The organism is Maritimibacter dapengensis, from assembly GCF_019218265.1.
Taxonomy (GTDB): domain Bacteria; phylum Pseudomonadota; class Alphaproteobacteria; order Rhodobacterales; family Rhodobacteraceae; genus Maritimibacter; species Maritimibacter dapengensis.
This window is the reverse complement of record NZ_JAHUZE010000002.1, coordinates 1-53,848: the sequence shown is the minus strand read 5'-3', so window position 1 is coordinate 53,848 and position 53,848 is coordinate 1. Positions and strand designations below refer to the sequence as shown.

The following is a 53,848-nucleotide window of genomic DNA, read 5'->3' as shown; positions in this document are numbered from 1 at the left end:
CCGGCCGGAGACGTGATCCCGGTTTCGATCATCGAGAAGCCGCCGTCTGCGGAACTTCGCGACGATCAGAAGGACAGCGACTCCTTGCCACCTTACGAGGTGCTCGACGCTATCCTAGAAGGGTTGGTGGACAAGGAGCTGTCCGTGGCCGAATTGGTCGCCAAAGGCTTTGATCGTGACGTGGTGAAGAAGGTGGAGCACCTGATTTACATCAGCGAATACAAACGGTTCCAATCCGCACCCGGCGCCCGGCTGACCATGCGGAGCTTCTGGCTCGACCGCCGCTATCCCATCGTGAACCGCTGGCGGGACAAGACGTGAGCGACGTTGTCGAGATCCATACCGCTCCGCCGAACATGTGGGGGATGCGCTTTTCGGGGATCGTCTTTCTGGGCATTTTCGCACTCTGGGCCATCGCGCTCATCGGCACACCGGCCCACGAGCTTTTCTCGCTCATGGGGTTCTTCGCGTCGCTCCCGCTCGTCGTCGGGCTGGTCCTGACCTATGTCGGCTTCACCGGCACGCACATGCGCCGCCGCATCGCGCGGATCGACGAGACAGGTGCGCAGGTCGGGGTCCATGAACATCTCGGCTGGGACAAGGTCTCGCGCATCGAACGGCGTGGGTCCGGGCAAACCGACACCCTGATCCTGTTCTCTGACGAAAGGCGCGTCTTGCGTCGCCCGATCCCCGTAGGCCGGGCCGAGCGAAGCGCGGACGATCTGGTCATGGCGATCCTCGCCCATGCGGAAAAGGCGGGGCTGAAGCTCGCGAAGGACGGGGAGCGTGCGCTCTGGACGGTGACGAACTATCGCCGCGACATGTCGCCCACTGGGCCGGGTCACGTCCCGGCCTGAGGTCAGCGTCGCGCCTTTATCAGATGATTTCCGATATAGCTCGCGATCTTCTCGCCATCCGCGCGATGAACGTCGTAGCGAAAGCGCACCCGCCCGAAGTCCGGGCGTGACTTCGACAGGGCCGCTTCGATCACCTCCGCCCGGACGTGGATGCGGTCGCCCGGTCGTGCGGGGGCGAACCACCGTACCTCGTCCATCCCCGACGCGCCCATGGAGCTTTCGTCCCATACCCCGGCTTGCATGGCGAGGTTGAAGGCGATCAAGAGGGTGTGCCAACCGCTTGCGATCAACGACCCGAAGTGGCTTTCCCGCGCGGCCGCTTCGTCGAGATGAAATGGCTGCGGGTCCCATTCCCGCGCAAAGGCGAGGATGGCGTCGCGGGTCAGTTCCGCCTCGTCGGTCCGATAGGTGAAGCCGACGGGGAGCTCTTCGAAATACTTGCTCAACGACCACCCACCAGACCCGGCGCAATCACCTGAGCCGTCACGACGAACAGGACGATACCGATCAGGATTGCCAGTTCGATGATACCGGGAATACGGCTTGCTGCACGTTGACGCGACCCGTAATCGAACCTGCGCCCCTGGATCCAAGCCGTCACGGCGAGGACCGCCGCGAGGATTTGCAGGATCGCGAATTTCCACGCGGACACGACGCCAAGGCTCATCTCACCTCCGGAACCAAAATCCACGAAGGACGCTATGAAGATGACGGTCCAGAGAAGCAGGACGATGCGGAACGTGGTTTGCGCATTCATGCGCAGACTTTCGCCCGATGCGGTTCGGCAAGCAACGAAAAAGCATGTGGCAGCACCCGGTTTTCGACGCGACACCGAACAGCAGTCTTTTTCGCGCGCGTAACGGCAGGCTTCATGTCACAAAGCCGCAGCAAGGTCGCATTGCGCACCACGCCGTTGAACGCTAAGCGATAAGTGATTTTTCAGGGAGGTCTCCATGCCGGTCATCACGAATATCGAAGACCTGAAACGCATCTACCGGCGTCGCACGCCCAGGATGTTCTACGATTATTGCGAAAGCGGTTCGTGGACCGAACAGACCTTTCGCGAAAATTCGTCCGATTTCGATGATCTGTATTTCAGGCAGCGTGTCGCTGTCGACATGTCCAACCGCACCACGGCGACAAAGATGATCGGGCAGGACGTCGCGATGCCTGTCGCGCTCGCCCCGGTCGGGCTGACGGGAATGCAGACGGCAGACGGCGAGATCAAGGCGGCGAAGGCGGCCGAGAAATTCGGCATCCCATTCACGCTCTCGACCATGTCGATCTGTTCGATCGAGGATGTCGCCGAGCACACCACAAAACCTTTCTGGTTCCAGCTCTACACGATGAAAGATCAGGATTACCTCGCCCGGTTGATCCAGCGCGCCAAGGACGCGAAATGCTCGGCACTCGTGGTCACGCTGGACCTCCAGATCTTGGGCCAGCGGCACAAGGACCTGAAGAACGGCCTGTCCGCACCGCCGAAACCCACGCTCGCCAATATGGTGAACCTTGCGACCAAGTGGCGCTGGGGCCTGGGGATGCTCGGCACCAAGCGGCGGCAATTCGGCAATATCGTCGGGCATATCGACGATGTGGGCGACCCCTCATCTCTCATGGCGTGGACAGCGGAGCAGTTCGACCCGGCGCTTGACTGGTCCGCGATCGAGAAGATCAAGGAAATGTGGGGCGGCCCGCTGATCCTCAAGGGTGTCATGGAGCCCGAAGACGCCGTGATGGCCGCAAATGTCGGCGCGGATGCGATTGTCGTGTCGAACCACGGCGGCCGGCAGCTTGACGGTGCGCTGTCGTCGATCCGTGCGCTCGACCCGATCCTGCAAGCGGTGGGCGACCGGGTGGAAGTGCATATCGACAGCGGCATCCGTTCGGGCCAGGACGTGCTCAAGGCGCGCGCCATGGGAGCCAAGGGAACTTACATCGGCCGGGCGTATATCTACGGCCTGGGCGCCATGGGCGAAGCCGGAGTGACGAAGGCGCTCGAGGTGATTCACAAGGAGCTCGACGTCTCGATGGCGTTCTGCGGGCATCGCGATATCAACAACGTTGGGCGCGACATCCTCAAGGTGCCTGCCGGGTTCTCGGGCGACTGGCAGTAAGCGGCCAGAGCGACCGCTAACGTCGGGAAAGTGCAACGACAGCCGGGAAAATCGCCAGCGCGACCACCGCGACGGCAAAAAAGGACAAGCGCAGAGAGCTGAGTTCGGCCAGGCCTCCCATCATCGCGGGACCGACGAAAAATCCCAGGAGGCCAATCATCCAGGCTCGCGATATCGCGTGTGCGCGGTGCCGGTTGCGCACCTTGCGGGCGATGATCGAATTTGTCGACGGCACCGTGACGGCCACGCCCAGACCCGCCAACACCACACCGATCTGCACCACGCCCGGCGTCGGGGCCGCAGCGATCACCACGCCCCCGATGACCGCGAGGACGGCGGAGGACAGGATCAGCCGTTCGGCCCCCATCCGTCGCGCGAGCGCCTGACCCGAAAGCCGCCCTGCCCCCATCACGAACCCGAGAAGCGCCGGCCCCAGACTGCCTTCGCCCGTGGGCGCGCCCAGCGTGCGTTCGATGTGAAGCGCAGACCAGGCCTCGGTCGCATTCTCGATGACGAACGAACAGAACAGGACCAACCCCGCGAGCGTGACGACGGGCCAGACCCGTGCGCTGACCTCACCTTCGTCGTCCTCGCCCGCCAGCGCGCCCTTGGCATCCCAACCCAGCACGGCATAGGCCAGCGCCATCGTCCCAAGAAGCGGTGCGATCTGGGTCACGGCCCAACCGTCCTTGCGAAGAACGGCGATCAGAAGCGCCGTGATCCCGAACGAAATCGAATAGGCGGCGTGGTTCAGATTCATCAAGTGCACGTCACGCTCGGCTTCGATATGCGACAGGCGCACGTTCGCGGTCATGTCGGCGAATGCCACGGCAAATCCACCGAGAAAGAGTGCTACCGCGAGCGAGGGAACGGAGAATGCGGTCAGGTAGAGCAGAAAAGCGGCCGCGATCAAAAGGGTCGCGACCGGGAGGACGCGGCCCCCGAACCGCTCGCTCGCCCAGGGCGCCACACCCATCGCGATGACCGACGCGAGCGCCGGGGCCAGAAGCACCGCACCCATTTCGCCGTCGCTCGCACCGGCCTGTGCCTTGACGTCCGGCATCATGCCGGCAAGGCCACCCCAGTAGACGCCCGTCGCCATCAGCACGAAGGCCGAGGCGCGCGACAGTCGCAAGGTTTCGATCAGCGGCATCCGACCCTCCGTTAGCGCGAACATGGTTAGTTGCGCAGGCCGGCGACCGCAACGCCACTTTTCCCTTCCCAAGCCCGCGATTCCCGTCTATACGCGCGGCTTCATGCGGGGTTGCACCCTTGGAGGAACCCCGGTGTCTTACAATTTGGAGAAAACCCATGGCTGGTCAAATTCCTGACTTTCACGCCACGGTACGGACGGGGACAGGCAAGGGGGCCGCTCGTCAAGCCCGCCGCGAGGGCCTCGTACCTGGTATCGTGTATGGCGGCGGCGAACTGGATCCGCTGCCGATCAATATCCCCTTCAACATGCTTCTGAAGAAGCTCAAGGATGGTCGATTCCTGTCGACGCTCTACAACCTCAAGGTTGAGGGCCAGGAGGACGTCCGCGTCATCTGCCGCAACGTGCAGCGCGACGTGGTTAAGGATCTGCCGACACACGTCGACTTCCTTCGCCTGAAGCGCACCTCGCGCATCAACCTGTTCATCCCGGTCGAATTCATCAACGAAGAGATCGCACCGGGCGTGAAAAAGGGTGGTGTGGTCGTGCATGTGCGTCCCGAAGTCGAACTCGACGTGGTCGCTGGCGACATCCCGGAAAAGATCATTGTCGATCTGGCCGGCCGTGACATCGGTGACGTGATCCACATCTCCGACGTCGATCTGCCCGAAGGCGCGAAAGTCACCGTCGAGCGTGACTTCGTGATCGCGAACATCTCTGCCCCGTCCGGCCTGCGCGCCACTGACGACGAAGAAGATGAGACGCCGGAAACGGAAGTCATCAACGAGGCCGACAAAGAAGAGGCAGACGCCGAAGAATAGGTCCCGGACTTTCCGAGACGACGAAACGGGGCCCTTGGTGGCCCCGTTTTTCGTTCACGCCTCTTTGCGCACCCGCTGCATCACCACGACCTCGCCCCGCGTGCCCCAGGGCATGAAGGTCATGTTATTGGCGCTCATCCCGTCGAAGATCGCCTTGATCCCCGCCGCGCCGTAGACCTTTGAATGAATCTCCATCACCAGAAGCCGCACGCTGTCAGGCCAGGCTTGCTGGCAGAGTTCCAGCTCGCCGCCTTCGACATCCATCGACACGATCGTCGGCTTATGTTCCTCCAGTAGCTCGGACAGCTTCAGCGCAGGGACTTCGACGATCTTGTCCGGGTTCGTGTTCGCATCTGCGATGGACGAGGCCCAGAATGCATCGCGTGCGGCGAAGAGCACCGTTTCTTCATCGAAATTGTCCGCCACCACCGCGCCATGCAGCAGCGTCGTCTCGGCTGACCCGTTCTGGTCGAGGTTGTGGCGCAGCGCCTCCATCATCACCGGGTTCGCTTCGACCGACACCACGTTCTCAGGTCCCGCCGCGCGCCCCGCGAGCACCGAGATAAATCCGGCACCCGCCCCGATATCGAGGACCCGGTCGCCCTCGCCAACATGCCGTTCGATCGCGTTCGCTTCGTTCCACTCGTAACGTCCCGTTTCCAGTTGTTCGCGCAACTGGCGTGAGAGCGCCTTACCGGGCACTCTCAGCTTGACGTCCTTGATAGTGAAATGCGCCATGTTCTGCCCTTTTCCCGCTTGTCCTGCGGTCTTGGGCGCAACCTACGGCGCGGGGCGCGGCAGGTCCAGCGTCAGGCTTCGTGGAGGACCGTGGTGAAGCCCTCGAAACTGGGTGGCCCGAGATAGAGCCCCTTCGTCTGGCCCGCGTTCCTGTGTGCCTGCCGGAACGCTTCGGACTTCGTCCACGCTGAAAAGGCTGCTTCGCTTTCCCAGATCGTATGCGACGCGTAGAGCGTGTGACCTTCCTGCTCAGGGCCTTTGAGCATTCGGAATTCAACGAATCCCTCCATGTCCTTCAGGCGCCCTTCTCGGCTCCGCCAGACCTCTTCGAACTCATCTTCGCGACCCTTGGCCACTTTGAATCGGTTCATTGCGATGAATGACATGCGTTCTCCTTTTCGCTGAGGTGGCGGGCTGGAAACTGGCTGGCCATCCTCACGAGATATGGCAGCCCCGTCGGGGGGGTCAAGCCGCGCGCCGATTGTAAGGATGCGGTCAGCGGTTTATACGAACGCCATGAAACTATTCGTCGGACTTGGAAACCCCGGCCCGAAATATGCGGGCAATCGGCACAATATCGGCTTCATGGCTCTCGACGCCATCGCCGAGGGCCACGGGTTTGGTCCGTGGCGCGCGAAATTCCAAGGTGCCCTGTCCGAAGGCAATCTGGGCGGTGAGAAAGTCCTGCTTCTCAAGCCCGAGACGTTCATGAACCTTTCCGGGCAATCGGTGGGCGAAGCGATGCGGTTCTACAAGCTCGATTCGACCGATGTGACAGTCTTCCACGACGAGCTGGACCTCGCCCCCGGCAAGCTGAAGCTGAAACTGGGCGGGGGTCATGCGGGGCATAACGGGCTACGGTCGATCCACCAGCACATTGGCCCGCATTATGCCCGCGTCCGGCTGGGGATCGGGCATCCGGGCCACAAGGATAAGGTATCGCCCTATGTCCTGTCCGATTTCGCGAAGGCGGATCGGGAGTGGCTCGACGATATGATGCGAGGCATTTCAGACGGGGCTGAACACCTCGTGGCGGATGACAACGCGAAATTCACCAATGCAGTTGCGCTCAGGATGAACCCGAACCCGTCGCGCAGCGGACCACCTGCTGCGCGGGCCGACGCCAAACCCGACCCCGCGCCGGTGCCCGAGATGAACGACGACCGCTCGCCCCTCCAGAAGCTCGTCGACAAGTTCAGATGAATTTGGCGCAGGCCTTCCCGTGGCAGGCCGACAGCAACGAAGCGCTCGGCTCGCCATTCACGGCTCGGGTCTTGCGGCTGATCGCGGATCGGCTGAAACCCGGCACGCCTGTGATGGACGCGATGTTCGCTTTTTCCGGTGATGTCGGTCCCTATCGACACTCGGTTCCGCTCAGGCTCTTGGGCGGGCTGCACGCGCTTGTGCTGGCGAACGAGGCACCCGACCTTGCTGCCGCTTATCCGCCCAACCCGACACCTGACGATGCAACACTTGGCGCGGCCCTGGACCGCGCACTTGCCGAGCATCAGACCCGTCTGCTGGAATGGCTCGCATCGCCGCCGCAGACCAACGAAGTGCGCCGTTCCATCGCGCTGATCGCAGGTGCGGCGCTTCTGTCGCGCCGGTATGGAAAGCCCTTCGTCTTGTCCGAACTCGGGGCCAGCGCCGGGCTGAACCTTTACTGGGACCGCTACGCGCTCGCACCGAAGGGATGGCGCATCGGGCCAGCCGCCCCCGCGCTCACGCTTTCGCCTGACTGGTCCGGGGCGCAACCTCCGGCAGCCCATCTCAGCGTCACCGAACGGCGGGGGGTCGATCTGAACCCGGTCGACCCGCATGATCCCGACCAGCGCCTGCGCTTGCTGTCCTATCTCTGGGCCGACCAGCGGGACCGCATCGATCTGACGCGCAAAGCCATTGCCGTGACCAATGCCGAAGTCGACAAGGGCGACGCCTCCGACTGGCTGGCGCGCCGCCTCGCGACCCACTACCCCGGCCACATCCACCTCGTGACCCATACCATTGCGTGGCAGTATTTCCCGGACCATGTGCAGGCCGCCTGCCTTGCCACGTTCGAGGAGGCTGGACGCCGCGCCGCGCCGGACGCCCCTCTCGCCCGAATCGCGATGGAAGCCGACGAAGGCGGACCCGGCGCTGGCCTGACCCTGACCACCTGGCCCGGTGGCGTGACGGAAACCCTGGGTCGTGTGGATTTCCACGGACGCTGGCTGGACTGGCGCGCCACCTGACGCCATGATCCCGGAACGGAGGGGCATCATGCGCAAGTTACTCATTAGCATCGGTATATTGGTCGTCGTGCTCATCGTAGCTGGCGTCGTCAAGCGCGAGGAACTGACCCGGCTCATGGCCGTGCAGACCCTGTTCGACGAGGATCGCATCGTCGAGAACTTTTCGAACATGGATGCGCTTTTTCACAAGTCCCAGATGTCTCGCGGCGAGGGGCCGGTGTCGCCATTGCCGAAAGGCGACCCGATCGCGCTCCCCGAAGGCGTTGAAGCGTGGATGGAGACGCGGCACACCACAGCGATGGTCGTGCTTTCCGACGGTGAGATCGTGTACGAAACCTACCGGCAGGGCACCGGGGAGTCGGACCGCCGCATAAGCTGGTCGGTCGCCAAATCATTCCTTTCGACGCTCATGGGCATCGTGATCGAAGAGGGCGACATCGCCTCACTCGACGACCCGGTCACGAAGTACGCGCCGGACCTCGTGGGTTCCGCCTATGACGGCGCGACGATCCGTGACGTGGCGCACATGGCGTCGGGCGTGGTGTTCGACGAGGATTACATGGATTTCTGGTCCGACATCAACCGCATGGGCCGGGTGCTCGCGCTCGGCGGATCGCTTGACGATTTCACCGCGGACCTGACGGAAACCCGCGCGGAACCGGGCGCGGATTGGCTTTACGTGTCGATGGATACCCACGTGCTCGGCATGGTCATTCGCGGCGCGACCGGGCGCAGGATTCCCGATCTCATGGAGGAGAAGATCCTTCAACCTCTGGGATTGGAGGCCGACCCCCATTACCTCACCGACAGCGAAGGAAATGCCTTTGTGCTTGGCGGTCTCAACCTGACCACTCGGGACTATGCCCGCTTTGGCCAGATGATCCTGCAAGGCGGCACCTGGCAAGGCTCGCAGATCGTCTCGCAGGAGTGGATCGACCTTGCGACAACACCAAGCGCCCCAACGGATCCGGGAGACTCAAAATACGGCCTGCAATGGTGGGTACCCGCAGACAACCGGCCCGGTGAGGTCTTTGCCATCGGTGTCTATGGCCAATATATCTGGATTGACCGGAACCGGGATGTGGTCATCGCGGTAAATTCGGCAGATCGGCGGTTCACGGAAGACGGCGTCTGGACCGATAATATCAACAAGCTACGCGCCATAACGGAGGCCGCCGCCAGATGAAACCGGAACCCGATCGCCCGATCAACGTGCTGGGCGGAACGCTATTGTCCTGTTCAGACGAACCGCGCACCGGATATTTCAGGGATGGTTATTGCAACACCTGCAACGCCGACCGGGGAAACCACACCGTCTGCGCGGTGATGACCTCCGAGTTTCTCGCGTATTCGAAATACGTCGGCAACGACCTGTCCACCCCACGACCGGAGTTCAACTTTCCCGGCCTGTCGGCGGGCGACCAATGGTGCCTGTGTGCCGCGAGGTTCCTTCAGGCGCATGACGAGGGCTGCGCACCGAAAGTCAGGCTCGAGGCAACCCATGGCCGGGCGCTCGAAGTCGTGCCCCTGCGGGTACTGGAGCTTTACGCGCTCGATTAAAAGCGCCGATAGAGACCATATACGAGCCCCGCACAGAATAGTTTCAGTGCGTCGTCTCACTTAAAAGTCAAAGACTTACAAGGAACGTTACGCCCCCTTCCCCGGTTGTTTCGCCAGACGCTCCAAAGGGGTTGCCCTCATCGCGCCAGTGACGGTCGATGCGACATGGCTTCCCGGTTGGAGAGCCGCCGACGGCGGTTTGAAACGAAAGGAAAGACCAATGAAACGCTTTGTTACGACCACCGCAATCGCAATGGCACTCGGGACTGCTGCCTTCGCACAGGATCGCGCCCAGGCCGAACTGAATCAGGAGGTCTATGCGATGGGTATGGCCGAACTGCGCGACGACGGCTACAACGTCGACAGCGTGCGCCAGGACCGTTCGGGCACCCTGACCTTCATGGCGGAGAATGGCACGAACGGCCGCATCCTTGTGATGGACGACGATGGCGACATCATGTCGGACACGATGGCCGACCTGAATTCGAGCGCGATGCTGAACCTGCAGGGCGAAGACGGTGAAAACGGAGGTTCCGCCTCGGTCGCAGCCGGCAGCGACACGCAAATCGGTATCTCGACCGAAAGCGATGACGGAGATGACAGCGCGTCCGTGGACGTCGGAACCGGCGTTGACCTCGGCGTCTCGGCCGAAGGTGACGATGGCGACGACAGCGGTTCGCTGAACGTCGGGACCGGCGTGGACCTCGGTGTCTCTGCACAGGGCGACGATGGTGACGACAGCGGCTCGATCGGCGTTGATACCGGCGTGGACCTCGGCGTCTCGGCCGAAGGCGATGATGGCGACGATTCCGGTTCCCTTTCGATCGGTGGCGGTCTCGATCTCGGGATCAACCTCGGCGGTCGGAGCTAAGTCGACGCGCAGTCAACGCCATCATGTGCGATTAAAAACCACCGGGGCGGCGCTTTGCGCCGCCCCAACTCAATTCGAGGCGGCCGAATTGAAGCTGCCGGACGAAACACTCTGTTTCCAGACAGAACACGCAGTTCGTGTTAAAGTTTAATCATAGAAGTTGGTTTCGCGTTCAGCCCGACAATCGGGCCTGTGCGTCCGATCCGATCGGGTTGATGCGGCCTCAATGCAAACTGGGGGGGCTACATCAAAACTCGAGAGGTAACGAATATGACTCTTCTGAAGCGAGTACCAACCCTGACCCTTGCCGCTGCGTTGTGCGCGGCGCCAGGTTTTGCACAAACCGCCCTGAACCAGGGCGTCTACCAGATGGGCTACAACAAGCTCGCCGCCGAAGGCTATCGTGTCGGCGTCGTCCGGCAGGATTCCATGGGCCGACTGACCTTTGTCGGCTGCAATGCCGGCCGCGGACGTGTCCTGGTTCTGTCTGGCAACGGTTCAACCATTTCCGACAGCCCCGGCGAATGCCCGGCCTCGATGCGCACGGCATCAAGGCAAAACGGCATCGGCCAGGGCGTCGGTGCCGGAAGGAGCGGCGGCAACGGATCACCGACCGCCGGCACGGGTGGCACTGGCGGTTCCGGAGGTCCCGGTACCGGCTCGGATGACACTGACACCCAAATGGCGAGTGGCATCGGGATCGGCGTCGATGTCGGAGCTGGCGTCGGCGGATCCGGCGGTATCGGCGTCGGCGCGAGCGCGGGTGTCGGCGCAGGAAGCGGATCCTCCGGCTCGGGCATCGGAATCGGCGCGGATGCCGATGTCGGGATCGGTGGAAGCTCTGGCATCGGGGTCGATATCGGCGCCGGAGTCGGCGTCGGAGATGGGTCCGACGGGGGCTTGCTCGGCATCGGGCTCGACGTTTCTCTGGGCATCGGTCACTAACCACCTTTGACGGGGGCTGTGGAGGCGGCGTCGGGTTCCCGACGCCGCCTTTTTCACGTGATTTGAGCCATTTCCTGCCAGTTCACGGTTCCGTGATCACTATACAGGAACCGATCTGTCGGCGCGGGTGTTGGACAGCTAATCGAGCCCAGACGCCCTGCCCTCATCCGACCTGATCCGGTCAATGCGAAACGGCGAGGCAACGGCTCCGCGTTCCTCAGACAGGACGCATTGAACAAGGAGAGACGTGATGAAACGTAAGCTTTTGACCCTTTCGGCCGTTGCCCTCATCGGCGCTTCGACCGCATTCGCCCAAGACATCAGACCCGAAGGCCTCAACGAACCGGTCTTCAATGATGGTGTCGAGTCCCTGCGCGCAGAAGGCTACACCGTTTCTACGGTCCGCCAGAGCACCGAGGGTGACCTGACATTCGTCGCAATGAACGACGGCATGTATCGCGTCCTCATTCTCGACGGGAATGGCGTGGTCGTGTCTGACGAGACCGGCACCGATCTTGCCGCGCTTGGCATGGACATGGAAATGGAATCCGACTCCGAAGTCACCGCAGATGCGACCCAGGGCGAGGACATCCTGCCCGATGGTGGCCGTGTGCTGAACGGTGAAATCGGTGGCATCGACATCGAAATCGACACTGGCGTTGAAGCAGGCGCCGGGTCGGAGCGTCTGGACGACGAAGAGTCCGAAGACGCATCGTAAGGTTTCGGGCGGGTCGACCCCCTCCACCCGCTTGAACCTGAAGGCGGCGTCGCGAAAGCGGCGTCGCTTTCACGTTTAGAGGCGTTCAGATTGCCGTCCTGTCGTCGCGCGCATCTGCGTTGCCCGCGAGTCCGTCGACGGCCACGTGCCCCGAAGACGTCTCGGTCTCACGATCGCCCTTGGACGGCATGAGCGTTTCATCCATCAGCCCGTCGATGAATTGCGACAAAAGCTGCGCTCGCCCCGAGACGCCGGCTTTCCTGTAAATCGCGTTGGTCTGCGCTTTTACCGTGCCCTCCGACGTGTTTCGCAACTCGGCGATTTCCGCTGTCGACATGCCCTTCACGACGAACAAGGCCACATCACGCTCCGCCGGGGTCAGCGCCCAATCCTCGAAACACTCCTCCAGGAGCGCCATGAACGCCGTCGAGGCGATGCGAAGCTTGGCCTCCGCTGCAAGGTGCCGCGCGCGGGATCGTCTGAGCGCCAGAGCACCTAGCCCGAAACCGATGATCAGCCCGAGCGCGGCGCCGATCTCGGTGATCTCGCGCGCACGCCACGAGATGGGCGTGGTCCGCCACCCGATCACCGAAGACAGAATATCTGAAATGAAAAACGTCGCGCAGACGGCCTGAACGGCGAGCGCGCCGGTTATGAAAATGCGGTCACGCAACCGCAATCTCCCCTGCGACACCCATCAATCATCATCTCCGTCGCCGCCACGACCGCGGCCCCGGCCCCGGCCTCGCCCACTGTCGTCGTCATCCCGGTCATCGTCGTCATCACGGCGATCATCGTCCCTGTCGTCCGCGCCTCCGCCGCTGGGATCGGCAATGCGTGGCGCAGCCGTTCCCGAGGTCGATGCGAGCGCCTGCCAGTAATCCCTCAGGATTTCACCGGTATTGTCATTGAACACGATCTCGCGCCGGAACTGAGGGGACCAGGCGACGACGCGGGTGCGACCCAGAAGGGTCTGGGTCACCTGCATCCGTGTGAAACCCTGCTGGGAAAGCTGCTGCATGATGTCGTTCAGGACATCCGCCCGTGCGGGGGCGGCAACACAGACGGCAAGGGCGCCCAGTAGGAAATGGCGTCGGTTCATAGTCTCTCCCTGCGGTGAGCATCGGATCACGCCGGCCTGTCGTCAAGCAGGCCGGCGCACCACGTCACCGTGTATCAGTCGTCGTCGCGACCGCCTCGTCCGCGTCCCCGGCCCCGACCACGGCCCCGGTCGCCGTCGTCATCGTCGCGATCGGCCCGGTCGCGGCCACGACGGCCGTGATCGTCATCATGATCGTCGTCGTCATCGAAACGTCCACCGCGCCGATCATCATCATGGCGGCCGTCGCCGCGCGAATGATCGTCACCGAAGGTGTGGCGACCGCCGATCTCTTCCTTGATGAGATCGCCGGTCAGCGTATAGACGCGTTCGATCTTGCCCGACGGGCCCATCGCCTCGATCTTGATGTCGTTGAGCCGTGTCTTGACCTCGAACCGGGTGAATCCCTTTGAGGAAAGTTCTTGCACCGCGCCGTTGATGACGTCCTGGGTGCCGCCGGTGGCAGTGCTCGTGATGATGGCCAGAGCAGCCGCGAGAATGAATGCGTTCGGTTTCATGGTATGTCCTATCCAGCTTTCGTTTGCGCGCCGGTTATCCGGCACTCATCGAAGTGAGCTGTCAAAAACAGCACGACACCATTGACCACGGGTTTAGGCAGGACGCCATAAACCCGCGTTCAACGCGCATAAACCTGAGTTTAGAAGGTCAGTCTGTGAGCCCGGACATGTCGGTGCCAAGCGCCTTGGCCACGGTGAAGATGTCTTTGTCGCCCCGCCCGCAGAGGTTCATGATCATGATATGATCTTCGGGCAGCGTCGGCGCGAGCTTGGTCACATGGCCCAGCGCGTGGGACGGTTCCAGCGCAGGAATGATCCCCTCGGTCTGGCACAGAAGCTGGAACGCTTCGAGCGCTTCGGTGTCGGTGATCGACACGTATTCGGCCCGGCCCGTATCATGCAGCCAGCTGTGTTCCGGCCCGATACCTGGGTAATCCAGACCCGCCGAGATCGAGTGCCCTTCGAGAATCTGTCCGTCCTCGTCCTGAAGCAGATACGTGCGGTTGCCATGCAGAACGCCGGGACGCCCACCGGTCAGTGACGCGCAATGTTCCATCTTGTCGTTCACGCCCTTGCCGCCCGCTTCCACGCCAATGATGCGCACGTCCTTGTCGTCGAGGAACGGATAGAACAGCCCCATCGCGTTCGAGCCGCCACCGATGGCGGCGATCACGCTGTCGGGAAGACGGCCCTCGGCGGCCATGATCTGTTCCTTGGCTTCCTTGCCGATGATCGACTGGAAATCGCGGACCATCGCCGGGTAGGGGTGCGGCCCGGCCACCGTGCCGATGCAGTAGAACGTGTCGCGCACATTGGTCACCCAGTCGCGCAGGGCGTCGTTCATCGCATCCTTGAGCGTCCCGCGACCGCTCGTCACCGGCACCACGTCGGCGCCGAGAAGCTTCATGCGGAACACGTTGGGCGCCTGACGCTCCACGTCATGCGCACCCATGTAGACGATGCATTTCAGGCCGAACTTGGCGCAGACCGTCGCCGTGGCCACACCGTGCTGCCCCGCCCCGGTTTCCGCGATGATCCGGGTCTTGCCCATGCGGCGGGCAAGGATGATCTGCCCCAGCACGTTGTTGATCTTGTGCGCGCCGGTGTGGTTCAGCTCGTCGCGTTTGAGATAGATCTTCGCCCCGCCAAGGTGCTCGGTCAGCCGCGCGGCGTAATAGAGCGGCGAAGGACGACCCACGTAATGGGTCCACAGATCGTTCATCTCGTCCCAGAAGCTCTCATCGGTCTTGGCCTTTTCGTATTCCGCCTCGAGGTCGAGGATCAGCGGCATCAGCGTCTCGGAGACGAACCGTCCACCGAAATCGCCGAACCGGCCCTTTTCGTCCGGGCCGTTCATGAAGGAATTGAAAAGATCGTCAGCCATGGCAGCGCCTCCTGATGGTCCCGGTGTTCCTAATCCCTGCACAGTCATGACGCAAGAAGCGGAGATGCGCGCAGACGGCAAGAAATCTCTGGCCAGAGAGATATTTTCCTTGGAACATAGTTTTGCGACTCGATCCTTCGAGTCGGTTCAGGGAGGAACATATGAAACACCTATTCATCAGCGCCGCGGCGTTGGCCCTTCTGCCGTTCGCAGCCTCGGCCTCGCCCGATGCCTGCGATGCGGCGACTGGGCTGACGGCAGACGGCGTCACCATCACGTCGACATCCTACGCCCCGCAAGGCGAGGAAAGCCCGCTCGACCATTGTATCGTGCAGGCGACCATGGCCGAGCGCACCGGGACGGACGGCAAGGATTATGCAATCCGCTTCGAGTTGCGCCTGCCCGACGACTGGAACGGGTCGCTCGTTCACCAGTTCAATGGCGGCAACGACGGCGAGGTCAAACCTGCCCTCGGTACGATCGCGGGCCTCGCACCGGGCGACGGTGCATTGGCGCGCGGCATGGCCGTCGTGTCTTCGGACGCGGGTCATGACGGAGAAGCGAACCCGGATGCGGGCCTCGCGGGCGGCAACGTCTTCGGCATGGAGTTCGAGGCGCGCAAAAACTACGGATACGGGGCCGTGCCTCAGGTCCAGTCGGCGGCCGAAGCACTGACGAGCGCCTATTACGACGAGGACATCGCGTACCGCTACGGTATGGGGTCATCGAACGGTGGACGTCACGCAATGGTGGCAGCATCGCGAATGGGCGACACTTTCGACGGCCTGCTCGCTGGATACCCAGGGTTCAACCTGCCCCGCGCCGCTATCCAGCACGCGTGGGATGTGCAGAACTTCCTCAGTGTCGGTGAAACGCTGCCGTCCAGTTTCTCGCGCGAAGAAATGGCCTTCGTCGGTGGTGCAATCACTGCGGCCTGTGACGCGCTCGATGGCGCCGAGGACGGTCTCGTCCTCGACCCGCTCGGCTGTCAGGACACCTTTGACCCGATGAGCATGGCGTGCAGCGATGGGCAGAACAGCGAATGCCTGCCGGAAGAAAAGGTCGCCGCGCTGGTTGCAATCCACGAAGGCCCCACCGACAGCGCGGGCAACGCGCTCTACAGCGATTGGCCGTGGGATCCCGGCATCGCCTCGGGTGGCTGGCGCTTCTGGAAACTCGAAAGCCCGATCCCTCCGTGGGAGCAACAACCTCTTATCGCCGTGATGGGCGCAGGGTCGCTCGCCCAAGTGTTCTCGACCCCGCCGACCGAGGTCGGGGGAAGCCCGGCGGACCTTCAGGAATTTCTCGTGAACTACGATTTCGACGAGATGGCAGGCCGTGTCACAGCCACGTCGGAGGCCTTCCCCGAAAGCGCGGTCGACGTGATGTCACCGCCGGACATGGATGACCCGATGCTGACCGATTTCGTCGAGGCCGGCGGCAAGATGGTGATCTTCCATGGGACCGCCGACCCGGTGTTCTCGTTCCTGGATACCGTTGGTTGGTACGAACGGCTTTCTGCGAACCTCGGTGATGCCACGGGCGACCATGTGGTGCTTTACCCCGTTCCGGGGATGCAACATGGCCAGGGCGGGCCGTCGGCTGACAGCTTCGACATGCTCACGGTTCTGACCGAATGGGTCGAAAACGGCGATGTGCCGGATACCGTCACCGCGACGGTCCGCGCAGACAACGAAGAAGCGCCGGAAGCGGTGCGTGGCGAAACCCGCCCGCTCTGCGTCTACCCGCAGGTCGCGAAGGCCGAGGGCGACGGGTTTACCTGTCAGTAAGTCACCACCGAGGCGCGCGCCGACCCGGCGCGCGTCTCACCGCAGGATCAAGGGGCCGCGCGCCGCGGCAAGGCGGACCGGATCGCCATTGCAGAAGATGACCAGCGTCAGCCCGTTCTCCACAGCCTGAAATCCCCGGCGGCGCACTTCGCTCAGGAAGAGGTCACGGCCCACGATGCGGTCGACATCTTCGATCGACCGCTTGATGACCCCACCCTTGAGTGCCGTCGGACAGGTGAACGCCTGATCCATCCAGATGTCGGGTGCCGGGTCTCGGGGTCCGGGTGAGGTTACCGGCACCGGAAGCGGCGCCGAAGCGGAGGCGGGGCGATGTGCGAAGATCGGTTCCATGCCGACAACCTGCCGCGATTCTGGTGAAAGAGCGGTTAAGGTTAATCCAGCCGTTTCTTGAACCCGACATGGCTTGGCTCATATCCCTGCGCTTCGTAGAACCGCCGCGCATCGCCCCGCGTCGCGTTCGATGTCAGTTGCATCAACACCGCGCCGGCCGCACGCGCTCGCGCCTCGGCATCTGCGACCAACGCCGCGCCCTGCCCCTGCCCCCGCAGATGCGCGGCGATGCGCACGCCTTCGAGCTGCGCGCGCGTCGCGGCGCTGAGCGACAGGCCCCGGATCACCGTCAATTGGTAGCAGGCGACGATCTCGTCCCCGGCCTCACCGACGATCACCCGGTTCATCGGGTCATCGCCCATCGCGTCGAATGCGGCGAGGTAATGCGAAAGATCGGCGCGTTCCCGGCCCCGGCCCAATGCGTCATCCGCCAGAAGCGCCACTACCGCCGCGACGTCGTCGCGCGTCGCGGGGCGGAAGGCGATCATCCGGCGGCTTCGATGAAGGCGCGCATGAGGTCCGGGTCTTTGACCCCCGGCGCACTTTCCACGCCTGACGCGGTATCGACCTGCCGCGCTCCTGTCAGCCGGATCGCCAGCGCGACGTTTGCGGGCGTCAAACCGCCGGCCAACATCCACGGCAGGGTCCAGTGCCTTCCCTGAAGCAAAGTCCAGTCGAACGGCACGCCGTTGCCCCCCGGTAGCTCGGCGCCCTTCGGTGCCTTGGCATCGACAAGGATCTGGTCCGCCACGTCCGAATAATCATCGAGCTTCGCGACGTCGTCCGGCCCTGCGACCCCCACGACCTTCATCACCGGCAATCCATAGCGTGCCCGGATTTCAGCGACCCGTTCGGGGCTTTCCTGACCGTGAAGCTGGATCATGTCGATGGGGGCGGTCCCGATGATCTCGTCTAACAGCGCGTCGTCCGGGTTCACCACCAGCGCGACTTTCGCAACGCCCGGCGGCACCTCGGCGGCAAGGTGGGCGCAGGTCTCCGGGTCCACGTAGCGTGGCGACTTCGGGAAGAAATTGAACCCGAGATAGCGCGCACCCGCCTCGACCGCGGCCGCGATCTGGTCGGCCTGGGTCAAGCCGCAGATTTTCACCGATGTCCGTTTCATGGGCGTGTCTTAACGCCCGTCCTCCAGAAGCGCCAGAACGTCGTCGCCTGGTTTCTGCTTCTCCCGCTTGAGATCCTGCACCTCGTGGGCAAGTTTCACCGCCGCCTTGCGCGCCCGCGCGCCTTCGGCCCGGTGCTTATGCTCGCGCAGCCATTCCCAGATGAACCCGATCACCACGCCCGCGATGATGGCGAGGAAAATGACGATGAAAAGCGGCAGATTCACCGACCATGACCAGCCAAGGAAACCGGACAGCTCCTCAGGCAACATACGCAGGAGCACGCTTTCGCGGTTGGCGAGCGCAACGGTAATCAGCACCACGGCCAGCGCGGCGAGGAACGCGTAGCGGATATAACGCATTGAAAAGGGCCTTTCAGTTCCCGTTCAGTCGGTCGCGCAGCAGCTTGCCGGTCTTGAAGAAAGGCACGTGCTTTTCCTCGACCTCGACCGATTCCCCGGTGCGCGGGTTCCGTCCCACTCTGGCATCCCGCTTCTTGACGGAAAAGGCCCCGAAACCGCGCAGTTCGACGCGGTCGCCGCGGGCCATAGCCTCGATCACCTCTTCGAAAATCGTATTCACGATGCGCTCGACGTCCCGCTGATAAAGATGCGGATTCTCGTCGGCGATCTTCTGAATAAGCTCAGACCGGATCATTCAAAATCCCCCCGAAGGACATTTGCGACGCTTTCTGGCAGCACGTCGTCACCCCGATGACTATACGGGCAAAGCGCAGACCGGGAAACAGTTCATGCAAGAAAGCGCCGCCTAATTTGCGGCCAATCGGCGGTTTTTTTCATGCAAATCCACAGCTTTAGGCGGACACCGCGCCACCGAAGCCCGTGCCGCAACGCAGCATTTCCACGCACCACGCTCTATGATTCGCAGCTTCACCTCTTGTCGGGTGGATCGGTCAGGGCGATGACCAGCGTCGCACCGACCGCCCAAACGGCAAAGGCCAGGGCGATCGACAATCCGATCGAATAAACCCCGCCCAAGAGCCCAATCAAGAAGACCGCCACACCGAGTGCGCCAATCACGCCCATCCATTCCTTGCGTCTGTCTCTCATGTCTCACCTCCTGACCAATCATAGCGGAAAGCGGCTCGTCCGACCTTGCGCCAGAGCAAGGCGGCAAGGTCTCAAGCCATGTTGACGGATGCGCTGGTTTCGGTGCGGAATGCGTGAAGGGTCCGCCCTGCACGAATAACAAGGATCGCCGCCATGTCGACACCAGCCGAGAACAAAACCAACGCGATGGCCTTCTACGATCTGATGTTCAACAAATGCGAACCGCGTGCCGCGATCGAGCGTTATGCGGGCGACGTCTACATCCAGCACAACCCTCACGTCGGCGACGGAAAAGAGGCGTTCATCGCGTATTTCGAGCGTATGGCACAGGAATACCCGGGCAAGACCGTGACCTTCAAACGCGCGATTGCCGAGGACGATCTCGTGGTGCTTCATTGCCATCAGGTCTGGCCGGGGAGCGACGATTACGCCGGTATCGACATTTTCCGTTTCGACACGAACGGCAAGGTCGTCGAGCATTGGGATGTGTTGCAGATCATCACCGGCACCTCCGCCAACGACAACGGGTTGTTCTGAGGCCCGCCGACCCGGGTGGCCCGGACCAAGCGCGGAAATGAAAACGGCCCCGCAATCGCTTGCGGGGCCGTAAGTTTGCTTAAGCGTTGAACGCGGGCGACTTAGTCGTCGTCTTTGTTCAGAGCGGCGCCAAGAATGTCGCCGAGCGAAGCACCGGAGTCGGAGGACCCGAACTGTTCCACGGCTTCTTTCTCTTCGGCGATCTCACGGGCCTTGATCGAGAGACCGAGACGACGCGACTTGGCGTCGACATTGGTGACACGCACGTCGACGTGGTCACCGACCTGGAACCGCTCGGGGCGCTGCTCGGCACGGTCACGCGACAAGTCGGAGCGGCGGATGAAGGACTTCATGCCTTCGTATTCCACTTCGATACCACCGTCTTCGATCGCGGTCACGGTCACGGTGATGATCTGGCCGCGCTTCACACCGCCCACCGCTTCGGCGAACGGGTCGCCGTCGAGTGCCTTGATCGAGAGCGAAATGCGCTCCTTGTCGGTGTCCACTTCGGTGACGACGGCCTTGACCACGTCGCCTTTGTGGAACTCCTGGATCGCTTCCTCGCCGCGCTGGTCCCAGCTGATGTCGGAGAGGTGAACCATGCCGTCGATGTCGTTGTCGAGACCGATGAACAGACCGAATTCGGTGATGTTCTTGACCTCGCCTTCGACCTGCGTGCCCTCGGGGTGCGTCTCGGCAAAGACTTCCCACGGGTTGCGCATGGTCTGCTTGAGGCCGAGCGAAACGCGACGCTTCGCCTGGTCGATCTCGAGCACCATGACCTCAACCTCTTGCGAGGTGGAGACGATCTTGCCCGGGTGCACGTTCTTCTTCGTCCAAGACATTTCCGAGACGTGAACGAGACCTTCGACACCCGGCTCCAGCTCAACGAACGCACCGTAGTCGGTGATGTTCGTGACGCGGCCCTTGTGGACGCTTTCGAGCGGGTACTTGGCAGCGACCAGATCCCACGGATCTTCCTGAAGCTGCTTCATGCCGAGCGAGATGCGGTGCGTCTCTTTGTTGATCTTAATGACCTGCACCTTGATCGTCTCACCGATCGAGAGGATCTCGGACGGGTGGTTCACACGGCGCCATGCCATGTCGGTGACGTGCAGAAGCCCGTCAACACCGCCGAGGTCCACGAAGGCACCGTATTCGGTGATGTTCTTGACCACGCCGTCAACGGCATCGCCTTCCGACAGCTTGCCGATGACCTCGGCGCGCTGTTCGGCACGGCTCTCTTCGAGGATCGCACGGCGCGACACGACGATGTTGCCACGGCGACGGTCCATCTTGAGGATCTGGAACGGCTGCTTGAGACCCATGAGCGGGCCGGCATCGCGCACGGGGCGCACGTCGACCTGGCTGCCGGGCAGGAACGCCACGGCGCCGCCGAGATCGACGGTGAAGCCGCCTTTGACGCGACCGAAGATCGCACCTTCGACGCGGGCGTCGTCGGCGTAAGCTTTTTCCAGGCGGTCCCAGGCTTCTTCGCGGCGAGCCATCTCACGCGAAATAACAGCTTCGCCGCGGGCGTTTTCAGCGGCACGCAGGTAAACCTCGACTTCGTCGCCGACCGAAATGTCGGGCGCTTCGCCGGGGTTCGCGAATTCCTTGAGATCGACGCGGCCTTCCATCTTGTAGCCGACATCGATGATGGCCTGGCCGGCTTCGACAGCGATGACCTTGCCTTTGACGACAGTGCCCTCATCGGGCGTGTCCATTTCGAGGCTTTCGTTAAGGAGGGCCTCGAATTCCTCCATGGATGCATTGGCGCTCATAAGCGTAGAGTTTCCTTTTCAGTTCTATTCGGGCCGCACGGTTGTCTCCGCGGGTCTTTCGTGGATTTCGCGACAGGTTTCCGCAAAACAAAGAGGGCCGGTTGCCCGACCCTGCTCGCTCTTCGGCTGCGGCTTAACGCCTGTCTGGGCGCGCGTATAAGACCCCCGCCTTGAAAACACAAGAGCAAAGCGGCTTGACAGCATCCGTCGGCAGGGTGCTTCCATCGGATTACAGATTGGGAGATTACCATGTCGCAAAAACTCATGACCCGCATCGGATGGGTGCTTTCTGCCATTTTCGGGCTTTTCATGCTGGGCGCATCCGCGTTGCCGAAACTCTCAGGCATGCCGATTGCCGACGAGACCATGGTCTCGCTGGGATGGCAGGACAGCCCGGTGCTTCTGATCGGCACCCTCGAACTCGTCTGCACGCTGCTTTACCTGATCCCCGCCACATCGGTGCTCGGTGCGGTTCTCATGATGGCGATCCTCGGCGGTGCGATGGCGACTCAAATCCGCGCCGACATGCCGCTTTTCTCGAACATCCTTTTCTCGATCTATCTGGGCCTTTTCATGTGGGGCGGCCTGTGGCTGCGGTCTGCTAGGTTGCGCGCGCTCTTCCCATTCGTCCAATCCCGCTGAAGCGGCGTTCAGCTTCAGGGCAAACCACTGCACCTGACACTGCCCCAATGGATGCAGAGCGTCCGTGCACCCGTCCGTCGCCAACGAGAGAGGAGTGACTGAAAAAGCATCGGGAGGCGCGGCGCGCGTTACGAGCAGCGTCAGCGACGTGCCTGAACTGCCCCGATTGCAGCCGCAACGGCTTCGTCGATCGACATGTTCGACGTGTCGATTGTCAGCGCGTCGTCTGCGGGTTTGAGCGGCGCGGTGGCACGGCTTCGGTCGCGCTCGTCCCGGGCCTTCACATCGTCGAGCACATTGGCGAAATCGGTTTTGTGACCGGCTTCCGTCAACTCCCGGTATCGCCGTTCGGCCCGGACTTCGGGGCTCGCGGTCACGAACAGCTTCACCGCCGCCTCAGGGCAGATGACCGTCCCGATATCGCGCCCGTCCAGAACCGCTCCGCCCGACCGGGCCGCAAATGCACGTTGAAAGTCCACGAGCGAGGAACGCACCTCTGCCTCGACGGCCACGCGACTTGCCACCTGAGCGACCTCCGGCGTGCGCAGGCCCGGAGCGTCGAGATCGCCGGCCTTGAGGTCGCGGGCAGCGGCGACCGCGTCTTCACCACCAAGAACCCGCTTTGCGACGGCGCGGTAGAGCAGCCCCGTATCCAGATGCGCGAAGCCGAAATGCGCCGCGACAGCTTTGGAAATCGTGCCTTTGCCGGCCGCAGCAGGGCCATCGATCGCAACGGTGAAACTCATTTCTGTAGCGCCTCTTTTCTTTCGGCGAATGCCGCGTCGATCAGGGCGGCATAGTCGCTCGGATCCTTCGGCCATTCGGTCAGCTTGACGTGTCGCAACGCCTTGCCCGTTCCTTCCAGCAGAGCTTTCGGATCGGGCAAGGACGCACCTTGATAGAAACCGAGGTTAACCCAGTTCGCCTGCAACGCGATATAAACGGTGCCCTCGGTGTTCTTCTTCGGGCCGATGCCGTAGCTCATGCTTCTGTAAGCCGGGTATGCCGTCGCTGTCGCATTCGGATGAAGCTCCCGGATCAAACCATCCGCCCCATCTGCGAGCGCGCCCAGTGTCTCTGGCGCGGTTCCAAATATGTCGGTCCAGCCGGCCGGCTTCATGTCGATCTCCTGTCGATTGCCCAGGCGATGCCGCGCAGGGTCCAGATCAGCAGGAAGATGACGAGGGCGGCATTCACGAAGCGGAACTTCCAGATCGTAAAGCCGGAAACCCGGTCGACCAGCATCTCGGTGATGCCGTCCGCCCCCATGCGGATCATCGTTGCGACGCCCGCGTTTTCAAGCATGTCGAACGCGAAGTAAGCGATCGGAAACACTGCAAGCGCGTAGCCGATCTTCACCGACCATCGACGCGCCGCGATGATCGTGCCGAACGCGAGCGTCCCGAGCAGTCCGACCGGGAAGGCGGTGTCGGCAACACGTTGCGGACCGAGATACATCTCCCGGGCGCGGTCCGTCAGGCTTTCGAGGATCGCGCGCGCGGTGGCGAGATCATAGCCACTGGTCCGGGTGTCGAAAATCTCCGTCCCGCCCTCCTCGACGATCGGTCCGGTCCAGATCAGGATGGCCGCCAATCCCGCGACCAGAAAGATCACGCTCATCCAGAAATCGCGGACCGGCTTGATTTTCATGATCGGTCCCGCGTGATCTTCGCCCCGAGATCACCCATGAGACGCTCGAAGATCGGGAACGACGTGGCAATGGGTGCGCCGTCGTCCACGCTGACCGGTTTTTGCGCGGCCACGCCCATGATCATGAACGACATGGCGATCCGATGGTCGAGATGCGCCTTGGCAGTCCCGCCCCCCGGCACGCCGTCCGGCCCCATGCCGTGGACGATCATGAAGTCTACTCCCTCGTCTACGGTCACGCCGTTGGCCTCCAGCCCGCGGGCCATCGCGTCGATCCGATCGCTTTCCTTCACCCGAAGTTCCTTGACGCCGACCATCTCGGTCTTGCCGGTGGCGAAGGCGGCAACGACCGAAAGGACCGGGTATTCGTCAATCATCGAGGCCGCGCGATCCTCGGGCACGCGGATACCGCTCATGTCAGGCGAGAATTTCGCCCGCAGGTCCGCCACCGGCTCGCCCCCTTCTTCGCGCTCATTCTCGAACACCAGATCCGCACCCATTTCCCGCAGCGTCGTGAACAGCCCCGCGCGGGTCGGATTGAGCCCGATATTGGGAACCAGCACATTCGAACCGGGGGTGATCAGGGCGGCGCAGACCGGAAAGGCCGCCGAACTCGGGTCACGCGGCACCGCGATGGTTTGCGGGGTCAACTCGGGCTGGCCCTTGAGCGTGATGACGCGACCCTCATCCGTATCCTCGACCTTCAGATCGGCCCCGAACCCGACGAGCATCCGCTCGGTATGGTCGCGCGTCGCCTCTTTCTCGATCACGACCGTCTCCCCCGGCGCGTTGAGGCCTGCCAGAAGCACTGCGGATTTCACCTGAGCGGAAGGCATGGGAACCGTGTAGCGCACCGGGATCGGTTCACGGGAACCGACGATGGTCATGGGGAGCCGCCCGCCGCTGCGTCCATAGGATGCCGCCCCGAACAGAGCGATCGGATCGGTGATGCGTCCCATGGGCCGCGAGCGCAATGAGGCGTCGCCCGTGAAGGTCGCGGTGATGGGAGTCGTCGCCATGCAGCCCATGATGAGCCGGACGCCGGTCCCGGCATTCCCGCAGTCGATCACTTGCTCGGGTTCCGCAAAGCCACCGACGCCCACGCCGTGAATCGACCACGCGCCGGTGTCGTGACGTTTCACCTCGGCCCCGAACGCGCACATGGCTTCTGCAGTGCCCAACACGTCCTCGCCCTCGAGCAAACCTGTGACGCGGGTCTCGCCCACCGAAAGCGCCCCCAGGATCAGCGAGCGGTGGCTGATCGACTTGTCACCTGGCACATGCGCCTCCCCGGCGAGCGGGCCAGCCTTGTGCGAAGTCATGGGGATCGGGGCGCCGTGGCCGGACATGAATGTGCTCCTGAATTGGTCATCGGCTGATAGCGCAGACGGGCCGCTTGGTCCACGCCTGTTGCAACGTCGCGAAGATGCGAGCCACGGAAGTGTGTCGCATGGCCTCCAACGCCCCGCCGAGATTCCGGGATTCTAGAATTCTAGAATCCCGGAATCCTTTTGGTGAACGAAATCAGCACATTATGGCACCGCAAACGGCCGCGCGTTAATCTCTTCGTTAATCTGACGAAATTTTCGGGCTTGAGGAGGTGCGTTCAAACGCGCCTGAACGTCATGTAGTGCGGTACGCGTCCCTCACGAAGCGCCTTCTGTTCGTATCGGGTCGAAAGCCAGTCCGCCCAGGGTTCACGCCAGTCTTCGGGGCGTTCCGCCAACCATTCGAAACCGGCACGCGGCACCTCTTCGATCGTCTGGCGCACATAATCGGGAATGTCAGTCGCCACCCGGAATTCTGCCCCCGGCTTCAGCACCCGATAGAGCGGTTCAAGATGTTCGGGCGTCACGAAACGGCGTCGGTGATGCCGCTTTTTCGGCCAAGGATCAGGGTAGAGCAGAAAAGCCTTCGAAATCGACGCCGTTGGAAGCACATCCATCAGGTCGCGAGCATCTCCCGCGTGGACCCGGATATTTTCGGCGGCGGACTTGCGCAGCTTGCCAAGCAACATGGCGACGCCGTTCACGAAGGGCTCGCAGCCGATGATGCCGACGTCCGGATAAGTCTCGCCCTGGTGCACGAGGTGTTCACCGCCGCCAAATCCCACTTCGAGCCAGACGTCCCGCCCCGCGAACAACGCGCCAAGATCGATCTTCTCACGTTCAGGATTGTCCTCCCACGACACGTTCGGAACGCTCAGGCCAGGCAGGTCTTCGTCGAGATACGCCTCCTGCGCAGGGCGCATGCCTTTGGCTTTGAAGCGGCCGTAGAAATTGCGCCAGGGAGCGCCGGACGGATGGGTGTCATGAGTCATGCGCGCCTCGTAACGCCTGGACCGCGACGGATCAAGCGGCGTCAAATCTACGCAAAAATGCACAAGTCTTGTCAAAAATTTCCTAGTTTCGTGCGACCACGCACCTCGCTACCTCTGGGCCATCGCCTTCGGGCACCACACATTCACGGGATCACACCAATGCAAAACGCACTCACCTACGCAGCGCCCCTGGGCCGCCTTCTCCTGTCTTTCATGTTCATTCTTTCCGGCTTCCAGAAGATCACGGGTTACACCGGCACCCAAGGCTACATGGACATGATGGGCGTGCCGGGCGGGCTGCTTCCGCTCGTTATTCTCGTCGAGATCGGTGGCGGTCTCGCGCTCCTCGTGGGCTATCAAGCCCGCATCGCCGCTTTGCTCCTCGCCGGGTTCGCGGTCATCTCCGGCATTCTCTTCCACCTCGTTTCTTCGTTCGGGATGGAAGACCCGATGGCAGCACAGGCACAGATGATCAGCTTCATGAAGAACCTGACCATCGCAGGCGGCATGCTGATGGTCGTCGCCTTCGGTCCCGGCGCCATGTCGGTGCAAAAAAGCGGCGCGCTCGCCCCTGCCGAATAAGGATACGTCCTGCAAAACAAAAGGCCCCGCGCATTGCGGGGCCTCTCTCGTCTGTGGATCGCGCACTATGGCTCAGACGGCGTTTTTCAACGCCTCGACCAGATCGGTTTTCTCCCAGGAGAAGCCACCGTCGCCCTCGGGGTCCCGGCCGAAATGGCCGTAGGCCGCCGTGCGCTGGTAGATCGGCTTGTTCATCCCGAGATGCTCGCGAATACCGCGCGGAGTCAGGTCCATCACCTTGGCCACGACCTTCTCGATGGCCGCTTCGTCCACTTTCGCGGTGCCGTAGGTGTCGACATAAATCGACAGCGGCTTGGCCACACCGATAGCGTAGGACAGCTGGAGCGTGCACTTGTCCGCCAGCCCCGCCGCGACGACATTTTTGGCCAGGTAGCGCGCGGCGTAGGCCGCAGACCGATCGACTTTGGTCGGGTCCTTGCCGGAAAATGCGCCACCGCCATGCGGCGCGGCACCGCCATAGGTATCCACGATGATCTTGCGCCCGGTCAGGCCCGCGTCGCCATCCGGCCCGCCGATCACGAACTTGCCCGTCGGGTTGACGTGCCATTCGGTGTTCTCGGTAATCCACTCGGCCGGCAGGACTTCGTTGATATATGGGGTAACGAGATCCCGAACGTCTTGCGATGTCATGCTGGCGTCAAGATGCTGCGTCGACAGCACGAGCGAGGTCACTTCCACAGGCAGGCCGTCTTCGTAGCGCACCGACAGCTGGCTCTTGGCGTCGGGGCCGAGCTGCGACACGCCTTCGTATTTGCGCGCTTCGGCAAGCCGCTTGAGGATTTTGTGTGCGTAAAGGATCGGTGCGGGCATGTAGGCCGTCGTTTCGTTCGTCGCGTAGCCGAACATTATGCCCTGGTCGCCCGCCCCCTCGTCCTTGTCGTCACCCGCATCGACGCCTTGTGCAATGTCGGCGGATTGGGCGTGAAGGTAGTTGTCCACCTTCATGTTGGCCCAGTGAAAGCCTTTCTGCTCGTAGCCGATGTCCTTCACGCAGTCCCGGGCGATCTCTTCGACGCGCTCCAGAACGTTTCCAGGGCCGCGGACTTCTCCGCCGATGACCACGCGGTCCGTGGTCGCGAAGGTTTCGCAGGCGACGCGCGAATAGGGGTCGGCCGTCAGGAATGCGTCGAGAACGGCATCGGATATGCGGTCGCAGACCTTGTCCGGGTGCCCCTCGGAAACGGATTCCGAGGTGAAAACGTAGTTGGATCTTGCCATGAAGAGTGCTCCGTTAATGTAAACCCGTCACGCCAGGAAGCCGTTGTGACAGTTGTGTTCCATTCCGTTATCCGCCGGGCGGCGTAGGGTCAACGGAATTGCGACGATTGCGCCAGAAGAGCGCAGCCAAAAGGCCGAAAGAGAGAACAAGGAGGGGCAAGTCGCCGGCACGCGCGTAGACCGTCACCGGCAAGGACATAGGCAACGGCGCATCGACCACGCCCGGAGCGCCAAGCGGCAGTTTCGCCGTCACGCTTCCGCGTGCGTCGATCATCGCCGAAACCCCGGTATTTGCAGCTCGGGCAATGGGAAGTCCGAACTCGATCGCGCGGAACCGGGCTTGGACAAGGTGCTGCTGCGGCCCTGAAAACGTTCCGAACCAGGCGTCATTGGTGGATTGCAGGATCCAGTCCGGCCGCCCCGTTGCGTCGCGTATGTCCCGCGCAAAAATCATCTCGTAGCAGATCAAGGGCAGCACGGTGCCAACCGGGGTTTCGCGCAAGACAGGTCCCGGCCCCGACGCATAACCCGCCCCGTCCTGTGCGGCGAGGCCATTGATACCGAAGCGCGCCGCGAGATCGCCGAGCGGCACGTATTCCCCGAATGGAACGAGGTGATGCTTGTCGTAGACCCATCCGATCGTGCCGGGCCCATCGTACATGACCAATGAGTTCCGCCAGGTCCGTCCCTCTACCCTCTGTATGCCGGCGATCAGCGGTGCCGGAAAGGCCGCCGCCGCCGCCTGCTCTTCCAAGCCCGGCGCGCGGCCGAGCGGTGCTGGTATCGAGGTTTCCGGCCAGATCACAAGGTCCGGCGTGCCTCCCGTTTGGGTCAACTCAACGGCTCGGTCGAAGAAGCCCATGACATGATCCGGGTCCCATTTGAGGTGTTGGGGCGCATAGGGTTGAACGAGGCGCACGGTCGCATCGCGCGATCCCGGATCCCTGGGCGTAATGACCACGGCGAGTGCCACAAGCACAGCGGCAGATCCGAACCAGATCGCGAGGCGACGAACATTCGCCATCGCAGGCCAGAGCGCAGCGCCGAGCGCCACTGTAAGCGCAGACAGGCCGTAGACCCCTGTGAGCCGCGCCAATTGCGCGAGCGGCGTGTCGATCCAGATCAGGCCCGGTCCGCCCCAGGGAAATCCACCGAACAGCCAGCCCCGCAGCATTTCCGCCAGTCCGAACGCAGCACCCAGCGCGACCCACGCGCCGTGCTTCCCGGCGACGGTTTTCGCCAACCAGGCAGCACCCGCCCAATAGAGCGCCATCCCGCCTGACAGGAACAGAAGCGCAAACGGTGCCATCCAGCCATGCCGCCCGATATCGACCAGAAAAGGCTGCACGATCCAGACGAATGTAAGCGCAAAGTAGCCAAGTCCGAGCGCCCAGCCGGTCAGCAATGCACGGCGGCCTGTCGGCGCGAGCTGGATCAGCGCCGCGCCGAGCGCCAACCCGATGAACGTAAGGGGATAGGCTCCGAAAGGGGCTTGGCCGAACCCCGCCAGAACGCCCGCAGAAGCGGACAAGGCAAAAACCCGCCAGAAGTGCTCGTGCTGACGTTCAAGCCACGCTTCAGTCCGCTGAAAGCGCGGTGTCTCATTCGCCATCCGTGGCGGACCCTTCCCCCGGCGTGCGCAGTCGTAGGCGTTTGATGCGGCGTGGATCGGCGTCGACCACCTCGAACTCTGCGCCCGTATGGTGAACGATGACTTCACCGCGCGCCGGCACCCGGCCTGCCGCGAGGAACACGACACCGCCCAAGGTGTCGATCTCTTCCTCGTCCTCTTCGGGCCCTCGCAATTCCAGCCCCGTCGCCTCTTCGAATTCGTCGAGCGGCGCACGCGCTTCGACGAGCCAGGACCCGGCAGGCTCTTCGAGCCACATTTCGCCTTCTTCCAGATCGTGCTCGTCCTCGATCTCGCCGATCACCTGTTCGACCAGATCTTCGAGCGTCACCAAACCATCGACGCCACCGTATTCGTCGATGACCAACGCCATGTGCATGCGTTCCGTCTGCATCTTCTGCAGAAGAACGCCGATGGGCATGGATGGGGGCGCATAAATCAGTGGACGCACGAGGTCAGCGAGGGCGAAGTTCGGACTTTTCCCGTTGAAGCCATGGCCAAGCGCCACGTCCTTGAGGTGAACCAATCCGACAGGTGTATCCAGTGTGCCTCGAAACACCGGAAGCCTCGTGTTTCCGCTCTCGCGGAATACCTCGACAAGATCGGCAAGCGCGATGTCCTCGGGGACCGACACGATCTCGGCCTTGGGAATCATCACGTCTTCGACCCGCATCCTGCGAAGATTGCCGATGCCCGGCATGAGAGCCCGCATTTCGCGTTCGTCCTCGCTCAGGTCCAGGCTTTCCGCCTCACCGTCATCAGACGCGCTCAAAGCACCGATAATACGACCGAAAAACCCCTCCGGCCTTTGTTGTTCGTCTTCCGACTGCGCGCTTTGCGCCGCGCTAGAAGACCCGTCCGTATCGCCCATCTGTCCTTTCCAATTGGCTCGGGATCACGCTCCCGTCACCCCATATGGGTCCGAAAGCCCGAGTTTGCCAAGTATTTCCACCTCGAGCCCCTCCATGAGAGCGGCATCTTTCTCGTTTTCGTGGTCGTAACCCAACAAATGCAGCAAACCGTGAACAAGCAGATGGGTGACGTGGTCATCCATGCGTTTGTTCTGTTCCCGTGCTTCGCGCGTGCAAGTGTCGTAGGATATGGCGATATCGCCCAGTTCGGGTTCGTCTGGCGGCGTAGGTGGCCCGCCCGGATCGAAGGATGCCCGCTCCGCACTCGGCCAGGACAGGACATTCGTCGCGGCGGACTTCTGCCGAAATTCCGCGTTCAATTCCGCGATCCGTTCGTCGTCACAGGCAAGGACGACCGCCTCGACATCCTCCGCCAGCCCCAGATGGACAGCGGCTGCGTCGAACGCCTTTGCCGCGAGCGCATCCAGACCCAGCGAATTCCAGCGTTCGTCTTCGGTGATGATGTCGATATCCATATCACCTCCTATCCCGGTTCCGGATGCAGGAGAAGTCAGTCACTTTCGATCACGTAATCGGCCGCCCGGCTTTCCGTAAGCACCGTTGAAATGTTCGGCAGATCGTTGCCGTCGATCCAGGCCCGCGCGACATCGTCGTCCCAGCCATGCTGCCGCCAACGTGCCACGAGACGACGCTCCAGTTCTGCCCTCGGCACTGAAAGAAACACCGTCACGTCCCACAAGCGCGCAAGGTCATGCCAATCGGGCCGGTCGAGCAGAAGGTAGTTGCCTTCCACCAGGAGAATACGATCGGCTGCGCCCACATGATCCGCCGCTGGCACCACGCAATCACGATCCCTGTCGAATCCCGGAACATCGGCCGCCTCTCCCGACGCCAGTGTGCCGACCAGCGCGGTAAACGCCTCGACGTCAAATGTCTCGGGTGCACCTTTGCGATCCCGTAACCCATGCGCATCGAGCCAGTGGTTGTCCCGGTGAAAACCGTCCATCGCCACAACCTTCGAACCCTCCCCGATCTTCCGGGCGAGCCGCGCAGCCAGCGTCGATTTTCCGGATGCCGGAGGCCCGGCAATCGCAACGAGGAACCGCCGCCGCCCTTCAGCGCGGTCTGCAATGGCCTGGGAGACATCTTCCAGCTTCATCGTTTCAGAAATACTTCGGGAGGTTCGGAGGGCAGCGCCCTCCGAGGGCTGCGTGCCCTGAACGCAAACCAGAATATGCGCCGGGGACGCATGTCCCCGGCTCCGGTTGGCAACGTCTCACGCCTTTGCGGGGTCGGCCGCGTCGTATGCATCTATGATCTTGCCGACCAGCGGATGGCGCACGACGTCCTTCGCCGTGAAATAATTGAAGTCGATTTCGTCGATATGCTTCAGAAGACCCTCGGCGTCGCGCAGGCCCGAATTCACGCCCCGCGGCAAGTCCACCTGTGACCTGTCCCCGGTGATGACCATGCGGCTGCCCTCGCCCAACCGGGTCAGGAACATTTTCATCTGCATCGTGGTGGCGTTCTGGGCTTCGTCGAGCACGACGAAAGCGTTGGACAGGGTCCGCCCCCGCATGAAGGCGAGCGGTGCAATCTCGATCCGTTTTTCGGCGATCAGCTTTTCTACCTGCTTCGACGGAAGGAAGTCGTTCAGCGCATCGTACAGAGGCTGCATGTAGGGATCGACCTTGTCTTTCATGTCTCCCGGCAGGTAGCCGAGCTTCTCGCCCGCCTCGACGGCAGGACGAGACAGCAGGATCCGGTCCACATGGCCCGAGATGAACATGTTCACACCCACGGCGACGGCGAGATAAGTTTTGCCGGTGCCCGCAGGACCGATCCCGAACGCCAGTTCTTTTTTGAAGAGGCTCTTCACATAGGCCTTCTGTGCATCCGTGCGCGGTTCGACGAGCTTCTTGCGCGTCTTGATCTCGACCCGCCCGCCTTTGAACAGCTCCATCTGGTCACCGGGCTGCGATGGCGTCTCGGCATGTTCCATGCGGATCTCGCCGTCGATGTCGCCGGCCTCGATCTGTTTGCCATGTTCGAGCCGCTGGTAGAGCGATTGCAACACCGCCGCCGCCGCCCCGCGCGCCGCACCGTCACCGACGACGGCAAGCTGATTGCCACGGCGCAGGATGTGCACGTTCATCTGGTGTTCGATCTGAGCGAGGTTTCGGTCGAATTCCCCGCACAAGTCGATAAGCAATCGGTTGTCAGGGAACTCCAGCAGAGTTTCGTGAATGTCTTCGGGTTTCGGCGGGTTCAGCGCATCTAGTCCCAAGTATGTCTCCGTTTCACGGGTGCCTCTACCAGTGATGGTGGACCCGACGCGTGATTTGCGCAAGTCTTGGTGATCGGATTTCACGTAAATGATACAAAAAGACCGCGCACGAAGCGGTGCGCGGCCAGATTTTGTGCGATTTGCGAAAACCTCAGGGCAGGTAATCGGGGATGTCGTTCGACGAGCGCCAATCGCCGATCACGGCGCCACGCGGAAGCTCGTTCGAGCAACGTGGCAGGCCCGTTTTTGGGTCCGAACGGTCCCCGCCATATCCTTCGACACCCTCGTCGACGATCCAGGCTTCACAGCCGTCCGGCAAAACGGCGACGGCCGCCACGCCATCCCGCGGGCCCGCGCTGTCACCAAAGGACCTATCGACATTCGTGGCGATGAGTTTCGGGGCACCGCCGTCATAGGCGGTGGATTGGCACCCGGCCACGGCGAGTGGCGCGACGAGCGCGAGCAGAGCGATCTTTTTCATCATGGGTTCGGGTACCTGTAACAAACGATTTCGACGCGACGGTTCTTCTGCATGTTCGCCGCCGAATTGTTGGGAGCGACCGGGCGGCGTTCACCGAAACCCAGAACACGGTCGACCACCGCCCCGCTTTGCCGCGCCACCTGCGCCACAGTATTGGCGCGGTTCTGCGACAGGCGCATGTTGTATTCGTCGGACGCGCGGCTGTCGGTATGGCCGTATACAGCGTAAGCGAAGGCACCGGCAGACGCGAAGAACTGCTGCAACCACTGACGACCGCGCGCGGTCAACTGGTGGCTGTCCGTTGCAAAGAGGACGTCCGAGTTCTGGACCGCGCAGGTCTGCTTTTCGAGGCACATGTGGCGGCCGGTCTTGGGATCGCGCCGTTGCACCATGTAGCCTTCGAGACCACCGTCCGACCACCAGTGCATGCACCCGTCGGGATCGACCCAGAGACCCCAGTTGATCTTACCAGTAACAGTAACCTGCGATTGCGCTTGTGCGGGCGTTGTCACACTCCCGGCGAAGGCGAGCCCCACGGCTGCCGCAACGGCAGACGACCTGAGCATCGAGAAAACTCGGTTTTTCACTATTTATCCCCCAGATGGCCGCGTGGCATACGGCACCTAATCATGGAGACGAGTTAACCCGATGCTTTTTCACATGTAAATGGCGAGTGGCCGGTTTTGATCGGGCGATCAAAACAATCACCGCCCAACCGTTTACGAATCCATCGGATTCGTGGAAAATCCACCCCGTATCGCGGCATTGGCGCCAATTCTTACACCAATGCACCCGCAAGCGAGTTTGGCCCGGCGCCGGTGATTCTCACGCGCCTCAGGTCGCCCGCAGCGATGCCCTCGGCCGTGACATGAACCGCGTGGAGATAGTCGGATTTTCCGACCATCTGGCCCTCCATCCGGCCTTTCTTTTCGAACAGGACGCCGATCTCGCGGCCCACCATGTCCTCCATCACGCTGCGCGCTTGCTCGTTGATGAGCGACTGGAGGCGTTGAAGCCGTTCGGACGCCACGGCGTCATCCACGAGCGGACGCTCGGCAGCGGGGGTGCCGGGACGGGTCGAATATTTGAAGGAAAACGCCTGCCCGTATCCCACGTCGCGTATTAGCGACATCGTATCCTCGAAATCCGCGTCGGTTTCTTCGGGAAAGCCCACGATGAAATCCCCCGAGATCAGGATGTCCGGGCGCGCAGCACGGATCCGTTTGATCAGCCGGAGATAGTCCTCGGCAGTGTGGGAGCGGTTCATCCGTTTCAGGATCCGATCCGACCCCGACTGAACCGGAAGATGGAGATACGGCATGAGTTTTTCGCATTCCCCATGCGCTGCGATCAAATCGTCGCTCATGTCGTTCGGATGCGACGTGGTGAAGCGGATACGCTCCAGCCCGTCGATATCGTTCAGCGCCCAGATCAGGCGTGCGAGCGACCAGGTCGCGCCGTTGGTGCCTTCGCCGTGATAGGCGTTGACGTTCTGCCCCAGAAGCGTGATTTCACGCACCCCGCGCTCCACCAGTTCACGCGCCTCCCTGAGGATGCGTTCGGCGGGGCGGCTGACTTCGGCGCCCCGCGTATAGGGCACGACGCAGAAAGCGCAGAACTTGTCACAGCCCTCCTGCACGGTGAGAAACGCGGTCGGGGCGCGACGCGCCTTTGGCCGGTTCTTCAGAACCTCGAACTTGTCCTCGAGCGGGAAGTCCGTATCGACCACCTTGGTGCCTTCGCTTACGCTTTTCACCATGTCCGGCAAGCGATGATAGGTCTGCGGACCCACCACCAGGTCCACCATCGGCTGGCGTTTCATGATCTCTTCGCCTTCGGCCTGTGCGACGCATCCGGCAACCCCGATCTTGAGGTCCGGATTCGCCGCTTTCAGGTCCTTCAGCCGACCGAGCTCGGAATAGACCTTTTCGGCGGCCTTTTCGCGGATGTGGCAGGTGTTGAGCAGGATCATGTCGGCGTCGTCCGGCGTGTCGGTCTCGACATACCCCTGTCCGCCCATGGCCTCAGCCATGCGCTCGCTGTCGTAAACGTTCATCTGACACCCGTAGGTGCGGATAAAAAGCTTCTTCGGGTCCATCTTGGTCTCGGCCATGTCGCGCGCTCCATGAGCTTGGATCAAGGCCGCGTCATACGCCATGCCTGCCTGTCCCGCAACGGTTGCAAACGGGACCTGTTTCAAGGATTGTTTACCGAACGGGAACAATACCCGGCGTAGAAGGCAGAGTTATGCGGTTTTCGTCTCTTTCCGAATTCCTCGACAAGGGTGGGAACGCGCTCACACGTGCGCCTGTCGCATTGATTTTCGTCGAGGACCTTGTCGAGGTCGAAAGCACCATCCGCTACCATCAGTTGACCGGCTTCAAGAGCATCGTCGTGTTCGCGCCGGACGAACTCGACCTCCCGGCCACGCTGGAACAGGAAGTCGCACGCGTCGATTTTCCGGTGATCGACATCTCGGACGTGCAGACGGCCGTGAACGCATGCAACGACGCGGCGCCGGATGTCTGGATGTATTACTGCTACAACGCGGAATACCTGTTCTTCCCGTTCTGCGAAACGCGCAACGTGACCGAACTCCTGACGTTCCACACAGAAGAACGCCGCAACGCGATGCTCGCCTACGTGGTGGATCTCTATGCCGACGATCTCGGTCGGTATCCGAATGCGGTGTCGCTCGACCACGCCTGGATCGACCGCTCTGGCTACTACGCGCTCGGCCGTCCTGATCCGGCGAACCGGAACCACCCGAAGGAACGGCAACTCGATTTTTTCGGTGGCCTGCGCTGGCGTTATGAGGAGCACGTCGCCCGTGACCGGCGCAAGATCGACCGCGTCGCGTTGTTTCGCACGAAGAAAGACTTGCGTCTGCGCGCCGATCACACCTTCACGGACGAGGAATACAACACTTACGCCTGCCCCTGGCACAACAACCTGACTGCCGCGATCGCCAGTTTCCGTACCGCCAAGGCGCTCAAGATGAACTCCGGCTCGACCTTCGATATTCCGACCTTCAAGTGGCACAATTCGGTGCCGTTCGAGTGGACGTCGCAACAATTGCTGGACCTTGGCCTCATGGAACCGGGTCAGTGGTTCTGACCTGACTGCGTCGGCACTCTCCTCCCGCCCCGGTTTACATCCGATCACGACGACCTATGTTAAAGAGGGCGTCCCGCAAGCACCTGCGCCATGCGCGTGGCCTTGCCGAACTCACTCCCGACCAACGAGGCATTCATGACCGAAGCAAAATCGGGCGATACCGTCCGTATTCACTACACCGGCACGCTGAACGACGGCACCGTGTTCGACAGTTCGCAGGGCCGTGACCCGCTTGAATTCACTGTGGGGTCCGGCCAGATCATTCCCGGCCTCGACAAGGCCATTCCGGGCATGTCACCCGGCGAGAAGAAGTCCGTCCCGGTCCCGGCCGACGAAGCCTATGGACCGCACCACCCCGAGGGCGTGACACAAGTGCCGCGCGCGGACATCCCGGACAACATCCCGCTCGAAGAAGGGACCATGCTGCAGATGTCTACCCCGGACGGTCGCCAGGTTCCCGTCACCGTTACCGAGTTGTCTGCGTCCGAAGTCACGATCGACGCCAACCACCAATTGGCCGGCAAAGATCTCAACTTCGACATCGAACTGGTCGAAATCGCCTGAGGCAGACGGAGGCGTCGGTGTCTGGTAAACCCTGTCAAAAGGACAGGAGCACACCATGACCGAACCTCTCGTCTCCGCAGCGACCCTGATCGAGACTAACGCGAATGCCTGTTACGAGGCATTCGCGGACCCGACCCAGATGTGTCGCTTCTGGTTCCCACGAAGCACCGGGCGGCTGGAAACCGGTGCACGGGTTTCATGGTTTCTGAGCGATGCGTCCGATGCCATCGAAATCCCGGTGCGTGTCATCTCCGCTGTCAGCGGAACTGAAATCGTCCTTGATTGGGGCGATCCGGACGCGCCCACGCGTGTCACGTTCAATTTCGAAGATCGTGACGGCCAGACCGTAATTCGAATTACGGAAACCGGGCACGCTGGATCGGGCGATGAGAAGCTCGCGACAGTGCTGGATTCACAAGGCGGGTTCAATCAGCTCGTGATTGCCGCGAAAGCGTGGCTCGAACACGGGGTCGCGGTGGATATTGTCTCCGCACATGTGACGTGACATCACACCGACCGGACCGTCGACACGAAGCGGTTCAGGTTTTGGATTTCAGCCGGATGACCACGTCGACCTTGGAAATCTCTGCACCCTCTGGTGCATCTGGTAAAGACGAGATTTCCAGACCTTCCTCAGGTGCGTCCTGCAGACGCCCCGTGTCTTCCCAGAAGAAATGAGGATGGTTCGTGGTATTGGTGTCGAAATAACCCTTGGTCCCGTTCACCAGGATTTCGCGCAGGAGACCCACGTCCGAGAACGACCGAAGCGTGTTGTAAACGGTCGCGAGAGACACGCTTTCGCCCGCCTCGCGGCTGGCTTCGAACAGGCTTTCGGCCGTCACATGCCGATGTTCGCCATCACCAACAAGCAGTTTGGCAAGCGCGACACGTTGGCGCGTCGGACGCAGTCCGCCGGTGGCGAGCCATTGTTTCGACATTTCCGTTGCCTGACACTCGGTCATCGCATTTCCTTGTGCTTGGGTCAGTCATATATACTGATTCATATGGGGGTTTTTCAATCCGTTTCCTCAAGACGGTGCGACGGCCCGCCGGAGCCGCCCTTGCGCCTTGCTTTGCGCGGGTGATAGAGGGGGGCGACACGCAGACCAAACGGGGGCCTGATGGCTGATTTTCCGACGAGTTTCGACAAGGACGACCTGCTGAAATGCGCCGCTGGAGAGCTCTTCGGCCCCGGAAACGCGCAGCTTCCGGCACCGCCCATGCTGATGATGGACCGCATCACCGATATTTCGGGCGACGGGGGCAAACACGGCAAAGGCCACGTGGTCGCGGAATTCGACATCACCCCGGACCTGTGGTTTTTCGAATGCCACTTTCCGGGCAACCCGATCATGCCGGGCTGCCTTGGCCTCGACGGGCTGTGGCAACTGACCGGGTTCAACCTGGGCTGGCGCGGCTGGCAGGGACGTGGCTACGCGCTCGGCGTGGGCGAAGTGAAATTGAAAGGCATGGTGCGGCCGGATCGCAAGATGCTGACCTATTACATCGACTTCACCAAGGCGGTTCAAACCCGCCGTCTGACGATGGGCGTCGCGGACGGTATTGTGGAAGCCGACGGTGAAGTGATCTACGAAGTCAAAGATATGAAGGTCGCGCTCTCGGAGTCGTAAGACCGGGGACGGGCGCAACTTGAAAGGAGCCAGAATGCAACGTGTCGTCGTAACGGGGCTCGGTATTGTATCGCCCATCGGTGTGGGCGCGGACGAGGTCACGGCCTCTTTGAAAGCCGGAACCTCCGGCATCACCGCGAACGAAGAGATGGTCGAGCACGGTTTCCGCAGCCAGATTGCGGGTGCCGTCGACATCGACCTGAAGGAACACGTCGACAAACGCACCCTGCGTTTCATGGGTCCGGGCGCCGCCTATGCGCATATCGCAATGGGTCAGGCGATTGCGGATGCAGGTTTGGACGAGACCGATATCGTGAACGAACGCACCGGGTTGATCGCAGGCTCCGGCGGGCCGTCTACCAGCGCGATGTTCGCGGCACACCAGACGGTTCTGAAATCCGGCAGCCCCAAGCGGATCGGTCCCTTCGCGGTGCCGAAATGCATGTCGTCGACGATCAGCGCGAACCTTGCCACCGCCTACCAGATCAAGGGGATCAACTACTCGATCACATCCGCCTGCTCGACTTCGCTCCATTGCATCGGCAACGCCGCCGAGCAGATCATGATGGGCAAACAGGACGTGATGTTTGCCGGCGGCGGTGAAGAACTCGACTGGACCCTGTCCTGTCTCTTCGACGCAATGGGCGCGATGTCGTCCAAGTATAACGATACGCCCCAACGCGCCTCTCGTGCCTTCGACGCGGACCGCGACGGGTTCGTGATCGCCGGCGGCGGCGGGATCGTCGTGCTGGAAAGCCTCGATCACGCGCTCGCACGGGGCGCCAGGATCTATGCCGAAGTTACCGGTTTCGGTGCTACGAGCGACGGGCACGACATGGTCGCACCGTCTGGTGAAGGCGGCGAGCGGGCGATGAAGATCGCGCTCTCGACTCTGCCTGAAGATCGGAAGGTTGGCTATATCAACGCTCACGGCACCTCGACCCCGGTCGGCGATGTCGGAGAAGTGGAAGCGGTGCGCCGCACGTTCGCCGAAACCGACCAGCCCGTGATCTCGTCGACCAAGTCGATGACCGGCCACGCGCAGGGCGCGGCAGGCGCATTGGAAGCGATCTTTTCGCTCCTGATGCTGGACAACGATTTCATCACGCCATCGATCAACGTCGAAACCCTCGACCCGGCGATCAATGAGGGCGAAATCGCGACGAAACTGGTGGAAAACGCCGGTCTCGACACGGTGATGACCAACAGCTTCGGGTTTGGCGGCACGAATGGTTCGATGCTGCTGTCCAAATACAAGAACTAACGCTCGGGGAAGAGAATGGCGGATCTGATGAAGGGGAAGCGCGGCCTTATCATGGGGGTCGCCAATGATCGTTCGATAGCCTGGGGCATCGCGAAAGCCATGGCGGCCGAGGGCGCTGACCTTGCGTTTTCCTATCAGGGCGAGGCCTTCGGCAAGCGGGTTGAACCCCTCGCCCAGAGCCTCGGTTCGGACATACTCGTGGACATGGACGTGACCGACGATGCTTCGCTCGACGCGGGCTTCGCATCGCTTTGGGAGCACTGGGACCGACTGGATTTCGTCGTCCACGCCATCGCCTTCTCGGACAAGTCCGAACTGACCGGGCGGTTCCTCAACACCTCTCGTGCGAACTTCAAGAACTCGCTGGATATCTCCTGCTATTCCTTCATCGAGATCGCGCGGCGCTGCGAGCCCAAGATGACCGAGGGCGGCACCATGCTGACCCTCACCTACGGCGGCTCGAACCGCGTGACGCCCTATTACAACGTAATGGGTGTGGCCAAAGCGGCGCTCGAGGCCACCGTCCGGTACATGGCCAACGACCTCGGGCCGCAAGGCATCCGCGTCAACGCGATCAGCCCCGGACCGATGAAGACCCTCGCAGGCGCCGCCATTGGCGGTGCGCGCAAGACCTTCCGTCATACCGAGGCCAACAGCCCGATGCGCAAGAACGCGACGCTCGAAAGCATCGGCGGCACGGCGGTCTACCTTGCCTCGGACTACGGCGATTGCACGACGGGCGAGATCATAACGGTCGACGCGGGGTTTCACGTGCTCGGAATGCCGCAACCCGAGCAGCTCTGATACACGCGATCAGGTCCGTCCGAACCAACCTTGGACAAAAGAAATCAACCGCCGTTCATCACCGGAACGGCGCGATAAAGGCCGCTTGTCGCGTCAGTCCTTGCGCCTGCCCACCACGATCGGGCGCATCGCATCCCGTCCTTCGGTGATCCGGTTCCGGCTCTCGGCCCAGCGCTCCACGAAATCGCATGTGTCTCCGTAGTCCATGAAATCGTGGTAGTATTCATGGGCTCCCTCCCAACGTCGCGCGTGTTTGATCGGGCACCAATAGGCTTCGGTGCGCGCCGCCACTTCGCGAGCATAGGCGAGGACGCCGTTTCCATAACTGCAATACACGCAATTGAACTTCTGAACCCAGTTCAGGTAGGGCAGCATGTGGCGATCGACCACGATATGATCGCGGCGACGGACCCTCGGGATGCCGTAGACCGGGAAACAGATCCACATATACAGCGTCACGAACAGGTCCAGCGTCACGAAGGCGATGATGACCGAGTAAATCACTGGTGCCGTGACGACGTTCATCGGACGGATCGCCGCGACATATTCCGAGAACTTTTGACGCGCTTCTCGTTGTCTTTTGCGGATGCGTTGATCGAAGACCAGCCGACCCCGCTCGATCCTCACGCCCAGGTCTTCGCGGCGCCGGGCGTATTCGGCTTCCATCGCTTCTCGCGCATCGTGCGCGCGTTCACGCAGCATTTCCAGTTTGGCGGTCATGACCGGTTCCATTCGCAGTTTGGCAACAATCACTTCTTTTCTAGCGCATTGTTGGGCGATGGTAGCGGAAACAATTCGTTTCCGCCTTAATCATTGTTCGAATGAGCCAATTCGGGCCATTTGTAGACAAGGCCGCTTGCGAACCTTCCGCAAGATCTCTCCGGGCGGCCACCTGTGAAATCTTTCGGTCAACGACCAATTTCTGCTCTCCACGGTCCGTGTCGCGGCTACGAATTCGTAGCGCGACCGGCCTTGGTGTGGCCCCCTCCGACCAATTTACCTGCCACAGTCCGACGCTCTGTCGGACTGACGGCCCCCCTTTCGCTTCGGGTCCGGGCATGCCAGTGTCGCCGGAAAGGGGGGAGCCAATGCCGATCACGACCTGCATTTTCGACGCCTACGGCACGCTGTTCGATGTGGCCGCCGCGGCGCGCGAAGCCGCAAGGGACGATGAAAACGGTGCTCTTGCCAAAGCGTGGCAGGCCCTTGCGTCAGACTGGCGGCAGAAACAGCTTGAATACACATGGCTCCGGGCCATCACCGGCGAGCACAAGGATTTCTGGCAGGTCACACAGGACGGGCTGGATTGGGCGCTCGAAGCACAAGGCCTTGGCGGCGATACAGCCCTGCGCGAACGTCTGCTGGCGCTTTATTGGGAACTGTCCGCGTATCCCGAGGTTCCGAACGTGCTGTCCAGTCTGAAGTCCGCCGGGTTCAACACGGCGATCCTGTCGAACGGGTCGCCTGACATGCTTGAAGGCGCGGTTCGATCCGCCGGCATCGGCGAACTGCTTGACGACGTTCTCTCGGTCGAGGACGTCGGCATCTTCAAACCCGCCGATGTCGTATACAGGCAGGTCGAGACACGTTTTTCTTGTGAACGGCAGCAGGTATTGTTCGTTTCGTCCAATGGCTGGGATGCTTCTGCCGCCTGTGGTTACGGGTTCTGCACCGCGTGGGTGAACCGCGCCGGCGCACCTGCGGAACGCCTTGGCCACCCGCCGCACGAAATCCTATCCGACCTTACCCCCATTCCCGACATCGCGAGGGCCATATGAGCGAAACCAGGGACTTCACCACGCCGGACGGTCTGAAGATCGCTTTCAAGGACGACGGCGAAGGACTGCCTGTCATCGCACTGGCCGGCCTCACACGAACCCACAGGGACTTCGACTTTCTCGCGCCGCATCTCGAGGGCGTCCGCCTCGTACGCCCCGATTATCGCGGACGCGGAGGCTCGGATTGGGCCGAATGGTCGACCTATGCCGTGCCCAAGGAGGCCGGAGACATCGTCGCGCTCATGGATCACCTCGGGATCGAAAAAGCTGCGTTCATCGGCACGTCGCGAGGCGGGATCAATGCCATGTTCATCGCGGCCACCGCGCCGGAGCGCGTGATCGGTGCCTGCCTGAACGACGTTGGCCCGGAAATCTCCCGTGGCGGGCTCGAAGCCATCGACGCTTACATCGGGCGTAACCCGGCGGACGGGACGCTCGAAGATGTTGCGCGTGCGCGATCCGAGACCGCCGTCGGCTTCGCCGACGTTCCTTTGAGCCGATGGATCGAAGAGGTCGAACGGAACTACGACGTGACGCCCGAGGGTATCCGCATCAACTATGACCCGGCGCTTCGCGACAGTTATCTCGCAGCCATGGCGGCGGGTGACGCGGATCTCTGGCCGCTTTTCGATGCCCTCGCGGGCAAGCCAGTGGCCGTAATCCACGGTGAGGGATCCGATTTGCTCCTCGATGCGCACGTCGCCAAGATGAAGGAACGCCGCCCTGACCTGCGCGTGGCCGAAGTGCCAAGTCGCGGGCATATCCCGTTCCTCGACGAACCCGAAGCGCTTGAGGTCATTTCGCTCTGGCTGGACGATTGTCGATAGATTTCGCCGACATAACCGCCGCACGCGACCGGATTGCGGGCCATGCGCGTGTTACCCCGCTCTTGTCTTCCCCGTTTCTGGACGACCTGGCCGGGCGCCGTGTTCTGGTCAAGCCGGAATGCCTGCAGGTTACAGGCAGTTTCAAATACCGGGGCGCGCGGTCGGCTCTGTCGGCCATGGACCCCATCACACGGTCTCCGGGCGTGATCGCGTATTCATCCGGCAATCATGCGCAGGGCGTCGCGCAGGCCGCGCGGGATTTCGGCGTGCCGTCGGTCATCGTCATGCCCTCGGACGCCCCGGAGCTGAAACTCGCGAATACGCGCGCACTCGGGGCGGAGGTGGTCACTTACGATCGCGCTACCGGCGACCGGGATGCCATCGGTGCGCAAATCGCCCTGGAACGGGGCCTGACGTTGGTGAAGCCGTTCGATGAACCGATGGTGATCGCGGGTCAGGGCACCGTCGGGCTGGAACTGGCGGACCAATGCGCGGACCTGGGTGTCGCGAATGCGGACGTGCTCGTGCCCTGCGGCGGCGGGGGGCTCACGTCCGGAATCGCGGTTGCACTTTCGTCCAAAGCGCCGGGTATGATCGTGCGGCCGGTCGAGCCGGAGGGGTTCGACGATGTCACCCGCTCGCTCGCCTCGGGGCGAATGGAGCGGAATACGGCGATGACCGGTTCGATCTGCGACGCGATCATCACCCCATCGCCCGGCGCTCTCACGTTGCCGTTGATGCAGGCGCATTGTGGCCCCGGCTTCGTCGTATCAGATACCGAGGCTCTCGCGGCGATGCGGGCCGCTTTCCTGCGGCTCAAGTTGGTGGTCGAACCGGGCGGCGCGGTCGCGTTGGCGGCGGCGCTGTTTCAATCACGGTCGATACAGGCTGACACGGTCATCGTCATCCTGTCGGGCGGCAACGTCGACCCGGTCCATTTCACAAAATCGCTCGCGGAGTGACCCATGGATTTCACGATCGCCTCGTTCAACGTCAAGAACCTCATCGGGCCCGACAAGGAATATTACGAATTCCAAAGCTACACGCCCGAAGAATATGCGTGGAAAAAAGACTGGCTCGCGAACCAGATCGTCGATCTCGACAGCGACATCATCTGCTTTCAGGAAATCTTCGAAGAAGAGCCGCTGCGTGACGTGATCGCCGAAGCCTCGTCACGAGCGCGGGCCCTGAATGACGCGGTGATCCCGTCGAAAGGCAAGCCATACCATCGCAAGGTCATCTTCCGCAGGCTGGGGGTAGACCCGCACGACGAAAGCGCCCTCGCCTTCGCACCGAACGCTGCGGACGACGGAACACCGGGCAAGCGTCGGCCGGGCATTGCGGTCCTGTCGCGTTTCGGTTTCGCCGGCCAGCCGCAGATCATCCAGGATCTGGCAGAACCGGTGACGATCCCGTTTCAACCTCTGAGGGGTCTGGAGGGTGACATGGATGCCGGCGCCTTCGTCCTGCGCCGGCTGTCACGCCCGATCCTCAAGGTGCGCATACCGATTGGAGACCGCACGATCACGGTGTTCAATTGTCACCTCAAATCGAAGCTGGGCGAATACATCACACCAGACGGTGCCCAATACGCCCCGGAAGAAGACCTGACGCGCTATGATCCGGTCGGCCGTGCCATGGGGAGCCTCAGGGCCGCGATGCGCCGCATGGCCGAGGCCTGGGTCCTGCGCCGCGAAATCGTCGCCGAACTCGACCGCGGCAACCCGGTCATGGCGCTTGGCGATTTCAACGATGGCGAACACGCGGTGTCGTCCGAGATCATCTCGGGCGAGGTCCCGTTCCGCAATTACGCGTGGATGCTGCGCCATGATGCCGAAAGCTACGCAGACCGATACAGCGAGGAGGAAAGCCGCGCGATCACCGAAGCCGTCGAAAGGGTGCGGCTCCACTCTGCCGAAAAGCTCTTCGTCCGCAAATCGGCCCGCGACATGGTTTATACCACTGCCTTTGCGGGCGTCTTCGAAAGCATCGACCAGATCCTGATGAGCCGTCATTTCGATCCGGATTACGACGCGCGGATCGCAGATATGGACTATTTCTCTGTGTTGAACGACCACATCACGGACGGCTCTCACCCCGAGGCCCCCTACAACAAGCTCGCGTCGGACCATGGGCAGATCAAGGCGCATCTTCGCATCCGCACGTGACGTGCGTATTTCCAGGTGGCCCGAGCATCGCGGTCCGTCCAAGAACGGCATATCCGCCCCCACGTTCGAAACGACACTGAACGAAAGGTTACCAGCATGAAGACCGCCCGACTGGACGACATTCTCGTGCACTTCGAGGACCGGGGCCCGGCGAACGGGCCTGCGCTTCTGTTCGTCAATTCTCTCGGCACGGATTTTCGCATCTGGGACGCCGTCGTGGCGCGATTGCCCGAGCACCTGCGCATCATTCGATACGACTTACGCGGCCACGGGCTGTCCGACGCGCCGCCGGGTCCGTATTTCATGGGTGATCTCGTCGCCGACGCGGGCCGACTGCTCGACCATATCGCGGCAAAAGATGTCGTCGTCATCGGCCTGTCCATCGGCGGCTTCATCGCGCAGGGCCTTGCCGCGGAACGGTTCGACCTGGTCCGTGCGATGGTCCTGTCCAACACCGCTTCGAAGATCGGCACGACCGAAATGTGGGACGAACGGATCGCCGCCGTGCGTGCGAACGGCATCGAAGCACTCGCCGACGGCACGATGGAACGATGGTTCTCCCACAGCTTTCGCAAGACGCAGGCGGAAAAGGTCGCGCTTTATCGCAACATGATGACCCGCCAACCTCTCGAGGGCTACGCGGGCTGCGCAGCCGCCATCGGCGAAAGCGATCTCTACGAGTCCACCGCGCGTCTGAAATTGCCGACGCTGGGGATAGCCGGATCGGAAGACGGCTCGACCCCGCCGGACCTCGTGCGTGAAACGACGAACCTCGTGGCCGGGTCGAAATTCCATCTCATTCGCGGCTCGGGCCACCTGCCCTGTGTCGACAACCCCGATGAATACGCGCAAACGCTCATCGGCTTTCTCGAAGAACTGGGGCATCTCTGATGGCACATTTCGTTCTCGTGCACGGCTCTTGCCTTGGTGCCTGGATCTGGCGCGATGTCGTGCAGACCCTCGGCGAGATGGGTCACACCGCTCAGGCGATCGACCTGCCCTCGCATGGCGGCGAAACGACACCTGTCAACGACGTCACGCTCGACCTCTATGCCGCCGCGATCAATCGCGTGACCGACGCGGATGCGATCCTCGTCGGCCATTCGGCGGGGGGTTACGCAATCACTGCGGCGGCCGAACGCAACCCGGACCGCATCGAACGGCTGGTCTATCTCTGCGCCTATATCCCGGAGCACGGCAAGAGCCTCATCCACCTGAAACGCGAGGCCGAAGAGCAACCGCTGGACGATGCGCTCGACATAGCGGCAGACCGCAAATCATTCCGTTTCCGACCGGATCGGATCGACGCCTTGATGTGCCACGACTGCCCGCGCGGCACGTTCGACACGGCCGTGCATCTCATGGGATGGCAAGCCATCGCACCTCAGGCGACGGCACTGACGCTGACGCACGCATCGCGCGACATTCCCAAGACGGCGATCGTCTGCGCGAACGACCGGGTGATTCCGCCGGACCACCAGCGACTGATGGCTCGTGACATCGAGCACGTCGTCGAGATGCAGACCGGCCACTCGCCCTTCTTCGCCGACCCGGCCGGACTGGCTGCGCATCTCGCGCAGATCGCGGACGTAACGTAAGCCCGCGCGCCACTTGTCGGCATCGATCACGGGCCGCATAAAACCTCCAGCGCGAAACGCAGTTTCACGACAGGGAGAACCCGCATGGACAAGATCAAAGCAGCCGTCTGCCACGAATTCGGCGCACCACTCGTGATCGAGGAGATCACGATTCAACCTCCGGAAGCGGACGAGATCGAAATCGAGGTCCATGCGGTGGCGATCTGCCAATCCGACATATCCTTCGCCGAAGGAGGCTTCGGTGGCCCACTCCCGGCGGTCTACGGCCACGAGGCGGCGGGCAAGGTGACGAGGGTCGGTCCCGGCGTGAAGGGTCTGGCCCCCGGCGATACGGTGGTCTCGACCCTCATCCGCGCTTGCGGTCATTGCCCCTCCTGCCATGACGCGCGGCCCGTAACCTGTGAAACGCCTTATGACAGTTTCAACGACGCGCCGATCAGGACGGCGGACGGCGACCCCCTGTTTCAGGGGCTCGACAGCGGCGCCTTCGCCGAAAAAATCGTCGTTCACCACAGTCAGGCAGTGAAAGTGCGCGACGACATTCCGATGGACAGCGCGGCGCTTCTTGCCTGCGGCGTGATCACCGGGATCGGGTCCGTTGTGAATGTCGCAAAGGTCCGTCCTGGCCAGACGGTCGTGGTGATCGGTGCAGGAGGTGTCGGGCTGAACGCCATCCAGGGCGCGCGCATCGCGGGTGCGGCCAAGATCATCGCGGTCGACATGACCGACGAGAAACTCGCCATGGCAAAAGAGTTCGGAGCCACGCACGGTGTCCTCGGCGGGGAAGAGAAACCATGGTCGGCCGCAAAGAAGATCGCTGGCGGGCGCGGCGCGGATGCGGTCTTCGTGACCGTCGGTGCCGCCCCGGTCTACGATGCAGCGCCGCGATACCTTGCGCCGGGTGGCAGCGTCATCATGGTCGGCCTGCCCCACGCAAGGGACAAGGCGACATATTCACCGCTTGCCATGGGCAATGCCAGTCAGGGCATTCAGGGTACGATGATGGGAGACACCGTCATCGCCCGCGACGTTCCCTGGCTCGTCGATATGTACGATCAGGGCCGCCTGAAACTCGACGAATTGATCTCGAACCGCTTCTCGCTCGTTCAGATCAATGAAGCGATCGCATCGACGAAGTCCGGGTCTGCCAAACGCAACGTGATCGTGCTCAAATAGGCGGCTCGAAAATCGCGCCCCGAAAGGTTTCACGCTACAGCAACGCCGCAAATGCGCCGCTACCCTGTCGGCGCTTGATAATTGCTTGCAGAATGCCGCGGATGCGTATCGCGGTCGCGCCCCTCTGATCGACTACGTCGCTCAAGACGTCAGGACGACACAACGCGATGACGGGTCTGGTCGATGACGGACTGGTTCTTGTGGGCAGGCCATTTCGTCGATCCATTCGCCGTCTTCGAAAATACATATTGTCTACTGAAATTTTTGGGGTTTACTGTCTCGTGTCGACGCGGGACACGATGCGCCCTTGCGCGTCACTCCGACCAGCACAGGCAAGGAGACGAGACGATGGCGGCCACGCAGCATTTCGTTTTCGCATTGGTCGAGGATTTCACGCACATCGCATTTGCCTGCGCCGTCGATCCGTTGCGGATCGCGAACCTTGTCAGCGGCGAAGACCTTTACCGTTGGTCCTATGCCTCGGAGGACGGTGAGAGCGCACGAAGCTCGGACGGCACCGAAATCAAGACACATCATAGTTTCAGGGCGCTTCCGAAGAGCGACCGGCTCTTCGTCCTTTCGGGCATCGGCATGCAGCGCAAGGACCACAAGACCCTGATTGACGCCCTGCGCCGCCAGGATCGCACGACCTCGACAAGGATCGGTGCCCTCTGCTCCGGCGCCTACGTGCTCGCAAGCGGCGGGTTCCTCAATGGGATGCAGGCAGCTATCCACTGGGAATTCCACGACAGCTTCATGGAGGAATTTCCCGAAGTGAACCTCGTCCGAAACGTCTTCGTCGCCGATGAGAAATACGTCACCGCATCCGGCGGGACGGCCACGGCCGATCTCATGCTCAACCTGATCGAACAGGAACACGGCTACGACCTGTCGATCACGGTCGCGGATCAGATGGTCTACAACGCCGTGAGGAACGCCACCGCTGCCCAGCGTGTCTCCCTGCAATCGAGAAACGGGATGCGGAACGAACATCTTTCACGTGCTATCGACCTCATGAAATCCCGGATAGACGACCCCATTCCGCAATCGGCCATTGCGCGCGAGATCGGCGTTTCGCCCCGCCAACTGGAGCGATTGTTCGGTAAATACCTAAACACCTCGCCCAAGAAATACTTCATGGAACTACGGCTCGATCGCGCTCGCCACCTTCTGCTTCAAACTGAAATGTCGACAACGGAAATCGCCGTCGCCTGCGGATTCCAGAGCCCCGGCCATTTCTCACGCGTCTATCGAACGGCCTTCGGCGTAACACCTATGATGCAGCGCGGGCGGCTGAACTGATCCCCCTGACGGAGCCCTCGCACGACAAACCCTGGCATCCCTTGCCGCGCGGAGGGCCGAACCGCATCAAGGCCATCCGGAAGATCGACGCACGGGACTCAGGCCGAGTAAACCGTTCCCAAGCGATGTCGTGCGCATGACAATCTGCGCTGGCAGTCTCGATACAAGGTAGGCGAGGACCAGCGTATTCGACACCTGCACAGGGATGGCTCCGAAAAGGCAAGGCTCCCGGCATTGGCCGGCTCTTTGCATTGTGTCTGCTTGAAAATATCGAGCGCGACAGCAAGCACGACACGAGACGCGGCACGTTCACAAGCCAACCCTTCGACCGTCGATTTGGACCGCATGAATGGTGTGGTGCAAATCGCCAAAGTCATGGCAAATGGTCGCTTGGTCCGTCCATCGCCTGAGATGGCGGCCCTGAACGAGGTCTGTCGCATGGAGATCGACCACACGGCCAGCTACCCCAAAAAAGAATTCGACGCCGGAGGCCTTCAGGACCGATGACCCGTATCAATCCGCAGACACCGGAGAAATCGAAATATCACCGGAACCGATATTCGGCGCCTTTCCGACTGACCAGACATCGAACGAAGCCAAGACCAAGGATAACCGTATCTGAAAGCTCTTGGCGGTGCTCGGATGGGGTCATGTCGAATGTCAGATCAACTTGGCTCCCCGTGGGCGCAAAAAGTGATCCTGATGGCTTCTTTTTCCTCGCATTCGCCGCACAGAACCTTCCGTGTTCAGGCGAGCTCGACCCAACGTTTTTCCTGTGAAGACGTTGCGATAGCTTCCATGAGGTTCTGAATGTCCAACCCTTTGCGGAAATTGAACCTCTCAGGCCCCTGCTTCAAAATTGCTTCGATGAATCCGGCCAGTTCGATGGACTTGAGATCGTTGAATCCGATCTGGTGGCCCGGCGCGACACAGAAGCGACCGTAAGGCGCATGGACTGGCGCAGACTCGACCCGGCGAAAGCCTTGTCGCCCCTGCGGGTCGTCGGACGCATAAAACCAAAGCTCGTTGAAATGCTCCTGACTGAAGCGCAAAGCACCTTTCGAGCCGTAAATTTCGAAATCATGCTGCATCTTCCGGCCTGTGGACAGCCAGTTCGCCTCAATCGACCCGGTCGCACCCCCTTCAAATACCAGAAAGGCCCGCGTCACATCATCGACGCCAATGGCCCGGCGTCCACCCTGGCCATCAGGGCGTTCGCCGATCACAGTCACGCAATCTCCAAATACGCTGGTGATCGGCCCCATCAGGTGTTGCGCGGTGGCAAGGATATGCGATCCGATATCGGCAAGCGCTCCACCGCCTTCATCCTCGTGGCGGAACCCGAAAGGCAACGACGCATCCGCCATGAAGTCTTCGGCGTGGATGCCGCGAAACCCCCGGACCTCGCCGACCTCGCCAGCATCAATCATCTCTTTCGCAAGCGAAATCATAGGGTTGCAAAGATAATTAAAACCAAGCTGCGTGGGCACTCCGGCCCGTTCGGCGGCCTCGGTCATTTCGCGGGCTTCCGTCACGCTCAGCGCAAGCGGCTTCTCGCAATAGACCGCCTTGCCCGCCGCGATCGCCGCGAGCGCCATCTCGTGATGCATCGCGTTGGGCGTCGTGATGCTGATGATGTCGATATCCGGCTCCGCAACCATTTTCCGCCAATCGCCGGTCCCGTGCCGAAATCCGAACGCCCCCGCAGCCTGCACCGCAGCCTCTTCGGAAACATCCGCAAGGCTGTGCAGGTCAAGAGTCACAGGCAGGTCAAACACACGCGGCGCCATTGCATAAGCGAAGGCATGGGCCTTGCCCATGAACCCCGATCCGATCAATCCGACACCCAGTCGGCGCCGGGGCATCACCTCACGCGTCACGGTCCATGATCCATTTGACGGCCGGATCGGGGATGAAGCGCCATTTGCGCAGCGGGCCCGCCATGACGTTGAGGTAATACATCTCGAAGCCGTAAGGCGCGCCGCAGGGATGGTGCCCGCGCGGAACACAGACCACATCGCCGTCTGAGACGGCCATCGTTTCATCGAGCGTGCCGTCCTCGGTATAGACCCGCTGGATGCCGAAGCCCTGTGCCGGGTTCAGGCGGTGGTAATAGGTCTCTTCGAGGTAGGTGATGTTCGGGAAGTCGTCTTCGTCGTGGCGGTGGCTGGGGTAACTCGACCAATGCCCATCGGGGGTGAACACCTCGGTGACGAGAAGCGAGTCGCAGTAATCCTCGTTCTCCATCGCGATGTTGTTGATGTAGCGCGTGTTCACGCCCTTACCGCGTTCGGTGAGCGTAATACCGTCCGGCCCGATGCGCCGCGCGGGGTGGCCCGAGTGACCCGGTGCCGCGCAGACGGCGATGGTGCAATCCGTGGTGGCCATCGCCTCCCACGCCGCGTCGTTCGGGACGTAGAGGCAATGCGGCGGCGTCTTCTCAAAGACGTTCATCCGCTCGCCCAATTCGCCCCAGTCCTGCCCGGCGGCGCTAAACTGCGCCTTGCCCTCGACCATGACGAGGATCACCTCGTTGCCGCCCGTCGCCTCGGACACCGTTTCGCCGGGGCGCAGACGGTAAAGCCCGAACCCGACATAGCGCCACCCGGCGCTTTCGGGCGTGATCTGATGCACCTTGCCATGTGTGCCGAAGGGCTTTTTCAGAAGGTCAGCCATCGTCGTTCCTTTGGTTATCGTCGTCCTTTGGGTCCCAGACCACGAAGAACTGCCACGCGGCATAGAGCCCCAGCGCGGCGAAGATCATCGCAAAGCCAACCGACCCCGTCACCACTTCGAACACCGCCCAGCCAAGCGCCACGGCAACCGTGACGAGGCGCAGCCAAAGCGGGCGAAAGAAGGGAACCTGTAGGTCGAACATGGCCTAGCCTTGGATCAGCCCGGTTTCCCGCGCAAGCCGTTTCAAAGTGGCAAGCCCCAGCGTTTGGTAAAGCAGCGGGTTTCGTTGGTTGGGGTCCTGTTCCGCCTCGATCACGATCCAGCCGTCATAGCCGTTCTCGGCCAGGATTTTCAGAAGCGGGGCAAAATCAACGCTGCCCTCCTGATCGCCGGGAACCGTGAAGACACCGGCGCGCACCCCGTCCATGAAGGACATACCTTCCGCGTCCATCCGGTCACGTATCTCGGACCGCACGTTCTTGGCGTGGAAATGGCGCACACGGTCCACGTATTTCGCCAGCACCTTGGCCGGATCGCCGCCTCCGAAGGCGCAATGGCCCGCGTCGAACAACAACTTGGTCGCGGGGCCGGTCGCTGCCATGAAACGGTCGATATCATCGGGTGATTGCACGACCGTCCCCATGTGGTGGTGATAGACAAGGTCGATGCCCTGATCCGCACAGAAGGCCGCGATCTCTTCGACCTTCGCGGCGAAATCGCGCATCTCGTCGTCTGACAGAACCACGCGCGTCGAAACCGGCTGATCCAACCCCTGCACGGAGTTCGAGGTTTCACAGACGATACAGACGGTGCAACCGTTGTGCTTGAGCTTGTCCAGATGCGGCTGAATCGCGGCCTTTTCGTCCTCGACGCTATGGGCCAGCAGGTTCAAAGAATGCCAACCCGAGATAAAGACCATCCCATAGTCCGCCAATAGCGCACGCAGCGCTTCGGGGTCATCCTGCGGCCAGCGGTGGCCGTTCTCGATCCCGACAAAGCCGATCTGACGTCCTGCTTCGTCCAAAATGCGGTCGGTGGGAATATTCGCGCCAAGCGACTGGTCGTCGTCATTGGCCCAGGCGATGGGGTTGGTGCCGAAGCGGATCATGATTCACCTCAATTGGTCAACGTGGCCCGAGCAATCTGGCTCAGGTATTCTGCGTATCTGTCCGTCTGTTTCTTGCGGTCAGAGACTTCGGGCACGGCCACGTCCCAGAACGCGCCATGGTCGCCCGCCTTCGTATCCAACCCGGTGCCGGGGAAGTCGTTGGCGATGGTTTCGATCACGATCACCGTCGGGATGTCGCGGTCCCGTGCCGCCGCGATCTCGGCTTCCAACTGGTCCGTGTCCCCGGCCTTGACCGCATGGGCGCCCATGCTCGCCGCATGGGCGACATAGTCGATCTCCGGCTGCACCTCGACGTTGCAGTCGACATACATGTTGTTGAACGGCTCCCCGCCGCAGCCCATCGTCTGAAGCCGGTTGATGCAGCCGTAGCCCCGGTTGTCGGTCAAGACGACCGTGAACGGCACCCGGCGCATCACCGCCGTCGCCAGTTCGCTGTTGGCCATCAT

66 protein-coding genes and 1 riboswitch (1 of these 67 cut by a window edge) are annotated in these 53,848 nt (G+C 61.9%); of the genes, 29 read left to right on the top strand and 37 right to left on the bottom strand.

Features of this window, described 5'->3' with window-relative positions; genetic code table 11:
- Both KJP28_RS06570 and KJP28_RS06565 read left to right on the top strand, forming a co-directional pair.
- Window positions 1–321 carry the 3' portion of an NAD+ synthase gene (locus KJP28_RS06570; RefSeq protein WP_218391780.1) on the top strand. 1,341 nt of this gene lie to the left of the window's left edge, so 321 of the gene's 1,662 nt are visible here — the last part of the coding sequence; its start codon lies beyond the left edge, outside the window; the stop codon is at window positions 319–321.
- On the top strand, window positions 318–857 hold the full coding sequence (locus KJP28_RS06565) for a hypothetical protein (RefSeq protein WP_218391779.1): 540 nt from the start codon (window positions 318–320) through the stop codon (window positions 855–857). Before KJP28_RS06570 ends, KJP28_RS06565 begins: the two co-directional genes overlap by 4 nt.
- Before the next feature lie 2 nt (window positions 858–859).
- Here the strand turns inward: KJP28_RS06565 and KJP28_RS06560 are convergent, their stop codons facing one another.
- Together KJP28_RS06560 and KJP28_RS06555 are read right to left on the bottom strand one after the other, a co-directional pair.
- Entirely contained in the window at window positions 860–1,303 is a 444-nt protein-coding gene (locus KJP28_RS06560; protein WP_218391778.1) for a MaoC family dehydratase, read from the bottom strand.
- The gene (locus KJP28_RS06555; protein WP_218391777.1) at window positions 1,300–1,614 is read right to left on the bottom strand and encodes a hypothetical protein; all 315 of its coding nucleotides are present in this window, start codon (window positions 1,612–1,614) and stop codon (window positions 1,300–1,302) included. The genes KJP28_RS06560 and KJP28_RS06555 overlap by 4 nt, the downstream gene beginning before the upstream one ends.
- Window positions 1,615–1,810: 196 nt before the next feature.
- Here KJP28_RS06555 and KJP28_RS06550 point away from each other — a divergent pair, with 196 nt between their 5' ends.
- Window positions 1,811–2,974, top strand: coding sequence for an alpha-hydroxy acid oxidase (locus KJP28_RS06550; RefSeq protein ID WP_218391776.1), 1,164 nt, complete (start codon window positions 1,811–1,813; stop codon window positions 2,972–2,974).
- Window positions 2,975–2,990: 16 nt separating this feature from the next.
- On the opposite strand, the gene KJP28_RS06545 is transcribed toward KJP28_RS06550, so the two are convergent.
- Complete coding sequence (locus KJP28_RS06545) at window positions 2,991–4,127, bottom strand: MFS transporter (RefSeq protein WP_218391775.1); 1,137 nt, start codon at window positions 4,125–4,127, stop codon at window positions 2,991–2,993.
- A gap of 158 nt (window positions 4,128–4,285) precedes the next feature.
- Between KJP28_RS06545 and KJP28_RS06540 the strand changes: the two genes are divergently transcribed.
- Window positions 4,286–4,948 (top strand): 50S ribosomal protein L25/general stress protein Ctc, encoded by a 663-nt coding sequence (locus KJP28_RS06540; protein ID WP_218391774.1) that lies wholly within the window; start codon window positions 4,286–4,288, stop codon window positions 4,946–4,948.
- A 54-nt stretch (window positions 4,949–5,002) separates the two neighbouring features.
- Here the strand turns inward: KJP28_RS06540 and KJP28_RS06535 are convergent, their stop codons facing one another.
- Both KJP28_RS06535 and hmuQ read right to left on the bottom strand, forming a co-directional pair.
- Window positions 5,003–5,686, bottom strand: coding sequence for an FkbM family methyltransferase (locus KJP28_RS06535; protein WP_218391773.1), 684 nt, complete (start codon window positions 5,684–5,686; stop codon window positions 5,003–5,005).
- A gap of 71 nt (window positions 5,687–5,757) precedes the next feature.
- The gene (hmuQ, locus tag KJP28_RS06530; protein WP_218391772.1) at window positions 5,758–6,072 is read right to left on the bottom strand and encodes a heme-degrading protein HmuQ; all 315 of its coding nucleotides are present in this window, start codon (window positions 6,070–6,072) and stop codon (window positions 5,758–5,760) included.
- Between the two features lie 130 nt (window positions 6,073–6,202).
- Between hmuQ and pth the strand changes: the two genes are divergently transcribed.
- The 7 genes from pth to KJP28_RS06495 all read left to right on the top strand — a co-directional run bounded on the left by pth (window position 6,203) and on the right by KJP28_RS06495 (window position 12,011).
- Window positions 6,203–6,889, top strand: a complete 687-nt coding sequence (gene pth, locus KJP28_RS06525) for an aminoacyl-tRNA hydrolase (RefSeq protein ID WP_218391771.1) — start codon at window positions 6,203–6,205, stop codon at window positions 6,887–6,889.
- Window positions 6,886–7,917: a DUF2332 domain-containing protein gene (locus KJP28_RS06520; protein WP_218391770.1), complete on the top strand. Its 1,032-nt coding sequence runs from the start codon at window positions 6,886–6,888 to the stop codon at window positions 7,915–7,917. Before pth ends, KJP28_RS06520 begins: the two co-directional genes overlap by 4 nt.
- Before the next feature lie 28 nt (window positions 7,918–7,945).
- Window positions 7,946–9,103, top strand: a complete 1,158-nt coding sequence (locus KJP28_RS06515) for a serine hydrolase domain-containing protein (RefSeq protein ID WP_218391769.1) — start codon at window positions 7,946–7,948, stop codon at window positions 9,101–9,103.
- Entirely contained in the window at window positions 9,100–9,477 is a 378-nt protein-coding gene (locus tag KJP28_RS06510) for a DUF2237 family protein (RefSeq protein ID WP_218391768.1), read from the top strand. The genes KJP28_RS06515 and KJP28_RS06510 overlap by 4 nt, the downstream gene beginning before the upstream one ends.
- A gap of 220 nt (window positions 9,478–9,697) precedes the next feature.
- Entirely contained in the window at window positions 9,698–10,348 is a 651-nt protein-coding gene (locus KJP28_RS06505; RefSeq protein WP_218391767.1) for an ICP22 family protein, read from the top strand.
- A gap of 270 nt (window positions 10,349–10,618) precedes the next feature.
- On the top strand, window positions 10,619–11,293 hold the full coding sequence (locus KJP28_RS06500) for a hypothetical protein (RefSeq protein ID WP_218391766.1): 675 nt from the start codon (window positions 10,619–10,621) through the stop codon (window positions 11,291–11,293).
- Between the two features lie 250 nt (window positions 11,294–11,543).
- Entirely contained in the window at window positions 11,544–12,011 is a 468-nt protein-coding gene (locus KJP28_RS06495; protein ID WP_218391765.1) for a hypothetical protein, read from the top strand.
- An 85-nt stretch (window positions 12,012–12,096) separates the two neighbouring features.
- Here KJP28_RS06495 and KJP28_RS06490 read toward each other — a convergent pair whose 3' ends face one another.
- The 4 genes from KJP28_RS06490 to trpB all read right to left on the bottom strand — a co-directional run bounded on the left by KJP28_RS06490 (window position 12,097) and on the right by trpB (window position 15,012).
- Complete coding sequence (locus tag KJP28_RS06490; RefSeq protein ID WP_218391764.1) at window positions 12,097–12,684, bottom strand: helix-turn-helix transcriptional regulator; 588 nt, start codon at window positions 12,682–12,684, stop codon at window positions 12,097–12,099.
- Between the two features lie 24 nt (window positions 12,685–12,708).
- Complete coding sequence (locus tag KJP28_RS06485; protein WP_255552258.1) at window positions 12,709–13,113, bottom strand: hypothetical protein; 405 nt, start codon at window positions 13,111–13,113, stop codon at window positions 12,709–12,711.
- A 74-nt stretch (window positions 13,114–13,187) separates the two neighbouring features.
- Window positions 13,188–13,628: a hypothetical protein gene (locus tag KJP28_RS06480; protein ID WP_218391763.1), complete on the bottom strand. Its 441-nt coding sequence runs from the start codon at window positions 13,626–13,628 to the stop codon at window positions 13,188–13,190.
- Between the two features lie 148 nt (window positions 13,629–13,776).
- Entirely contained in the window at window positions 13,777–15,012 is a 1,236-nt protein-coding gene (gene trpB / locus KJP28_RS06475) for a tryptophan synthase subunit beta (RefSeq protein ID WP_218391762.1), read from the bottom strand.
- A 161-nt stretch (window positions 15,013–15,173) separates the two neighbouring features.
- Between trpB and KJP28_RS06470 the strand changes: the two genes are divergently transcribed.
- On the top strand, window positions 15,174–16,802 hold the full coding sequence (locus KJP28_RS06470; protein WP_218391761.1) for a tannase/feruloyl esterase family alpha/beta hydrolase: 1,629 nt from the start codon (window positions 15,174–15,176) through the stop codon (window positions 16,800–16,802).
- Window positions 16,803–16,838: 36 nt separating this feature from the next.
- On the opposite strand, the gene KJP28_RS06465 is transcribed toward KJP28_RS06470, so the two are convergent.
- The 6 genes from KJP28_RS06465 to KJP28_RS06440 all read right to left on the bottom strand — a co-directional run bounded on the left by KJP28_RS06465 (window position 16,839) and on the right by KJP28_RS06440 (window position 19,344).
- On the bottom strand, window positions 16,839–17,153 hold the full coding sequence (locus tag KJP28_RS06465; protein WP_255552256.1) for an N-(5'-phosphoribosyl)anthranilate isomerase: 315 nt from the start codon (window positions 17,151–17,153) through the stop codon (window positions 16,839–16,841).
- Between the two features lie 41 nt (window positions 17,154–17,194).
- Complete coding sequence (locus KJP28_RS06460; protein ID WP_218391760.1) at window positions 17,195–17,641, bottom strand: GNAT family N-acetyltransferase; 447 nt, start codon at window positions 17,639–17,641, stop codon at window positions 17,195–17,197.
- Window positions 17,638–18,276, bottom strand: coding sequence for a phosphoribosylanthranilate isomerase (locus KJP28_RS06455; RefSeq protein ID WP_218391759.1), 639 nt, complete (start codon window positions 18,274–18,276; stop codon window positions 17,638–17,640). The genes KJP28_RS06460 and KJP28_RS06455 overlap by 4 nt, the downstream gene beginning before the upstream one ends.
- Before the next feature lie 9 nt (window positions 18,277–18,285).
- The gene (locus KJP28_RS06450) at window positions 18,286–18,636 is read right to left on the bottom strand and encodes a lipopolysaccharide assembly protein LapA domain-containing protein (protein ID WP_218391758.1); all 351 of its coding nucleotides are present in this window, start codon (window positions 18,634–18,636) and stop codon (window positions 18,286–18,288) included.
- 13 nt (window positions 18,637–18,649) lie between these two features.
- A complete protein-coding gene (gene ihfB, locus KJP28_RS06445; protein WP_218391757.1) occupies window positions 18,650–18,931 on the bottom strand; it encodes an integration host factor subunit beta in 282 nt (93 codons plus the stop codon).
- 233 nt (window positions 18,932–19,164) lie between these two features.
- Window positions 19,165–19,344, bottom strand: coding sequence for a hypothetical protein (locus KJP28_RS06440; protein WP_218391756.1), 180 nt, complete (start codon window positions 19,342–19,344; stop codon window positions 19,165–19,167).
- 153 nt (window positions 19,345–19,497) lie between these two features.
- Here KJP28_RS06440 and KJP28_RS06435 point away from each other — a divergent pair, with 153 nt between their 5' ends.
- Complete coding sequence (locus KJP28_RS06435) at window positions 19,498–19,881, top strand: nuclear transport factor 2 family protein (protein WP_218391755.1); 384 nt, start codon at window positions 19,498–19,500, stop codon at window positions 19,879–19,881.
- Between the two features lie 101 nt (window positions 19,882–19,982).
- On the opposite strand, the gene rpsA is transcribed toward KJP28_RS06435, so the two are convergent.
- The gene (gene rpsA / locus KJP28_RS06430) at window positions 19,983–21,665 is read right to left on the bottom strand and encodes a 30S ribosomal protein S1 (RefSeq protein ID WP_218391754.1); all 1,683 of its coding nucleotides are present in this window, start codon (window positions 21,663–21,665) and stop codon (window positions 19,983–19,985) included.
- Window positions 21,666–21,914: 249 nt separating this feature from the next.
- On the opposite strand from rpsA, the gene KJP28_RS06425 reads away from it, so the two are divergent.
- Window positions 21,915–22,307 (top strand): DoxX family protein, encoded by a 393-nt coding sequence (locus tag KJP28_RS06425; protein ID WP_218391753.1) that lies wholly within the window; start codon window positions 21,915–21,917, stop codon window positions 22,305–22,307.
- A gap of 140 nt (window positions 22,308–22,447) precedes the next feature.
- Here the strand turns inward: KJP28_RS06425 and cmk are convergent, their stop codons facing one another.
- The 5 genes from cmk to trmB form a co-directional block, all read right to left on the bottom strand.
- A complete protein-coding gene (gene cmk, locus KJP28_RS06420) occupies window positions 22,448–23,053 on the bottom strand; it encodes a (d)CMP kinase (RefSeq protein WP_218391752.1) in 606 nt (201 codons plus the stop codon).
- Window positions 23,050–23,427, bottom strand: coding sequence for a DUF1801 domain-containing protein (locus KJP28_RS06415; protein WP_218391751.1), 378 nt, complete (start codon window positions 23,425–23,427; stop codon window positions 23,050–23,052). Before KJP28_RS06415 ends, cmk begins: the two co-directional genes overlap by 4 nt.
- Window positions 23,424–23,957, bottom strand: a complete 534-nt coding sequence (locus KJP28_RS06410) for a hypothetical protein (protein WP_218391750.1) — start codon at window positions 23,955–23,957, stop codon at window positions 23,424–23,426. Before KJP28_RS06410 ends, KJP28_RS06415 begins: the two co-directional genes overlap by 4 nt.
- Window positions 23,954–25,306 carry a 3-phosphoshikimate 1-carboxyvinyltransferase gene (gene aroA, locus KJP28_RS06405; RefSeq protein ID WP_218391749.1) on the bottom strand — a complete coding sequence of 451 codons (1,353 nt, stop codon included), beginning with the start codon at window positions 25,304–25,306 and terminating at the stop codon, window positions 23,954–23,956. Before aroA ends, KJP28_RS06410 begins: the two co-directional genes overlap by 4 nt.
- A gap of 257 nt (window positions 25,307–25,563) precedes the next feature.
- On the bottom strand, window positions 25,564–26,277 hold the full coding sequence (gene trmB, locus KJP28_RS06400) for a tRNA (guanine(46)-N(7))-methyltransferase TrmB (protein WP_218391748.1): 714 nt from the start codon (window positions 26,275–26,277) through the stop codon (window positions 25,564–25,566).
- A gap of 159 nt (window positions 26,278–26,436) precedes the next feature.
- Between trmB and KJP28_RS06395 the strand changes: the two genes are divergently transcribed.
- Window positions 26,437–26,859 (top strand): DoxX family protein, encoded by a 423-nt coding sequence (locus tag KJP28_RS06395; RefSeq protein WP_218391747.1) that lies wholly within the window; start codon window positions 26,437–26,439, stop codon window positions 26,857–26,859.
- Between the two features lie 72 nt (window positions 26,860–26,931).
- Here KJP28_RS06395 and metK read toward each other — a convergent pair whose 3' ends face one another.
- From metK to miaB, 9 genes are all read right to left on the bottom strand, one after another.
- Window positions 26,932–28,098, bottom strand: coding sequence for a methionine adenosyltransferase (gene metK / locus KJP28_RS06390; RefSeq protein ID WP_218391746.1), 1,167 nt, complete (start codon window positions 28,096–28,098; stop codon window positions 26,932–26,934).
- Between the two features lie 6 nt (window positions 28,099–28,104).
- A riboswitch (SAM-SAH riboswitch) is annotated at window positions 28,105–28,153 on the bottom strand.
- Window positions 28,154–28,165: 12 nt separating this feature from the next.
- On the bottom strand, window positions 28,166–29,710 hold the full coding sequence (gene lnt / locus KJP28_RS06385; protein WP_218391745.1) for an apolipoprotein N-acyltransferase: 1,545 nt from the start codon (window positions 29,708–29,710) through the stop codon (window positions 28,166–28,168).
- A complete protein-coding gene (locus KJP28_RS06380; protein WP_218391744.1) occupies window positions 29,700–30,599 on the bottom strand; it encodes a hemolysin family protein in 900 nt (299 codons plus the stop codon). The genes lnt and KJP28_RS06380 overlap by 11 nt, the downstream gene beginning before the upstream one ends.
- Window positions 30,600–30,623: 24 nt before the next feature.
- Complete coding sequence (gene ybeY / locus KJP28_RS06375; protein WP_218391743.1) at window positions 30,624–31,115, bottom strand: rRNA maturation RNase YbeY; 492 nt, start codon at window positions 31,113–31,115, stop codon at window positions 30,624–30,626.
- A 35-nt stretch (window positions 31,116–31,150) separates the two neighbouring features.
- Window positions 31,151–31,759 (bottom strand): nucleoside/nucleotide kinase family protein, encoded by a 609-nt coding sequence (locus KJP28_RS06370; protein ID WP_218391742.1) that lies wholly within the window; start codon window positions 31,757–31,759, stop codon window positions 31,151–31,153.
- A 117-nt stretch (window positions 31,760–31,876) separates the two neighbouring features.
- On the bottom strand, window positions 31,877–32,887 hold the full coding sequence (locus tag KJP28_RS06365; protein ID WP_218391741.1) for a PhoH family protein: 1,011 nt from the start codon (window positions 32,885–32,887) through the stop codon (window positions 31,877–31,879).
- Window positions 32,888–33,038: 151 nt separating this feature from the next.
- The gene (locus KJP28_RS06360) at window positions 33,039–33,368 is read right to left on the bottom strand and encodes a hypothetical protein (RefSeq protein ID WP_218391740.1); all 330 of its coding nucleotides are present in this window, start codon (window positions 33,366–33,368) and stop codon (window positions 33,039–33,041) included.
- Window positions 33,368–33,955 (bottom strand): OmpA family protein, encoded by a 588-nt coding sequence (locus KJP28_RS06355; protein ID WP_336245310.1) that lies wholly within the window; start codon window positions 33,953–33,955, stop codon window positions 33,368–33,370. The genes KJP28_RS06360 and KJP28_RS06355 overlap by 1 nt, the downstream gene beginning before the upstream one ends.
- 191 nt (window positions 33,956–34,146) lie before the next feature.
- Entirely contained in the window at window positions 34,147–35,466 is a 1,320-nt protein-coding gene (miaB, locus tag KJP28_RS06350; RefSeq protein ID WP_218392800.1) for a tRNA (N6-isopentenyl adenosine(37)-C2)-methylthiotransferase MiaB, read from the bottom strand.
- Window positions 35,467–35,615: 149 nt separating this feature from the next.
- Between miaB and KJP28_RS06345 the strand changes: the two genes are divergently transcribed.
- The 3 genes from KJP28_RS06345 to KJP28_RS06335 all read left to right on the top strand — a co-directional run bounded on the left by KJP28_RS06345 (window position 35,616) and on the right by KJP28_RS06335 (window position 37,554).
- Complete coding sequence (locus KJP28_RS06345; protein ID WP_218391739.1) at window positions 35,616–36,485, top strand: glycosyltransferase family 2 protein; 870 nt, start codon at window positions 35,616–35,618, stop codon at window positions 36,483–36,485.
- A 135-nt stretch (window positions 36,486–36,620) separates the two neighbouring features.
- Window positions 36,621–37,049, top strand: coding sequence for an FKBP-type peptidyl-prolyl cis-trans isomerase (locus tag KJP28_RS06340; RefSeq protein WP_218391738.1), 429 nt, complete (start codon window positions 36,621–36,623; stop codon window positions 37,047–37,049).
- 55 nt (window positions 37,050–37,104) lie between these two features.
- Window positions 37,105–37,554, top strand: a complete 450-nt coding sequence (locus KJP28_RS06335; protein ID WP_218391737.1) for an SRPBCC domain-containing protein — start codon at window positions 37,105–37,107, stop codon at window positions 37,552–37,554.
- Between the two features lie 34 nt (window positions 37,555–37,588).
- Here KJP28_RS06335 and irrA read toward each other — a convergent pair whose 3' ends face one another.
- The gene (irrA, locus tag KJP28_RS06330; RefSeq protein WP_218391736.1) at window positions 37,589–38,011 is read right to left on the bottom strand and encodes an iron response transcriptional regulator IrrA; all 423 of its coding nucleotides are present in this window, start codon (window positions 38,009–38,011) and stop codon (window positions 37,589–37,591) included.
- Window positions 38,012–38,170: 159 nt separating this feature from the next.
- Between irrA and fabA the strand changes: the two genes are divergently transcribed.
- Genes fabA through KJP28_RS06315 form a run of 3 tightly spaced genes read left to right on the top strand, consistent with a single transcriptional unit; the run spans window position 38,171 to window position 40,748 of the window.
- Complete coding sequence (gene fabA / locus KJP28_RS06325; protein WP_218391735.1) at window positions 38,171–38,680, top strand: bifunctional 3-hydroxydecanoyl-ACP dehydratase/trans-2-decenoyl-ACP isomerase; 510 nt, start codon at window positions 38,171–38,173, stop codon at window positions 38,678–38,680.
- A gap of 34 nt (window positions 38,681–38,714) precedes the next feature.
- Complete coding sequence (gene fabB, locus KJP28_RS06320) at window positions 38,715–39,944, top strand: beta-ketoacyl-ACP synthase I (protein ID WP_218391734.1); 1,230 nt, start codon at window positions 38,715–38,717, stop codon at window positions 39,942–39,944.
- Window positions 39,945–39,959: 15 nt separating this feature from the next.
- Window positions 39,960–40,748, top strand: a complete 789-nt coding sequence (locus tag KJP28_RS06315) for an enoyl-ACP reductase FabI (RefSeq protein WP_218391733.1) — start codon at window positions 39,960–39,962, stop codon at window positions 40,746–40,748.
- A 93-nt stretch (window positions 40,749–40,841) separates the two neighbouring features.
- On the opposite strand, the gene KJP28_RS06310 is transcribed toward KJP28_RS06315, so the two are convergent.
- Window positions 40,842–41,468 (bottom strand): hypothetical protein, encoded by a 627-nt coding sequence (locus KJP28_RS06310; RefSeq protein ID WP_255552255.1) that lies wholly within the window; start codon window positions 41,466–41,468, stop codon window positions 40,842–40,844.
- A gap of 368 nt (window positions 41,469–41,836) precedes the next feature.
- On the opposite strand from KJP28_RS06310, the gene KJP28_RS06305 reads away from it, so the two are divergent.
- The 8 genes from KJP28_RS06305 (at window position 41,837) to KJP28_RS06270 (ending at window position 49,597) form a co-directional block, all read left to right on the top strand.
- Window positions 41,837–42,526: a haloacid dehalogenase type II gene (locus tag KJP28_RS06305; protein ID WP_218391732.1), complete on the top strand. Its 690-nt coding sequence runs from the start codon at window positions 41,837–41,839 to the stop codon at window positions 42,524–42,526.
- Window positions 42,523–43,353 carry an alpha/beta fold hydrolase gene (locus KJP28_RS06300; protein ID WP_218391731.1) on the top strand — a complete coding sequence of 277 codons (831 nt, stop codon included), beginning with the start codon at window positions 42,523–42,525 and terminating at the stop codon, window positions 43,351–43,353. The genes KJP28_RS06305 and KJP28_RS06300 overlap by 4 nt, the downstream gene beginning before the upstream one ends.
- A complete protein-coding gene (locus KJP28_RS06295; protein WP_418887926.1) occupies window positions 43,350–44,315 on the top strand; it encodes a threonine ammonia-lyase in 966 nt (321 codons plus the stop codon). The genes KJP28_RS06300 and KJP28_RS06295 overlap by 4 nt, the downstream gene beginning before the upstream one ends.
- A 3-nt stretch (window positions 44,316–44,318) precedes the next feature.
- Window positions 44,319–45,521 (top strand): endonuclease/exonuclease/phosphatase family protein, encoded by a 1,203-nt coding sequence (locus tag KJP28_RS06290; RefSeq protein WP_218391729.1) that lies wholly within the window; start codon window positions 44,319–44,321, stop codon window positions 45,519–45,521.
- A 96-nt stretch (window positions 45,522–45,617) separates the two neighbouring features.
- Entirely contained in the window at window positions 45,618–46,412 is a 795-nt protein-coding gene (gene pcaD, locus KJP28_RS06285; protein ID WP_218391728.1) for a 3-oxoadipate enol-lactonase, read from the top strand.
- The gene (locus KJP28_RS06280; RefSeq protein ID WP_218391727.1) at window positions 46,412–47,119 is read left to right on the top strand and encodes an alpha/beta fold hydrolase; all 708 of its coding nucleotides are present in this window, start codon (window positions 46,412–46,414) and stop codon (window positions 47,117–47,119) included. The genes pcaD and KJP28_RS06280 overlap by 1 nt, the downstream gene beginning before the upstream one ends.
- Window positions 47,120–47,203: 84 nt before the next feature.
- Window positions 47,204–48,295, top strand: a complete 1,092-nt coding sequence (locus KJP28_RS06275; RefSeq protein WP_218391726.1) for a Zn-dependent alcohol dehydrogenase — start codon at window positions 47,204–47,206, stop codon at window positions 48,293–48,295.
- Window positions 48,296–48,643: 348 nt separating this feature from the next.
- Entirely contained in the window at window positions 48,644–49,597 is a 954-nt protein-coding gene (locus KJP28_RS06270) for a GlxA family transcriptional regulator (RefSeq protein ID WP_218391725.1), read from the top strand.
- Window positions 49,598–50,343: 746 nt separating this feature from the next.
- On the opposite strand, the gene KJP28_RS06265 is transcribed toward KJP28_RS06270, so the two are convergent.
- The 5 genes from KJP28_RS06265 to KJP28_RS06245 all read right to left on the bottom strand — a co-directional run.
- The gene (locus tag KJP28_RS06265; protein WP_218391724.1) at window positions 50,344–51,462 is read right to left on the bottom strand and encodes a Gfo/Idh/MocA family protein; all 1,119 of its coding nucleotides are present in this window, start codon (window positions 51,460–51,462) and stop codon (window positions 50,344–50,346) included.
- 4 nt (window positions 51,463–51,466) lie between these two features.
- Window positions 51,467–52,273, bottom strand: coding sequence for a 5-deoxy-glucuronate isomerase (gene iolB, locus KJP28_RS06260; RefSeq protein WP_218391723.1), 807 nt, complete (start codon window positions 52,271–52,273; stop codon window positions 51,467–51,469).
- Complete coding sequence (locus KJP28_RS06255; protein ID WP_218391722.1) at window positions 52,266–52,475, bottom strand: DUF3329 domain-containing protein; 210 nt, start codon at window positions 52,473–52,475, stop codon at window positions 52,266–52,268. The genes iolB and KJP28_RS06255 overlap by 8 nt, the downstream gene beginning before the upstream one ends.
- A gap of 3 nt (window positions 52,476–52,478) precedes the next feature.
- On the bottom strand, window positions 52,479–53,381 hold the full coding sequence (iolE, locus tag KJP28_RS06250; protein WP_218391721.1) for a myo-inosose-2 dehydratase: 903 nt from the start codon (window positions 53,379–53,381) through the stop codon (window positions 52,479–52,481).
- Between the two features lie 8 nt (window positions 53,382–53,389).
- Window positions 53,390–53,848, bottom strand: a 459-nt coding sequence (locus KJP28_RS06245; RefSeq protein WP_255552254.1) for a thiamine pyrophosphate-dependent enzyme, incomplete at its 5' end; no start/stop codon positions are given.

Coding starts and splice junctions, on each gene's coding strand:
- KJP28_RS06555 (WP_218391777.1), bottom strand. CDS start 1,614: ATGAATGCGCAAACCACGTTCCGCATCGTCCTGCTTCTCTGGACCGTC.
- KJP28_RS06550 (WP_218391776.1), top strand. CDS start 1,811: ATGCCGGTCATCACGAATATCGAAGACCTGAAACGCATCTACCGGCGT.
- KJP28_RS06545 (WP_218391775.1), bottom strand. CDS start 4,127: ATGCCGCTGATCGAAACCTTGCGACTGTCGCGCGCCTCGGCCTTCGTG.
- KJP28_RS06540 (WP_218391774.1), top strand. CDS start 4,286: ATGGCTGGTCAAATTCCTGACTTTCACGCCACGGTACGGACGGGGACA.
- KJP28_RS06535 (WP_218391773.1), bottom strand. CDS start 5,686: ATGGCGCATTTCACTATCAAGGACGTCAAGCTGAGAGTGCCCGGTAAG.
- hmuQ (WP_218391772.1), bottom strand. CDS start 6,072: ATGTCATTCATCGCAATGAACCGATTCAAAGTGGCCAAGGGTCGCGAA.
- pth (WP_218391771.1), top strand. CDS start 6,203: ATGAAACTATTCGTCGGACTTGGAAACCCCGGCCCGAAATATGCGGGC.
- KJP28_RS06520 (WP_218391770.1), top strand. CDS start 6,886: ATGAATTTGGCGCAGGCCTTCCCGTGGCAGGCCGACAGCAACGAAGCG.
- KJP28_RS06515 (WP_218391769.1), top strand. CDS start 7,946: ATGCGCAAGTTACTCATTAGCATCGGTATATTGGTCGTCGTGCTCATC.
- KJP28_RS06510 (WP_218391768.1), top strand. CDS start 9,100: ATGAAACCGGAACCCGATCGCCCGATCAACGTGCTGGGCGGAACGCTA.
- KJP28_RS06505 (WP_218391767.1), top strand. CDS start 9,698: ATGAAACGCTTTGTTACGACCACCGCAATCGCAATGGCACTCGGGACT.
- KJP28_RS06500 (WP_218391766.1), top strand. CDS start 10,619: ATGACTCTTCTGAAGCGAGTACCAACCCTGACCCTTGCCGCTGCGTTG.
- KJP28_RS06495 (WP_218391765.1), top strand. CDS start 11,544: ATGAAACGTAAGCTTTTGACCCTTTCGGCCGTTGCCCTCATCGGCGCT.
- KJP28_RS06485 (WP_255552258.1), bottom strand. CDS start 13,113: ATGAACCGACGCCATTTCCTACTGGGCGCCCTTGCCGTCTGTGTTGCC.
- KJP28_RS06480 (WP_218391763.1), bottom strand. CDS start 13,628: ATGAAACCGAACGCATTCATTCTCGCGGCTGCTCTGGCCATCATCACG.
- trpB (WP_218391762.1), bottom strand. CDS start 15,012: ATGGCTGACGATCTTTTCAATTCCTTCATGAACGGCCCGGACGAAAAG.
- KJP28_RS06470 (WP_218391761.1), top strand. CDS start 15,174: ATGAAACACCTATTCATCAGCGCCGCGGCGTTGGCCCTTCTGCCGTTC.
- KJP28_RS06465 (WP_255552256.1), bottom strand. CDS start 17,153: ATGGAACCGATCTTCGCACATCGCCCCGCCTCCGCTTCGGCGCCGCTT.
- KJP28_RS06460 (WP_218391760.1), bottom strand. CDS start 17,641: ATGATCGCCTTCCGCCCCGCGACGCGCGACGACGTCGCGGCGGTAGTG.
- KJP28_RS06455 (WP_218391759.1), bottom strand. CDS start 18,276: ATGAAACGGACATCGGTGAAAATCTGCGGCTTGACCCAGGCCGACCAG.
- KJP28_RS06450 (WP_218391758.1), bottom strand. CDS start 18,636: ATGCGTTATATCCGCTACGCGTTCCTCGCCGCGCTGGCCGTGGTGCTG.
- ihfB (WP_218391757.1), bottom strand. CDS start 18,931: ATGATCCGGTCTGAGCTTATTCAGAAGATCGCCGACGAGAATCCGCAT.
- KJP28_RS06440 (WP_218391756.1), bottom strand. CDS start 19,344: ATGAGAGACAGACGCAAGGAATGGATGGGCGTGATTGGCGCACTCGGT.
- KJP28_RS06435 (WP_218391755.1), top strand. CDS start 19,498: ATGTCGACACCAGCCGAGAACAAAACCAACGCGATGGCCTTCTACGAT.
- rpsA (WP_218391754.1), bottom strand. CDS start 21,665: ATGAGCGCCAATGCATCCATGGAGGAATTCGAGGCCCTCCTTAACGAA.
- KJP28_RS06425 (WP_218391753.1), top strand. CDS start 21,915: ATGTCGCAAAAACTCATGACCCGCATCGGATGGGTGCTTTCTGCCATT.
- cmk (WP_218391752.1), bottom strand. CDS start 23,053: ATGAGTTTCACCGTTGCGATCGATGGCCCTGCTGCGGCCGGCAAAGGC.
- KJP28_RS06415 (WP_218391751.1), bottom strand. CDS start 23,427: ATGAAGCCGGCCGGCTGGACCGACATATTTGGAACCGCGCCAGAGACA.
- KJP28_RS06410 (WP_218391750.1), bottom strand. CDS start 23,957: ATGAAAATCAAGCCGGTCCGCGATTTCTGGATGAGCGTGATCTTTCTG.
- aroA (WP_218391749.1), bottom strand. CDS start 25,306: ATGTCCGGCCACGGCGCCCCGATCCCCATGACTTCGCACAAGGCTGGC.
- trmB (WP_218391748.1), bottom strand. CDS start 26,277: ATGACTCATGACACCCATCCGTCCGGCGCTCCCTGGCGCAATTTCTAC.
- KJP28_RS06395 (WP_218391747.1), top strand. CDS start 26,437: ATGCAAAACGCACTCACCTACGCAGCGCCCCTGGGCCGCCTTCTCCTG.
- metK (WP_218391746.1), bottom strand. CDS start 28,098: ATGGCAAGATCCAACTACGTTTTCACCTCGGAATCCGTTTCCGAGGGG.
- lnt (WP_218391745.1), bottom strand. CDS start 29,710: ATGGCGAATGAGACACCGCGCTTTCAGCGGACTGAAGCGTGGCTTGAA.
- KJP28_RS06380 (WP_218391744.1), bottom strand. CDS start 30,599: ATGGGCGATACGGACGGGTCTTCTAGCGCGGCGCAAAGCGCGCAGTCG.
- ybeY (WP_218391743.1), bottom strand. CDS start 31,115: ATGGATATCGACATCATCACCGAAGACGAACGCTGGAATTCGCTGGGT.
- KJP28_RS06370 (WP_218391742.1), bottom strand. CDS start 31,759: ATGAAGCTGGAAGATGTCTCCCAGGCCATTGCAGACCGCGCTGAAGGG.
- KJP28_RS06360 (WP_218391740.1), bottom strand. CDS start 33,368: ATGAAAAAGATCGCTCTGCTCGCGCTCGTCGCGCCACTCGCCGTGGCC.
- miaB (WP_218392800.1), bottom strand. CDS start 35,466: ATGGACCCGAAGAAGCTTTTTATCCGCACCTACGGGTGTCAGATGAAC.
- KJP28_RS06345 (WP_218391739.1), top strand. CDS start 35,616: ATGCGGTTTTCGTCTCTTTCCGAATTCCTCGACAAGGGTGGGAACGCG.
- KJP28_RS06340 (WP_218391738.1), top strand. CDS start 36,621: ATGACCGAAGCAAAATCGGGCGATACCGTCCGTATTCACTACACCGGC.
- KJP28_RS06335 (WP_218391737.1), top strand. CDS start 37,105: ATGACCGAACCTCTCGTCTCCGCAGCGACCCTGATCGAGACTAACGCG.
- irrA (WP_218391736.1), bottom strand. CDS start 38,011: ATGACCGAGTGTCAGGCAACGGAAATGTCGAAACAATGGCTCGCCACC.
- fabA (WP_218391735.1), top strand. CDS start 38,171: ATGGCTGATTTTCCGACGAGTTTCGACAAGGACGACCTGCTGAAATGC.
- fabB (WP_218391734.1), top strand. CDS start 38,715: ATGCAACGTGTCGTCGTAACGGGGCTCGGTATTGTATCGCCCATCGGT.
- KJP28_RS06315 (WP_218391733.1), top strand. CDS start 39,960: ATGGCGGATCTGATGAAGGGGAAGCGCGGCCTTATCATGGGGGTCGCC.
- KJP28_RS06310 (WP_255552255.1), bottom strand. CDS start 41,468: ATGACCGCCAAACTGGAAATGCTGCGTGAACGCGCGCACGATGCGCGA.
- KJP28_RS06305 (WP_218391732.1), top strand. CDS start 41,837: ATGCCGATCACGACCTGCATTTTCGACGCCTACGGCACGCTGTTCGAT.
- KJP28_RS06300 (WP_218391731.1), top strand. CDS start 42,523: ATGAGCGAAACCAGGGACTTCACCACGCCGGACGGTCTGAAGATCGCT.
- KJP28_RS06290 (WP_218391729.1), top strand. CDS start 44,319: ATGGATTTCACGATCGCCTCGTTCAACGTCAAGAACCTCATCGGGCCC.
- pcaD (WP_218391728.1), top strand. CDS start 45,618: ATGAAGACCGCCCGACTGGACGACATTCTCGTGCACTTCGAGGACCGG.
- KJP28_RS06280 (WP_218391727.1), top strand. CDS start 46,412: ATGGCACATTTCGTTCTCGTGCACGGCTCTTGCCTTGGTGCCTGGATC.
- KJP28_RS06275 (WP_218391726.1), top strand. CDS start 47,204: ATGGACAAGATCAAAGCAGCCGTCTGCCACGAATTCGGCGCACCACTC.
- KJP28_RS06270 (WP_218391725.1), top strand. CDS start 48,644: ATGGCGGCCACGCAGCATTTCGTTTTCGCATTGGTCGAGGATTTCACG.
- KJP28_RS06265 (WP_218391724.1), bottom strand. CDS start 51,462: ATGCCCCGGCGCCGACTGGGTGTCGGATTGATCGGATCGGGGTTCATG.
- iolB (WP_218391723.1), bottom strand. CDS start 52,273: ATGGCTGACCTTCTGAAAAAGCCCTTCGGCACACATGGCAAGGTGCAT.
- KJP28_RS06255 (WP_218391722.1), bottom strand. CDS start 52,475: ATGTTCGACCTACAGGTTCCCTTCTTTCGCCCGCTTTGGCTGCGCCTC.
- iolE (WP_218391721.1), bottom strand. CDS start 53,381: ATGATCCGCTTCGGCACCAACCCCATCGCCTGGGCCAATGACGACGAC.